Below are 55,737 nucleotides of genomic sequence, written 5' to 3'. Positions count from 1 at the left end.
GCGGCGGGGGCGACGCGGTCCTCCAGGACCGGGGCCTGGTCGTGGGCGGTGCGGGCCCGGACCGGCGCCGCCGGATCGGAATCCTGGTGCTGACCGCCCTGCTTGCAGCCGGGCGCGGCCGAGCCGTCCGTGAAGGCGGGCGCCGATGCCTTCTTCGCCAGTACGCCCGCGGGCGCGGCCGAAGCCGTCGGGGCCGGCCCGCACAGCGCCACCGCGAGCACCCCGAGCACCATGAGCAGCACCGCGGTGGGGCGGCGGCGCGGGGCACGGGAGCGGGGCATGCCCGAAATGGTACGGGGTGGGTCCCGGAGCGCGCCTAAATGCGTTCGCCACTCGTCCTCGGCGGGTGAGATCCTGAATCAGGTATGTCTACTTCCTTCGCCGATCTCCAGACGCTGCTCGACGGGGCCTCGCTGCGCGACGCCCACCGGCTCGGCCGCCGTCTCGAAGGCGCCCGCCGCATCCGTAAGCCCGAGGCCCGGCAGGCCGTGCTCGACGAGATCGCCGCCGAGGCCCAGAAGTCCGCCGACCGCATCGCCCGGCGGTCCGCCCGCATGCCCGAGGTCAGCTACCCCGAGCAGCTCCCGGTCAGCCAGAAGAAGGACGAGATCCTTGAGGCGATACGCGACCACCAGGTCGTGATCGTCGCGGGTGAGACCGGCTCGGGCAAGACCACCCAGATCCCCAAGATCTGCATGGAGCTGGGCCGGGGCCTGCGTGGCATGATCGGGCACACCCAGCCCCGCAGGATCGCGGCCCGCACGGTCGCGGACCGCATCGCGGAGGAACTGAAGGTCCCGCTGGGCGAGGCCGTCGGCTGGAAGGTCCGGTTCACCGACCAGGTCGACCAGGACGCCACCTTCGTGAAGCTGATGACCGACGGCATCCTGCTCGCCGAGATCCAGACGGACCGCGAGCTGCGCGGCTACGACACGATCATCATCGACGAGGCCCACGAGCGCTCCCTCAACATCGACTTCCTGCTCGGCTATCTGGCCCAGCTGCTGCCGAAGCGCCCCGATCTGAAGGTCGTCATCACCTCGGCGACCATCGACCCGGAGCGCTTCTCGCGGCACTTCGGGGACGCCCCGATCGTCGAGGTCAGCGGCCGTACGTACCCGGTCGAAGTGCGCTACCGCCCGCTCCTGGAGGAGGACTCGGAGGACTCCGACCGCGACCAGATCACCGCGATCTGCGACGCCGTGGACGAGCTCCAGGCCGAGGGCCCCGGCGACATCCTGGTCTTCCTCTCCGGCGAGCGCGAGATCCGCGACACGGCGGACGCGCTGATCAAGAAGAACCTCCGCTCGACCGAGGTGCTCCCCCTCTACGCGCGCCTCTCGCACGCCGAGCAGCACCGCGTCTTCCAGCAGCACAGCGGCCGCCGGATCGTGCTCGCGACCAATGTCGCCGAGACCTCGCTGACCGTCCCCGGCATCAAGTACGTCATCGACCCGGGCACCGCCCGCATCTCGCGCTACAGCCACCGCACCAAGGTGCAGCGCCTGCCGATCGAGCCGGTCAGCCAGGCCAGCGCCAACCAGCGCAAGGGCCGCTGCGGCCGTACGAGCGACGGCATCTGCATCCGGCTGTACAGCGAGGACGACTTCGTCACGCGGCCCGAGTTCACCGACGCGGAGATCCTCCGGACGAACCTCGCCTCCGTCATCCTCCAGATGACCGCGGCCGGCCTCGGCGACATCGAGAAGTTCCCGTTCATCGACCCGCCGGACCACCGCAACATCCGCGACGGCGTCCAACTCCTCCAGGAACTGGGGGCGTTGGACCCGACGGAGAAGGATCCGAAGAAGCGCCTCACCCAGCAGGGCCGCAAGCTGAGCCAGCTTCCCGTGGACCCGCGGCTCGCCCGCATGGTCCTGGAGGCCGACCGCAACGGCTGCGTACGCGAGGTCATGGTCATCGCCGCCGCGCTCTCCATCCAGGACCCGCGCGAGCGCCCGAGCGAGAAGCAGGCGCAGGCCGACCAGCAGCACGCCCGCTTCAAGGACGAGACGTCCGACTTCCTCGCCTTCCTCAACCTGTGGCGGTACGTCCGCGAGCAGCAGAAGGAGCGCGGCTCCAGCTCGTTCCGGCGGATGTGCAAGCAGGAGTACCTGAACTTCCTGCGGATCCGCGAGTGGCAGGACATCTACTCGCAGCTGCGTACGGTCGCGAAGACCATGGGCATCCACCTCAACGAGGAGGACGCGCCCGAGCAGTCCGTACACACCTCTCTCCTGGCCGGTCTGCTCTCGCACATCGGGCTCAAGGACACCGACAAGAACGAGTATCTGGGCGCCCGCAGCGCCAAGTTCGCGATCTTCCCGGGCTCGGCGCTGTTCAAGAAGCAGCCCAAGCTCGTGATGTCGGCGGAGCTGGTGGAGACGTCCCGGCTGTGGGCCCGCGTCAATGCGAAGATCGAGCCCGAGTGGATCGAGCCGCTCGCCCAGCACCTGGTCAAGCGCACCTACAGCGAGCCGCACTGGGAGAAGGACCAGGCGGCGGTCATGGCGTACGAGCGCGTGACGCTGTACGGCGTGCCGATCGTGGCCAACCGCAAGGTCAACTACGGCCGCATCGACCCCGAGGCCTCGCGCGAGCTGTTCATCCGCAACGCGCTGGTCGAGGGCGACTGGCGCACGCACCACAAGTTCTTCTCGGACAACCGCAAACTCCTCACCGAGGTCGAGGAGTTGGAGCACCGCGCCCGCCGCCGCGACATCCTCGTGGACGACGAGACGCTGTACGACTTCTACGACCAGCGGGTGCCCGAACACGTCGTGTCCGGCGCGCACTTCGACTCCTGGTGGAAGCACAAGCGGCGCGACGAGCCCGAACTCCTCGATTTCGAGCGCGAGATGCTCATCAACGAGAAGGCCGGGGCCGTCACCAAGGACGACTATCCGGACTCGTGGCGCCAGGGCCCGCTGAAATTCCGGGTGACCTACCAGTTCGAGCCGGGCGCGGACGCGGACGGCGTGACCGTGCACGTGCCGCTCCAGGTCCTCAACCAGGTCACCGACGAGGGCTTCGACTGGCAGATCCCGGGCCTGCGCGAAGAGGTCGTCACGGAGCTGATCCGCTCCCTGCCGAAGCCCATCCGCCGGCATTACGTACCGGCGCCGAACTACGCCGCGAAGTTCCTGGAGCGAGCGGTGCCACTGCAGGAGCCGCTGCCGGTCACCCTCGCCCGCGAGCTCCAGCGGATGGTAGGCGTGCCGGTCACGGCCGACGACTTCGACCTGACCCGGGTGCCGGACCACCTCAAGATCACGTTCCGGATCGTCGACGAGCGGCGCCGCAACCTCGCCGAGGACAAGGACCTGGAGGCGCTCAAGCTCAAACTGCGCCCGAAGGCCCGTCAGGCCCTCTCCAAGGCCGCCGCGGCCACCGCGGGCCCCTCGGGCGAGTCCATCGAGCGCTCGGGCCTCACGGACTGGACGATCGGCACGCTGACCAGGATCTTCGAGACGCGCAGGGCCGGCCAGCCGGTGAAGGCGTTCCCGGCGCTCGTGGACGCGGGCGAGAGCGTCTCCGTACGGCTCTTCGACACCGAGGCCGAGCAGCAGCAGGCGATGTGGCGGGGCACCCGGAAGCTGATCCTGCTGAACATTCCGGTGAACCCGGCCAAGTTCGCCTCGGACAAGCTGACCAACCAGCAGAAGCTCGCCCTTTCGCGCAATCCGCACGGCTCGATCCAGGCGCTCTTCGACGACTGCGCCATGGCGGCCGCGGACAAGCTGATCGCGGACCACGGCGGCCCCGCGTGGGACGAGGAATCGTTCCGCAAGCTGTACGACAAGGTGCGGGCGGACCTGGTGGACGCGACGGTGCGCACGGTCGGCCAGGTCCAGCAGATCCTGGCCGCCTGGCAGGCCTGTGAGCGCCGCCTGAAGGCCACGAACAGCCTGACCCTGGTCAACAACGTCACGGACGTACGGAACCAGCTGGCGGCCCTCGTACCGCCCGGCTTCGTCACGAAGACCGGCCTCAGGCGGCTGCCCGACCTGATGCGCTACCTGGTCGCGGTGGACCGCCGGCTCCAGCAGATGCCGACGGCCGTTCAGCGCGACACCACGCGCATGGAGAAGGTCCACGAGATGCAGGACGAGTACGCGTGGCTGCTCGAACAGCTGCCGCAGGGGCGGCCCGTTCCGCAGCAGGTCCTGGACATCCGCTGGATGATCGAGGAGCTCCGGGTGAGCTACTTCGCGCACGCGCTCGGCACGGCGTTCCCGGTCTCCGACAAGCGCATCGTGAAGGCGATCGACGCGGCGGCGCCGTAACGCGGGTATCGCTGTGAGTGAGTTCGACCTGACCCGCTGACCTGCTGTACAGTCTCATTCGCAGCCAAGCACCAACGGGCTGCGAAACAAGGTCCTGTGGAGCAGTTTGGAGTGCTCGCCACCCTGTCAAGGTGGAGGCCGCGGGTTCAAATCCCGTCAGGACCGCAGCAAATCGGAGCCCGCATCCCTCACCGGATGCGGGCTCCGGTGCTTGTGCCGGGTACAGCCCCCTCCCGGAGGCCGCGCCCCGCGGCGGAGCCGCGAAACAAACGCAGCAAATCCCGCCAGGACCGCCACCACTTCCCAACCCGCACCCCTCACCGGACACGGGCCCCGGTGCTTGTGCCGGGTGCTGCCTCACGCGGGGAGGGGCTTCGCCGCTCACCCCCGCGCCCCAGGACCGGATGCCCCCCCGATGCGGGCTCAGGCGTTCCTTGTGGCCCGGATCCCTCAGGATCCGGGCCTTCTCGCTGTCTTGACGGGGGCACCTGCCGCCGGTACCCCTGCAAGGGAGGGGAACGGGGCTCCCCGAGGAGGTGGTGCATGGCGGCGTCGTCGAGGCACGAGACGCGGGCGCTGCTGCGGGCCCATCTGTCGGCCGCTCTGGGCTACCGCCACCTCACCCGTCACTGCGCGGTCTGCCATCGGCTCCTGAGGCTCGCCATGGAGGTCGCCGAGCCCGCGCGCCCCGAGGACGAAAGTCCCCCCAACCGGTGACCTATGGCGGGCCGGTGGCCACCGCCGGGGTGGGAGGCTCTGACTGGAGGGCTCTTGAGGGTGTGACGGGAGTCACGGAATGAGTTTCCGGAACGACTGAACTTACGCACCCCATACAACGCCCCGATTTAATATGTGCAATTGCACCACCCTGAGTGGTGGTGCCACGGAGTCGGCGGAAGGCCCCCCTCCGGAGCGGTCGCGCGAGGCCCCGGGGAGCTGCCGGAAGTGCCGGACAAGGCCGGACATAAAAAGATCGCGCTGGACCCGGCGGAGTCCAGCGCGATCAATGACGCAGCCCGTTGGGGCGGGCTGGGCGTCATGTGGAGCTATAGGCGGACCGGGTCGGGGTGGGGGCCCCGGATGGTCCGGATTATTGGGGTGTTGTTCAGGCCTCGCTGCGCTGCTGCGGAATACCCGCCAGCAGTGCGCGGACCTCTGCCTCGCGGTACCGGCGATGCCCACCCAGCGTGCGGATGGACGTGAGCTTGCCGGCCTTGGCCCAGCGGGTCACCGTCTTCGGGTCCACGCGGAACATCGTGGCAACCTCAGCCGGGGTCAGCAGCGGCTCGGCATCAGGGGTGCGAGCGGTCATGAGCGGCCTCCTCGGGAGAACCGAACCTTCTCGGTTCTTTCCTCTAAATTCTGCACCTTGACCCGCGTTGCCCGAAATGGCGGACGCGAGCCGAGTCGGTTATAGGACGAACGGCTTGTCCTCGGCACTACAACTACACCATCCGTCCAGCCACGTCGGCCAAACCGATGGAATTGCCCTCCCAGGTGTTCATCAGCGACGGAAGCCGATGGACCATGCCATAGCGGACAGTCACGCCACAGTGACGATCAGTCACAGAGCGATCAGGAGTCGTCAGACCCCCCATAGCAAGCAATACCGAGCAATCCGCCCGTAGTTGGGCGGAAGGGATCCTCCCCGGACCCCTTGTCCTATTTTGGCACGACGGTGGGGTCTGGGCGCAAGGGTGAGATAAGTGCGGTCCGTCACCCTTAGGGCAAAGGCCCGGATCAGGACCTACGTCCTGCGGCGAACCCGCGAAGGCCCTCCGGAGGCCGCCCCAAGACCCCCCGAAGGCCGCACGAAGATCCCACGGATGGCCTCATGGAGACCCTCCACCGCCCGCCCCCCGACGGCCCCTCAGAACCAGCCGCGGGACCTCAGTTGGCCATCCGGCGTTCCTTGACGGCCCGCCAGCGCTCCGTGAAGCGGCCGTACGCCTCCTCCGCGCCGGTGTCGTCGCCCGCCCGCAGCGCGGCGATCCCCTCGGCCACGTCGGCCGCCGAGCGGTCCGCCTCCAGGCTGTCCTGCGAGAGCGCGTGCACGAGGCCGCCGTAGTCCAGTTCGACCAGCGAGCGCGGATGGAATTCCTCCAGCCAGCGCCCGACGTCGACCAGGCCCTCGGTCAGCGGCCCCTCGTCGATGCGGTCCCGCAGCGTCCGCAGCGCCCTCGCGAGACGACGGCGGGCCTGGACCATCGGGGTGCGGTAGCGCAGCACGGGCGCGGTCGCACCCTCACCCGGTGCATACTCGCGCTCTTCGTCCGAAAAGACTGTGAACCAGCTCACAGGGATGTGCCAGACACTCGTCAGGATCCACGGCCGGGCGTCCGGATTCCGCTCCCGCCAGTGCTCGTAGTCCGCCTCGGCCTGCCTGCGCACCACCGGAGGCAGCAGCGCGTCCAGGACCGGCTCGGGGAACTGGCCCGCGAGACCTTCCAGCGCCTGCCAGCCGCGCAGCCGGGTCCGCCAGGGGCACACGCACACCACCCCGTCGAGCTCGGCGACGAACGCGTCCCCGCTCTCGTGCACCGGCACCGGGACGGGCGGGGTGGGCACCAAGTCGGCCAGCGCGCGCCGGAGTTCGTCCTGGGCACCGGGGGTGCGCCCGCGCTCGGCGTAGCGCTGCCAGTGGCCGCGCTCGGGTTCGGGAAAGGCGGCAAGGGGCTCGTACACCCGCAGGTAGGACGCGTACGGAACGATCACCGAGGACACCACCGCCATGTCCCGCATCGTCCCACGGGCACGCCCCCCTGTGCTCCTGACGGGGGTGATCCTGAGCACTGCGCCTGATCTACGGGCGCGTAGGACTTAACCTGCTCCCGAACCAGGCCCGCCCCACCCGCAGGCGGGCCGACAACCGCCGCTTCGTACTTGGGAGTCACCACCGTGACCGATGTGACCGGAGCCGATGACGTACTGCACACCCTCTTCCGCTCCGACCAGGGCGGACACGAGCAGGTCGTGCTGTGCCAGGACCGAGCCACCGGGCTCAGGGCCGTCATCGCCATCCACTCCACCGCCCTGGGCCCCGCCCTGGGCGGTACGCGCTTCTACCCGTACGCGACCGAGGCGGAGGCCGTCGCCGACGCCCTCAACCTGTCGCGCGGAATGTCGTACAAGAACGCCATGGCCGGGTTGGACCACGGCGGCGGCAAGGCCGTGATCATCGGTGATCCCGAGACGATCAAGACCGAAGAACTCCTGCTCGCCTACGGGCGGTTCGTGGCCTCGCTCGGCGGGCGCTACGTGACGGCCTGCGACGTCGGCACCTACGTCGCCGACATGGACGTCGTGGCGCGCACCTGCCAGTGGACGACCGGCCGCTCCCCCGAGAACGGCGGCGCGGGCGACTCGTCCGTGCTGACCGCGTTCGGCGTGTTCCAGGGCATGCGGGCCTCGGCCCAGCACCTGTGGGGCGACCCGACGCTGCGCGGCCGCAAGGTCGGCATCGCGGGCGTCGGCAAGGTCGGCCGGCACCTCGTCGGGCACCTGCTCGCGGACGGCGCCGAGGTCGTGATCACGGACGTGCGCGAGGAGTCGGTACGCACCATCACCGACCTGCACCCCCAGGTCACCGTCGCCGCCGACACCGAGGCGCTGATCCGCACCGAGGGTCTCGACATCTACGCCCCGTGCGCGCTGGGCGGCGCCCTGAACGACGAGAGCGTGCCCGTGCTCACCGCGAAGGTGGTGTGCGGCGCGGCCAACAACCAGCTCGCGCACCCGGGTGTCGAGAAGGACCTCGCGGACCGCGCGATCCTGTACGCACCCGACTACGTCGTGAACGCGGGTGGCGTGATCCAGGTGGCCGACGAGCTCCACGGCTTCGACTTCGACCGCTGCAAGGCGAAGGCTTCGAAGATCTTCGACACCACGCTGGCCATATTCGCTCGTGCGAAGGAAGACGGCATTCCGCCGGCCGCCGCGGCCGACCGGATCGCCGAACAGCGCATGGCGGAGGCACGTCAACACTGAGCCTCCCGGGCGCCCGCCGACCGGGCTGAGAGACATGACTCACGCCGGTCGGCGGGTCGAGCGCCAAGAAGAGGTTAAAATCGCGGTTGACCAGCGAGGACAGGGCTCTTTGTTGGTTCTGCCAAGTGGCGCGTCATGCGGGCGGCGTACCGTATGGCCGCGGAAGCAGGTACCGTTGAAGCCCTACGGACGCGGTCTCTCCACGGAGAGTCCGTTCCGGATCATGAACGCGTGTCAAGACTCTGGGGCCGTCGAGCCCCGTCACCGAGGGGGTCGAGCCATGGGGCGCGGCCGGGCAAAGGCCAAGCAGACGAAGGTCGCCCGCCAGCTGAAGTACAGCAGCGGCGGGACTGACCTGTCGCGTCTGGCCAACGAGCTGGGCGCATCTACTCCGAACCCGACAGTGAGCCAACCGCCGAACGCGGAGCCACTGGAGGACGACGAGGACGACGACCCGTACGCCCGCTATGCGGATCTGTACGGGAATGACGACGAGGACGAGGACGAAGAGTCCGGTCCGTCGTCGCAGCGCCGCGGCGCTTGACTTCGCTGATCCCGCTTTCGCAGCAACGCATCTCTTCGCTGCTCTGAGCACACCGACCCGGTCCGGGGCCTTCGCCCCAGACCGGGTTTCGTGCTGCCTGTGAGGCCTTGCTCGGCGACGCTTCTAATGCGAATACGTGCCGGTCAGCGCGGCACCGTCGCGGTGATCCCCACGCTCCAGGATCTCTCCGGCGACCCAGGCGTCCACGCCCCGGTCCGCGAGGGTCTGGAGCGCGACGTCGACCGAGACCTCCGGGACGATCGCCATCATGCCGACGCCCATGTTGAGCGTCTTCTCCAGTTCGAGCCGCTCGACGTTGCCCGCCGTGCCGACGAGGTCGAAGACCGCGCCCGGCGTCCAGGTCGAGCGGTCGACCGTGGCGTGCAGGTGGTCGGGGATGACCCGGGCCAGGTTGTTGGCAAGACCGCCGCCGGTGATGTGGCTGAAACCGTGCACCTCGGCGGTGCGGGTCAGCGCCAGGCAGTCAAGGGAGTAGATCTTGGTCGGCTCCAGGAGCTCCTCGCCGAGCGTGCGGCCGAACTCCTCGACGTGCTGGTCCAAGGTCATCCTGGCCCGGTCGAACACCACGTGCCGGACGAGTGAGTACCCGTTCGAGTGAAGACCGGACGAGGCCATGGCGATGACGGCGTCGCCCTCGCGAATGCGGTCGGCGCCCAGGAGCTGGTCGTACTCGACGACACCGGTGCCGGCGCCCGCGACGTCGAAGTCGTCGGGGCCGAGCAGGCCCGGGTGCTCGGCGGTCTCGCCGCCGACCAGCGCGCAGCCCGCCAGGACACAGCCTTCGGCGATGCCCTTCACGATGGCCGCGACGCGCTCGGGGTGGACCTTGCCGACGCAGATGTAGTCGGTCATGAACAGCGGCTCGGCACCACACACGACCAGGTCGTCGACGACCATGCCGACGAGGTCGTGGCCGATGGTGTCGTACACGCCCATCTTGCGGGCGAGGTCGACCTTCGTGCCGACGCCGTCGGTGGCGGAGGCGAGCAGCGGGCGCTCGTAGCGCTTGAGGGCCGAGGCGTCGAAGAGGCCGGCGAATCCGCCGAGGCCGCCCAGGACCTCGGGGCGCTTCGTCTTCTTCACCCACTCCTTCATCAACTCGACGGCGCGGTCGCCCGCCTCGATGTCGACGCCCGCGGCTGCGTAGCTGGCACCAGTGGTCTCAGGCATGTGACTGGGAACTTTCGTGTCGTACTGCAGGGGTCTTACGGGCGGCGCAGGGCGTCGGCGGCCGCGGTCGCGGCGGGGCCGGAAGCCAGCTCGGACTCCAGGAGCTGCTTGCCGAGCAGCTCGGGGTCGGGGAGCTCCATCGGGTACACGCCGTCGAAGCAGGCGCGGCAGAGGTTGTCCTTGGGGATCGTCGTCGCTTCGATCATCGCGTCGGTCGAGATGTACGAGAGCGAGTCGGCGCCCAGGGACGTGCCGATCTCCTCGATGGTCATGCCGTTGGCGATCAGCTCCGCGCGGGTCGCGAAGTCGATGCCGAAGAAACAGGGCCACTTCACCGGCGGCGACGAGATCCGGATGTGGACCTCGGCGGCGCCCGCCTCGCGGAGCATCTTGACGAGCGCGCGCTGGGTGTTGCCGCGGACGATCGAGTCGTCCACGACCACCAGGCGCTTGCCCCGGATGACTTCCTTCAGCGGGTTCAGCTTGAGCCGGATACCGAGCTGGCGGATGGTCTGCGAGGGCTGGATGAACGTACGGCCGACGTAGGCGTTCTTCACCAGGCCCGAGCCGTACGGGATGCCGCTGGCCTCGGCGTATCCGATCGCGGCGGGGGTGCCGGACTCCGGAGTCGCTATGACCAGGTCGGCCTCGACCGGGGCTTCCTTGGCGAGTTTCCGGCCCATCTCCACTCGCGAGAGGTAGACGTTCCGGCCGGCGATGTCGGTGTCCGGGCGCGCCAGGTAGACGTACTCGAAGACACAGCCCTTGGGCTTCGCTTCTGCGAATCGCGAGGTGCGCAGGCCGTTCTCGTCGATGGCGACGAGCTCGCCCGGCTCGATCTCGCGGACGAAGCTGGCGCCGCAGATGTCGAGCGCGGCGCTCTCCGATGCGACGACCCAGCCGCGCTCCAGGCGGCCGAGCACCAGCGGGCGGATGCCCTGCGGGTCACGGGCGCAGTACAGCGTCTGCTCGTCCATGAAGACCAGCGAGAAGGCGCCCTGGACCTGGGGAAGGACCTTGGCGGCCGCTTCCTCGACGGTCAGCGGCTTGCCGTCGTCGTCCGTCTGGCCGGCGAGCAGCGCGGTGACCAGGTCGGTGTCGTTGGTGGCGGCGAGCTGGGTCGCCCGGCCGTTCTCCTTGGGCAGCTCGGCGACCATCTCCGCGAGCTGCGCGGTGTTCACCAGGTTGCCGTTGTGGCCGAGCGCGATCGAGCCGTGGGCGGTCGCCCTGAAGGTCGGCTGAGCGTTCTCCCACACGGAGGCACCGGTGGTCGAGTAGCGGGCGTGACCGACCGCGATATGACCCTGGAGGGAACCGAGCGAGGTCTCGTCGAAGACCTGGGAGACAAGTCCCATGTCCTTGAAGACGAGGATCTGGGAGCCGTTGCTGACCGCGATGCCCGCGGATTCCTGGCCCCGATGTTGGAGGGCGTAGAGCCCGAAGTAAGTGAGCTTCGCGACCTCTTCACCCGGAGCCCAGACACCGAAGACGCCGCAAGCGTCCTGGGGGCCCTTCTCACCGGGGAGCAGGTCGTGGTTGAGTCGTCCGTCACCACGTGGCACGCCACCGAGTGTAGGCGAGATCGACCACTGGTCCGAATTGGGGATACGGACAGGCGGGCACCCTGCCCCCTTTTGTAGCTTTCGCGCCTCGCCCCCTCGCAGGGTCCCCTTTTTGCCCTTCGGTCACGTCCCCGCAGGTGGGCCGGGGTACGCGCCTACGGCTCGGGGTGTTTGCGACTGCGTCGCAGACCCGTGCCGAGTGTGACGGAGTTCGCTTCGCGGGGCGGGATTGGGCCGGAGGCCGGGTGCGGGGGCGTGTGCGCTGCGTGAGGACACCCCCTGCTTGCGCAGTTTCCCGCGCCCCTAGCAGGGTCGCCCCCGGAAAGGGGCATACCCGGCCCGTCATGGGGGTCCCCCCTGGCCCTTAAAGCTTTGGGGACGTTTGCGGACGAGCACCCTTCAGGCGCGATACGGGTCTGGGGAGGAGCCCCGGGTGGCCGGGGTCGCCCACCCTCGGACTACGCCATCACCGGCAGTACCGCCGACAAGTCCGCCCGCTCCCCGCTCGCCGCGACCTTCGCCGAGTCCCGCGCCTCGGCCCACCCCGTACGCCCCGTCGCGAGCCGGATCCACGTGAGCGGATCCGTCTCGACCACGTTCGGCGGCGTGCCCCGCGTGTGCTTCGGGCCGGCCACGCACTGGACCACCGCGTACGGCGGGATCCGCACCTCGACCGAGCCGCCCGGAGCCTTCACGGCGAGCGCGTCGGCCAGCAGCCGGGTGCAGGCGGCGAGCGCCTGCCGGTCGTAGGGGACGCCGAGTTCGGGCAGCGCTTCGTTCAAGTCGTCGGTGTGGACGACGAGTTCGACGGTCCGGGTCACCAGGACGTCCGCGAAGGTCATCGCGCCGAACCGGGTCGGCATGAGCCGGGTGTCCGCGGTGGCTGCGAAGAGCTCCTCGGTGCGGGCCGCCCGCTGCTCGAAGAGTGCGTCGAGGTCGGCGGTCGTCGACGCCAACTCCCGTGTCTGGTCGGCCACTTGACCGCCCACCACCGCCGTGCGGAACGGCCAGTCGAGCAGCCCGACCTCCTGCTTGAGCGGCTCCTCCTCGGCGAGGTAGCGGTCCAGCATGCCGAGCGCCATCGTGTGGTGCACGGCGAGCTCGCGCACCGTCCAGTCGCCGAGCCGGGTGGGCCGGGCGAGCTGCTCGGGCGTGAGCGCGGCGACGGCCTGGCGTACGTGGCCGAACTGGGCGAGGACGGCGGCCCGGATCTTCACCGGGTCGTACTTGCGGGCGCGCTTCTTGGCCGGGGGCATGAAGCCGAGCCTACGCCGGGCCGGGGTAGCTCCCGAGACCGTTTTCGACCTGCGCGAACGCCCGCTCGGCGCGTTCCGCGGCATCGGTGGCGACCCATCGCGCGGACTCCCCGCCGAGGATGCGGCGGTGGTGCTCGTTGATCAGCGCGTTGCGGGCGCCGGTCAGCTGGGCGGCCGCGACCGCGGCGAGCATCGGGTCGCCGCCCTCCCCGGCGAGCAGCTCGGCCAGTTCCCGCTGCGCCTCACCGAACGCGAGGGAGGCGCGCTGGAGCAACACCGGGGTGTTCTGGATGAGCTGGCGGGCCTGGAGGGAGCGCGGGTCGTCGTTGAGGCCGACCGACGGATCGCGCAGCTCGATCATCTCCAGGAACTGCCGGCGCACCGCGGCCACCGCCGACTCGCCGGCCTCGCGCTCGCGCACGGCCCGTACGACATCGCCGACGTGGTTCATCATCGGCGCGGTGACCAGGTCTTCCTTCGTGCCGAAGTAGTTGAAGACGGTCATCTTCGAGACGTCTGCCGCGGCGGCGATCTCCGCCACCGAGACATGGTCAAAGCCGCGCTCGGTGAACAGGTCGAGCGCGGTGCGCCAGATCCGCATCGCGGTCTCCCGCTTCTTGCGCTCGCGCAGCCCCTCACCAGCAGTCATGCACATCACTGTACCAGGATGAAATTTAATCCAGGATGAAAGATTGACTTGGTATATCTTTCTGGTCCATGGTGGTGCCCATGACGAAGACCATGACGAGCACGAAGCCACTGAAGAGCACCGAGACCCGGGCCACGAACGCCGCCGAGCCCCTCATGACCAGGACCCAGACCCTGATCGCCATGGCCGTCTGCATCGCCACGATCCTGCTGGCCGTGCTCGACATGAACATCGTGTCGGCGGCCACCGTGCCCATCGCCCGCGATCTCGACCCGGCGCACGGAGTCGACAAGATCCCCTGGCTGATCAGCGCGTTCGCGCTCGCCTCGGCCGCGGCGCTGCCCCTGTACGGAAAGCTCTGCGACACCCTCGGCGCGAAGAAGGTCTTCGTCGGCGCCGTCGCCACCTTCCTGCTCGGCTCGGCGCTGTGCGGCGCCGCCCAGTCGATGGCCGAACTGATCGCGGCCCGCGCCCTCCAGGGCCTCGGCGGCGGCGGTCTGATGAGCGTCACCATGGTCGTACTCGCGCAGCTCCAGGGCCCGAACGGCAAGGGCGGCAACAAGGCGAGCGGCGTCGGCGGGATCGTCGGGGGCACCGGCATGGCGATCGGCCCCTGGATCGGCGGCACCCTCGCGGACCACGCCGACTGGCGCTGGATCTTCTACATCAACCTGCCGCTCGGCATCGCCGCCCTGATCGGCGCCGTCCTCGTACTGAGGCTCCCGGCCTCCCCGGTCCGACACCGCATCGACTACCTCGGCGCGACGCTCGCCGCCGCCTTCACCAGCAGCCTGCTCCTGGCGACCAGCTGGGGCGGCAAGCAGTACGCCTGGGGCTCGCCCGAGATCATCGGCCTGCTCGCGGCCTGCGTCCTGACCCTCGCGCTGTTCCTTCGCCGCCAGACCACCGCCGCGGAGCCGGTCCTGCCGCTCTCGATGTTCAAGGTGCCCCAACTGCGGTACGGCTTCGCCATCCAGGGGCTGCTCGGCGCCGCGATGATGGGCGCGCTGGTCTACGTCATGATCTACCTCCAGGCGGTGCGCGGCCTCGCCCCGGCGGCCTCCGGGCTCCACCTCGTCCCCCTGGCGCTCGGCATGACCGCCGTCGGCCTCGCGGCGGGCAGGCTCACCGACCGCGGCTGGCGCATGAAGACCTTCGTGCTGACCGGCACCGTCGCCTCCGCCCTCGCGCTCGCCGCGCTCGCCACCCTCGACGCCGGGACCTCGCTGTGGCAGCTCCGCGGCGCGCTCCTCCTCATGGGCTGCGGGTTCGGCCTGCTCATAGGCCAGCTCATCCCGTACGTCCAGAACGCCGCCCCCGCCCACCAGCTGGGCATCGCGACCACCAGCATCCGGTTCTTCCAGACACTGGGGAACGCGCTTGGCGCGGCCGTCTTCGGCACGCTGCTCAGCCGGGTGTACGAGGCGAAGGTGCCGGGCGGCTCGACCAGCACCATCGCCCACCTGACCGGCGCCGCCCGCGACACCGCGGTGCACGGCTTCGTCTCCGCGATGGACGTGGTCTTCCTGGTGGCGGCGGGGGTCATGGCGGTCGCCGCGGTCCTGGCCGCCCGCCTCCCCGCCGAGACGCGGCCCGTGCCCACCACCCCGGTCGAGACCGGGCACCTCGTCGACGCCTGAACGCACTTCGGCCCCGTACCTCATCAACTGAGGTACGGGGCCGAGGAGTTGGTGCGTACTAGGCCAGCAGGGCGGGAATGGTCGCCTCGTGGGCCGTGCGCAGTTCGGTCAGCTCCAGGGTGAACTCGCCCTGGACGTCGATGGAGGCGCCGTCCACGACACCGACCCGGGTCGCCGGAAGGCCGCGCGCCCCGCACATGTCGGTGAAGCGCAGCTCCTCGGAGCGGGGCACGGACACGATCGCCCGCCCGGCCGACTCGCTGAACAGGAACGTGAAGGCGTCGAGCCCGTCCGGCACGACCAGGCGTGCGCCGTTGCCGCCCTTCAGGCAGGACTCGGCCACGGCCTGGATCAGACCGCCGTCCGACAGGTCGTGCGCGGCGTCGATCATGCCGTCGCGCGAGCCCGAGATCAGGATCTCGCCGAGCAGCTTCTCGCGGTCCAGGTCGACCTTGGGCGGCAGTCCGCCCAGGTGGTCGTGGACGACCTGGGACCAGGCCGAGCCGCCGAACTCCTCACGGGTGTCACCGAGGAGGTAGAGCAGCTGCCCCTCCTCGGCGAACGCGATCGGGGTGCGCCGGTTCACGTCGTCGATCACGCCGAGCACCGCGACCACGGGGGTCGGGTGGATCGCCGTCTCGCCGGTCTGGTTGTAGAGCGAGACGTTTCCGCCGGTCACCGGGGTGCCCAGCTGGAGGCAGCCGTCCGCGAGACCACGGGTGGCCTCGGCGAACTGCCACATGACGTCCGGGTCCTCGGGGGAGCCGAAGTTCAGGCAGTCCGAGATGGCGAGCGGCTTCGCGCCGGAGGCCGCCACGTTGCGGTAGGCCTCGGCGAGCGCGAGCTGGGCGCCGGTGTACGGGTCGAGCTTGGCGTACCGGCCGTTGCCGTCGGTCGCCATGGCCACGCCCAGGTTCGACTCCTCGTCGATCCGGACCATGCCCGCGTCCTCGGGCATCGCGAGCACCGTGTTGCCCTGCACGAAACGGTCGTACTGGTCGGTGATCCAGGACTTGGAGGCCTGGTTCGGGGAGCTCACGAGCTTGAGGACCTGGTCCTTCAGCTCCGCGCCGGACTGCGGACGCGGCAGCTTGCCCGCGTCGTCGGCCTGGAGGGCGTCCTGCCAGGAGGGGCGGGCGAACGGCCGGTGGTAGACCGGGCCCTCGTGGGCGACGGTGCGCGGCGGTACGTCCACGATCTGCTCGCCGTGCCAGAAGATCTCCAGCTGGGAGCCCTCGGTCACCTCACCGATGACGGTGGCGATGACGTCCCACTTCTCGCAGATCTCCATGAAGCGGTCGACGTGCTGCGGCTCGACGACCGCGCACATGCGTTCCTGCGACTCGCTCATGAGGATTTCCTCGGGCGAGAGGGAGGAGTCACGCAGGTGGACGGTGTCCAGCTCGACGCGCATGCCGCCCGAACCGGCGCTCGCCAGCTCCGAGGTCGCGCAGGACAGGCCCGCGCCACCCAGGTCCTGGATGCCCGCGACGAGCTTCTCCTTGAAGATCTCCAGGGTGCACTCGATGAGGAGCTTCTCCTGGAACGGGTCGCCGACCTGGACGGCCGGGCGCTTGGCCGGGCCGGTCGACTCGAACGTCTCGCTCGCCAGGACCGAGACGCCGCCGATGCCGTCGCCGCCCGTGCGGGCGCCGTACAGGATGACCTTGTTGCCGGGGCCCGACGCCTTCGCGAGGTGGATGTCCTCGTGCTTCATCACGCCGATGCAGCCGGCGTTGACCAGCGGGTTGCCCTGGTAGCAGGCGTCGAAGACGACCTCGCCGCCGATGTTCGGCAGGCCCAGGCAGTTGCCGTAGCCGCCGATGCCCGCGACGACGCCGGGCAGCACGCGCTTGGTGTCGGGGTGGTCGGCCGCACCGAAGCGCAGCGGGTCGACGACCGCGACCGGGCGGGCGCCCATGGCGAGGATGTCGCGGACGATGCCGCCGACGCCGGTGGCCGCGCCCTGGTAGGGCTCGATGTAGCTGGGGTGGTTGTGCGACTCGACCTTGAAGGTGACCGCGTACCCCTGGCCGACGTCGACGACGCCCGCGTTCTCGCCGATGCCCACCAGCATGGCGTCGTTCTCGGGGACCTTGTCGCCGAACTGCTTCAGGTGGACCTTGCTGCTCTTGTACGAGCAGTGCTCGGACCACATGACCGAGTACATGGCGAGCTCGGCGCCGGTCGGGCGGCGGCCGAGGATCTCCCGGATGCGCGCGTACTCGTCCTCCTTGAGGCCGAGCTCCTTCCAGGGCTGCTCGACGTCGGGGGTCTGCTCTGCGTGCTTGACGGTGTCGAGAGTCATGAGGCGTTGACCAGCTTCTTCAGGATCGAGGTGAAGAATCCGAGGCCGTCGGTACGGCCCGTACCGATCAGCGGCTCCACGGCGTGCTCGGGGTGCGGCATCAGGCCGACGACGTTGCCGGCGGCGTTGGTGATGCCCGCGATGTCGCGCAGCGAGCCGTTGGGGTTCATGTCCAGGTAGCGGAACGCGACCCGGCCCTCGGCCTCCAGCTCGTCAAGAGTGCGCTCGTCGGCGACGTACCGGCCGTCCATGTTCTTGAGCGGAACCCGGATCTCCTGGCCGGCCTCGTAGTCGGCGGTCCAGGCGGTCTCCGCGTTCTCCACCCGCAGCTTCTGCTCGCGGCAGATGAAGTGCAGGTGGTTGTTGCGGAGCATGGCGCCCGGCAGCAGGTGCGACTCGGTGAGGATCTGGAACCCGTTGCAGATGCCGAGGACCGGAAGACCGGCCTTCGCCTGCTCGATGATCGTCTCCATCACCGGCGAGAACCGGGAGATGGCCCCGGCCCGCAGGTAGTCGCCGTAGCTGAACCCGCCGGCGAGGACGACCGCGTCGACCTGCTTGAGGTCCTTGTCGCGGTGCCAGAGCGAAACCGGCTCGGCGCCCGCGATGCGCACGGCCCGCAGACTGTCCCGGTCGTCAAGCGTGCCGGGGAAGGTGACAACGCCGATGCGTGCAGTCACTTGGACTGCTCCTCGACCTTGACGGTGAAGTCTTCGATGACGGTGTTGGCGAGGAAGGTCTCGGCCATCTCGTGGATGCGGGCGAGGGCGGCCTCGTCGACCGGCCCCTCGACCTCCAGCTCGAAACGCTTTCCCTGACGTACGTCGCCGATCCCCTCGAAGCCGAGACGGGGCAGTGCGCGCTGCACCGCCTGTCCCTGCGGGTCGAGGATTTCCGGCTTGAGCATGACGTCGACTACGACGCGTGCCACTGGCACTCCCGGTGTGGTGTGGTGCGAAGGCGGTTCCCTCAGAGTACCCGCCCAAAAAATCTACGCGGGTAGATATAGCTGACCCCCGATCACGTTCCGGTTTCGGCCGCGACAACACGTGGGAAAAATCCCGAGAAAAAGTCGCCGAAGTCATTGCGTCGAGACACGCTGATGCAATTGGCTGGGCTTCACATTGCAATGGGTGCCGCTGTACAAAGGAATCCCAGCGAAAGCAACATTGCTCCATAACAGCCGGAAGGCCGGTATCGCCGCACGTCAGGCACGTGGGAGTGGCGAGACCGTAGGAAGGAACCGATATCCGTGGCTCAGCGCGTAGTGGTCACACTCTCCGATGACATCGACGGCGGAGAAGCGGCGGAAACGGTCACGTTCGGCCTGGACGGAAAGGTCTACGAGATCGACCTCAATCCCGCCAATGCAAAGAAACTGCGCAAGGCGCTCGCGCCTTACGTGACGGCGGGCCGGAAGCACTCGAAGTCCGGGAAGACGTATCGGCACACCGCCGTCGCGCCCGACCCGGCGGCCGTCCGCGCCTGGGCGCGCTCCAACAAGATGGACGTGCCGGCCCGCGGCCGGATCCCGAAGAAGGTCTACGAGGCCTTCGCCGAGGCCGGCTGACCCCCCGCCCGGGTCCCGTCCGGGGCGGCCCTGCACCCGCCCCGGACACCGGAGTTGCAAACCCCCCCTGCTGATCAGCTAGAGTCTGGAGCACGCCGAGGGGCAAGGCCGAAAGGCCCGGTCCGCCGGAGCGTGCGGGTGTAGTTCAGTAGCAGAACATCCCCCTTCCAGGGGGAAGGCGCAGTGTGCAATTCCTGTCACCCGCTCTGCATTGCGTACCGATCCATCTTGTGGATCAGGTAGAGTAGTGCTCGCGCCGCCCAGTGGCCCCTCTTTTTGAGGAGCGTGTGGTCGGAGGCATGCGGACGTGGCTCAGTTGGTAGAGCATCACCTTGCCAAGGTGAGGGTCGCGAGTTCGAATCTCGTCGTCCGCTCAGGAAGCACTGAAGGCCCCGGTTCATCGAACCGGGGCCTTCAGTCATGTCCGGGTCCACTCCTGACATTTGTCATGGCCGGTGATGACACCGCGCACTGCCCGCGCCCCGTTTCCCGCGGAACGCTGAAGTCATGGCAGGCACAGCGAATGTGATCGAGGTCGAGGAGCTGCGGCGGACCTACGCCGGAGGCTTCGAGGCCGTTTCCGGAATCTCCTTCTCGGTGGCGCGGGGCGAACTCTTCGCGCTGCTCGGCACCAACGGCGCGGGCAAGACCTCCACCGTCGAACTCCTCGAAGGTCTCGCCCCGCCCAGCGGCGGCAGCGTCCGGGTGCTCGGGCACGACCCGTACACCGAACGGGCCGCCGTGCGCCCCCGTACCGGCGTGATGCTCCAGGAAGGCGGGTTCCCCGCCGAGCTCACCGTGGCCGAGACCGTACGGATGTGGGCGGGGTGCACCAGTGGGCGACTGGAAGGTACGCGGCGGAGCCGCTCCGTGAGGGGCGGTGGTCGGGTGACGGGCGGGCCGGTGGACGAGGCGCTGGAACTCGTCGACCTGGGGCGGCGCTCCGGCGTACGGGTCAAGCAGCTCTCGGGCGGCGAGAAGCGGCGGCTCGACCTGGCGCTCGCGCTGCTCTCGCAGCCCGAGGTGCTCTTCCTCGACGAGCCGACGACGGGCCTGGACGCCCAAGGGCGGCGCGACACCTGGGAGTTGGTGCGGGCGCTGCGCGACGGCGGCACCACCGTGCTCCTGACCACCCACTACCTGGAGGAGGCCGAGGCGCTCGCCGAGCGGCTGGCGATCCTCCACGAAGGGCGGATCGCGGCGAGCGGCCGGGTCGACGAAGTCGTCGCCGCCCAGCCCTCGCACATCGCCTTCGAGCTGCCCGACGGCTACCACCTCGGCGATCTGCCGCCGCTCGACCGGCTCGGCGTCAGCAGCCACGAGACGAGCGGCCGCACCGTACGGCTGAAGACGAACGCGCTCCAACAGGCCGCCACCGGGCTGCTGTTGTGGGCCAGGGACAGCGGGGTCGAGCTGCGGGGGCTCGATGTGCGCTCGGCCTCGCTCGAAGAGGCGTTCATGAAGATCGCGCAGGACCAGCGCCGGGAAGAGGAGACCGTCCGATGAGCACCCTGGATGCCGTACGGGCCCCGGTGCGGGCCTCCGAGCGGACCGCGAAAGGCGCCGCCGACCGCATGCGGGCGCTGGGGCGCGCCGAACTCACCCTGCTCGGCCGCAACAAGTCGGCGCTGTTCACGGTCGTCGCGCTGCCGAGCCTGTTCACCGTCGCGATGCACTCGGCCGTCGACAGCCTCGACCTGAAGCAGACCGGGCTCACCGTCGGCACGGTGCTGCTGCCCGGCGCGCTCGGCTATGTGCTGCTGTTCGCGGTGTACTCGACGCTGACCGGCGTCTACGTCGTACGCCGGGAGGAACTCGTCCTGAAGCGGCTGCGCACCGGGGAGTTGCGCGACCTGGAGATCCTGGCGGGGGCGGCGCTGCCCGCGGTGCTCATCGGGCTCGTGCAGGCCGTGCTGCTCGCGGTGGGCGGCTCGGCCGTGATGGACGTGGCGGTGCCGGGGACGATATGGCTCGCGGTCGTCGGGCTGCTGCTCGGCATGGTCGTGATGGGCGCGCTCGCCGCGGCGACCGCCGCCGTCACCAAGTCCGCGGAGGGCGCCCAGATCGCGGTCATGCCCATGATGATGCTGTCGATCGCCGGCTCGGGCATGGTCGTACCGCTGGACGTGCTGCCCGACAGGCTGGCCTCGTTCTGCGAACTGCTGCCGCTGAGCCCGGTGGTGGGCATGATCCGGGACGGCTGGACCGGCGCGGGCGCGGGCGAGGTGCTGCGGGAACTGCTCGTCATGGTTGTCTGGACGTTCATCGCGGTGCTGGTCGTGCGCAAGCGCTTCCGCTGGGAGCCGCGGCGCTGAGACAGTGCTGACACAGGGGGGACGGCAGGGTGGTGGGCCGGATACGGGCATGGCATCGACGGCACTGGCACGACCGCAGCAGGGTCGAGAAGGTCGAGGTCCAGAGCCGGCTCATCTGGCGGTGCTCGACCTGGTTCCTCTTCCTCAGCTGGGACGTGCCGTTCATCGGCCCGGGCCTGCGGCACGGACCGCTGCAGGCGGCCCTCGGCGTGGCGACCGTCGCGGTCGGCGCGGCGCAGGCCTTCCAGGGCAACAGGGCCCACCGGGCGGCCGTCGACCACTACCTGGGCCGCGCCGAGGCGCCGCGGCGCGGACTGCTCGTGTCCGGGGCGCTCTGCGCGCTCTCGCTCGCCCTGCTCGTGGGGCTCCGGGTGGCGCACGGGATCACGGATCCGACGCTCCTGCTCGTCGTGCTGTACATCGTGATGCCGTTCGGGATGACGTACTGCCTGTTCGTCCCGCCCCGCACGTTCCTGTGGCGGTTCGCGCTGCTCGGCATTCCGGTCGTGGCGGTGTTCGCGCCGGCCGGAGTGCCGGGCCCGCAGCTGCTCGGCCTGGCGATCGGGGTGGCTCTGTCCGGCCTGTACGCCCTGATGGTGTCGCGCTGCGGAGCCTGGACGCTGTCGGTGCTCTGGGAGTCGGACCGGGCCCGCGAGACCGAGGCCCGGCTGGCCGTCGCCGAGGAACGGCTGCGCTTCGGACGGGACATGCACGACGTGCTCGGCCGCAACCTCGCCGTCATCGCGCTGAAGGCCGAGCTCGCCGTCCAGCTCGCCCGGCGCGGCCGGCCCGAGGCGGTGGCACAGATGGTGGAGGTGCAGCGCATCGCCCAGGAATCGCAGAAGGAGGTACGGGAAGTGGTGCGCGGCTATCGCGAGGCGGACCTCGGCGTGGAGATCGAGGGCGCCCGGGGCGTCCTGGAGGCGGCCGGGATCGGCTGCGAATACAGCGGGCCCACCGAGGAGCTGACCGTCGAGGTGCAGTCGGCGCTCGGCTGGGTGGTGCGCGAGGCCACCACCAATGTGCTGCGGCACGGGGACGCCCGCAGCGTCGCGATCAGGCTCGCCGTCGGCGGGCGCACCGCGACCCTGGTCGTCGAGAACGACGGCGTACCGGAGCGGCCCAGCACCGCCCCGGGCTCCGGCCTCGCGGGCCTGCGCGAACGGCTGTCCGCGCTCGGCGGCACCCTGGAGGCGGGCCCGGCGGGCGAGGGTCTTTTCCGGCTCACCGCGGAGGTGCCCAGATGAGCCGCCTGCGCGTGCTGCTCGCGGACGACGAGCATCTGATCCGTGGCGCGCTCGCCGCCCTGCTCGGCCTGGAGGACGATCTGGAGGTGGTCGCGGAGGCCGCGTCCGGGCCCGAGGCGCTCGCGATGGCGCGGGCCCATCGGCCCGATGTGGCGGTCCTCGACCTGGAGATGCCGGGGGCGGATGGTGTGACAGTGGCCACAAAGCTGCGGGCCGAACTGCCGTCCTGCCGGACCATGATCGTGACCAGTCACGGGCGCCCCGGCCACCTCAAGCGGGCGCTCTCGGCGGGCGTGCGGGGCTTCGTGCCGAAGACCGTGAGCGCCCGGCGGCTCGCCGAGATCATCCGCTCCGTACATGCCGGAAACCGTTACGTGGACCCGGAGTTGGCGGCCGACGCGATCTCCGCGGGGGACTCCCCGCTGACCGTGCGCGAGGCCGAGGTGCTCGGGTTCGCGGCCGACGGGGCGCCCGTCGCGGAGATCGCCGAGCGGGCCGCGCTGTCGCAGGGGACGGTGCGGAACTACCTCTCCTCGGCCGCCGCCAAGCTGGGCGCGGAGAACCGTCACACGGCGGTGCGTCTCGCCCGCGAGCGCGGTTGGGTATAGTGGTCTCCGCGCCACGGCGCATGCGAACGTAGCTCAGCTGGTAGAGCACCACCTTGCCAAGGTGGATGTCGCGAGTTCGAACCTCGTCGTTCGCTCAGAAGAAGAAGCCCCCGGCCACACGGCCGGGGGCTTCTTTGCTTACGACCAGCTGTTGCCGGTGAGCTGCTCGTACGCCTCGATGTACTTGCCCCGGGTCGCGTCCACGACCTCCTGCGGCAGCGCGGGCGGCGGGCGCTCGCTCGTGCGGTCCCAGCCGGAAGCCGGCGAGGTCAGCCAGTCGCGGACGTACTGCTTGTCGTAACTGGGCTGGGCGCGGCCCGGCTCCCAGGTCGCGGCCGGCCAGAAGCGCGAGGAGTCCGGGGTGAGCACCTCGTCGGCGATGACGAGCTCCTCGCCCGCGAAGCCGAACTCGAACTTGGTGTCCGCGAGGATGATGCCCCGCTCGCGCGCGATGTCGCGGGCCCGGCCGTACACGGCGAGGGTGGCCTGGCGCAGCTGGGCTGCGGTCTCCGCGCCGATCTGGCGGGCCACCTCCTCGTAGCTCACGTTCTCGTCGTGGTCGCCGACGGCGGCCTTGGTGGCGGGCGTGAAGATCGGCGCGGGCAGCTCGGACCCGTTGGACAGGCCCTCGGGCAGCGCGAGGCCGCACACCGTACGGGACGCGTTGTACTCGACCAGGCCGGAGCCCGCGAGGTAGCCGCGGGCGACGCACTCCACCGGGACCATCGCGAGCGACCTGCACACCAGGGTGCGGCCCGCCCAGTCGGCGGGGGCGCCCTCGGGGAGCTCCTCGGAGATGACGTGGTTGGGCACCAGGTCGGCGAGCAGGTCGAACCACCACAGCGAGAGCTGGGTGAGCACCCGGCCCTTGTCGGGGATCTCGGTGGGCAGCACCCAGTCGTACGCGGACATCCGGTCGCTGGCGACCATCAGCAGGTCGCCGGCCTCGTTCTGATAGAGGTCACGCACCTTGCCCGTGTGGAGGTGGGTGAGGCCGGGAACCTGAAGCGGCTCGGGCTTTTCTACGAATCCGGACACGGTTCCTCCGCGTAGGTTGATCCAGGAGCGATTCCGATTCTCTCGCATGCGGCCGGGTACCCAGGTCGCGGGTGGTGTGCGAGGGCATTCTTCGGGGGTCAGTCCCGCTTGCAGATGCGGTCGAGGAGGTTGGCCGTGGCGCGCTGGATGCGGCTGTCCACATGGCCGGGCCGGTCCAGCGCCGGCGACCAGGCGAAAGTGCCCGACGCGAAGACGAGCGCGCCGGAGGGGGCCCGGTACAGCGACGTCTCCTGGTGGCGGGCGTGCTGCTCGCCGTCCCGGTACGGGGAGTGGGCGAGCAGGATGCGGTCCTGGTGCTCGGGGAGCGCGGTGCGCGGGTAGTAGCGGTCGGCCTCGCCCGCGACCAGGCCGTCGATCTCGTCGCCGTCACCGGCCCCGGTCGCCTCCCACAGCCAGTGGTCCGCGTTGCGTACGACCAGGGGGTACGGCTCGGGGACGCGGCCCGCGTACTGGATGCCCAGGAGCTGCTGCTCGGGCCGGGCGACCTCGCGCCACAGGGCGGGGCGGCCGGGACCGCGCCGCTTGCGGCAGGTGAGGAGGCGGTCGGGCACGCCGGACGGGGACGGGCCCAACTCCACTTGCCAATAAAGGGAGTTGGCGGACAGGAAGACGAGCGAGGTGCCGCCGTCGCGGGCGAGCTCCACGGTGCGGCGCATCGGGGCCGACCAGTACTCGTCGTGGCCGGGGAAGACGAGGCCCCGGTAGCGGGACGGGTCCACGCGGCCCGCGTGCAGGTCGCGGGCGTCGGCATAGGCGAGGTCGTAGCCGTAGCGCTCGGCCCAGCGGATGAAGTCGTAGGCGTGGCCGACGTGCAGGGGCAGGCCCGCGCCCGCGAACGGCCGGTCGAAGGAGACGGTGATCGCCGCGTCCACCTCGCCGAGCAGCCGGCCCTCCTCGTCCCAGGCGTGGTAGAGGCTGGCACCGGTGCGGCCGTCCTCCGGGAAGAGGTTGTACGCCTGCCAGGTGATGTCGGGCAGCAGCAGGAGCAGATCGGCGGGGTGGCTGTCGCGGACGGTGAACGGGATGTGCGAGCGGTAGCCGTCGGCGGTGGTCAGCACGGCGACGTGCGCGCCGATCGAGGCGTGCGAGGGCACCTGGTAGCGCCACGACTGCCACCAGTGGTGACAGGAGACCGTACGGTCGGCCGCCAGCGGGGGCGGCTGGACGATCCCGGAGAGCCGGGGGCTGGTGGCGATCTTCGCGGCCCCGTCGCCGCCGTAGTGCCCGATCCGGTAGACGTCCACGGTGAACTGCTGCGGGGGGTCCACGGTGATGTGGAAGTCGATGGCCTCGCCGGGCGCGACGGCCCCGTTGGAGGCGAACCCCTTGATCTGCTGGCGTACGTCGTCGGCGGTGCGCGGGCCGGTGACCCGGTCGGTGCCGCGCTGGGCCGGGACGTGGTCGACGTACCAGGGCACCACGTGCCCGGTGTCGTCGAAGTAGGTCTCGCTGCCGCGCAGCCAGGGCAGCGGGCCCTGCCCGAAGGGGTCCGAGACGGCGTGCGCGAGGGCACCCGACTCCCAGCGCCGGATGTGGTCCGACCGTTCCACCCCCATGTCACTCCCCTCCCTCGATCCCCCGAGACAACAGTTGATGCGACTGTGGTGCGTCGTCTGACAGCTACCGGTCCCCAGCACATCACATAACGCACGCACTCCGTCACCGTTCGTCGCGAATTGACGCTAAACGGAAGGGTTAATTCCGGATATGCTCCGGCTGCAGTGCGGATGTCGTGCGCGCACTCGGGGCCAACTCGGCGCAGTCAGGGGCCTGTTGGGGGCCCGGCGGGGTGCCGGTGCCGAGCGGGGGCGCACTCGGACCAGCCGTACCGGCGTCGGGCGGGGGGCTCCTCAGGCCAGCCGCACCGGCGTTTGAGCGGACCCTCAGACCAGCCGTACCGGCTTCTCCGGGCGGATGCCGACGGAGGACAGCCAGGCGCGCAGCGCATCCGCGTCGCCGTCCTCGACCAGGGTCAGCACGGGCGAGGCCAGGTCCGAGCGGCGTACGTCGTCGACGAGCAGCGAGGGGCCGTCCAGCCAGTCGAGCCCGGGCAGCGCGCCCGCCGTGTCGACCGCCGCGCAGCACACCATCGCCGTCACATGGTCGGCGAGCAGCTCGCGGCCGGTGCGGGGCGGCTGGAGCGGGAAGAGCGGCACCGCGTCCGCTCCCCAGGACTCCAAGCCCGGCGCGGGCGGCGCGGACGCGGCCTCCTCTCCGGCCACCTCCGCCGCGATCCCGGCGGCCAGGCGCTCCCCTGCCTCGCCGTCGGAGGCGGTGAGGTGGTCGATGACGCGGGCCAGCGTCGGGGCGGCGGGCTCCGTGTCGCGGCGCTCGCCCAGCGCGTCGAGGACCCGGTGCAGCCGCGCCGCCTCGGTGCGCCACTTGCGGTCGACGACTTCCTCCGGATACGCCGCCCAGTCGACCGGCGCCCAGTCGGGGCCGGGCTCGGCGGGGCCGCCGTGGAACAGCCGGGCGGCGAGCAGCGAGGTCGCCTCGTCGGCCGCGCCGGGCTCCTCCAGGAGGTCGCAGGCCGGCCGCTCGCCGAGCCGGGAGGCGAAGCCCTCGGCCAGCCGGTCGCGCCGGGACAGCTCGGTGAGCGCGGAGACCACTCCCGCGTCAAGCCGGGAGGGCCAGCGCCCCATCCGCCAGGCGGGCAGCGCGACCCGGGTAAGGAGCCGGTCCCAGCCCGCGTAGGCGAGCCCTACCTGCTCCTGGGCGACGATGCGCACCCCGTAGTCCACCGCCTGTGCGCGCTCGGAGGCGGCTGCGGCGACCCCGCGCTCCATTTCGGCGGCGTGCACCCGGCACCCACGCAGGAGCAGCCGGGCGATCGGTCCGACGAAGCCGAGCGGTATGCGCCGCAGCGGGCCGAGCCCGGGCCTGGCGGCCACGCCGACGGCCGCGTCGAGACCCCGTACGAACCGGCGGGCGGCGGCTATGTCCGGGTGCGCGGAGGGGCCCGTACCGGCGACGACGGGGGCGAGGATCGCGCGCAGCTCGCCGACGCGCATCCACCACATGAAGGGCGAGCCGATGACCAGGACCGGTGCGGCCGGCACCCGCCGGGCGCGACCGGAGCCCTCATCGGCGCCTCGTATGAAGCGAGTGGGCATCGCCCCCTGCCCGGTGGCCGCGTGCGCCGGATGCGTACGGTCCTCCAGCCAGCTGTCGCAGTCGGGCGTGAGGGCTATCGCGGAGGGCGGGGGCACATCGAGCCGCTCGGCCAGGTCCCTGACCAGGCGGTACAGGTCGGGGGCGGCCGATTCGGCGAGGTCCACCGTGGGGGACAGGGCCGGTCTGGCCCGTACGATCACCGCCGCCACGGCGGCCGCGAGCAGCAGCACGAGCAGCGCGGTGGCGATGACCGCCCAGCGCGCGCTGTCCCAGCCGGTGCCGTCGATGCGGCCCTGCGCGGCCGCGACGATCAGCACGACGGCGACGGCTGCCGGCAGCAGCGCCACGGCCAGCGCCCTGCTGCGGATGCGCAGCACGGCGAGAGCCCGCGAGCGCGCATGCTGCGCACCCGCCTCTCCACCCATTCCGGTACCGGACACGGCCGGACTTCACCCCCTCTGCGCTGCGACGGCGTTGCTCACTCCCCCACTGTGGCACCCGCCACTGACATCGCAATGCCGGTGGGCCAAGTGCCGGAACGCCTTCGCCGCACCCTAGTTGGGGCGTCGGCAGGAGTCATCCGGATGGGCCACTCGTCACCCGATGGAATGGCTTTGGGCAAAGGTGCGGTTGTTCCGGGCCGGGCCGCCACGGGACTTGGGCCGGGGTCTACAAGGCTGGTCCGGGCTGGTACGCAGCTCCTCCAGGGCTTCCTCGGGGCTGCCGCAGGGCTTGTACGGGGCTTCAACGAGGCTTCCGCGGGACGTCTGCGCGACTTCTACGGCGTAGGCCAAGCGCCCCGCCGCGCCCCGGGCGCCACAACAGCGGGGCCCCGGTGCGTACACCGGGGCCCCGTTGAATTCTGGCGAAGTTCAGCCCTCTGCCCCGGCCGCCTTGCGGGCGATGTCGGTGCGGTGCTGCGAGCCGTCGAGCCGGATCCGGCCCACCGCCGTGTACGCCCGCTCCCGGGCCTCGGCGAGGTCCTTGCCGGTCGCGGTGACCGAGAGGACCCGGCCGCCCGCGCTGACGACCGCGTCGCCGTCCCGCTTGGTCCCGGCGTGCAGGACGTACGCGGTGGGCTCGTCCTGGGCCGCGACGTCCGCCAGGCCCTCGATGGGGTCGCCGGTGCGGGGCGTCGCCGGGTAGTTGTGGGAGGCGATGACCACGGTCACGGCCGCGTCGTCGCGCCAGGTCAGCGGCGGTTCGGCGTCCAGCGTGCCGGTGGCCGAGTGGAACAGCACGCTCGCGAGCGGCGTCTTGAGGCGGGCGAGCACGACCTGCGTCTCGGGGTCGCCGAACCGGGCGTTGAACTCGATGACCCGCACCCCGCGCGAGGTGATCGCGAGGCCCGCGTACAGAAGGCCGGAAAACGGCGTTCCGCGGCGGCGCAGCTCGTCGACGGTCGGCTGGAGGACGCTCGCCATGACCTCGTCGACGAGCTTCGGGTCGGCCCACGGAAGCGGCGAATAGGCGCCCATGCCACCGGTGTTGGGGCCCTCGTCGCCGTCGAGCGCGCGCTTGAAGTCCTGCGCGGGCTGGAGCGGCAGGACGGTGACGCCGTCGGTGATCGCGAAGAGCGAGACCTCGGGGCCGTCGAGGAACTCCTCGATGACGACGCGTTCGCAGGCCAGCGCGTGCTCCCGGGCGGCGGCGAGGTCGGGCGTCACGACGACGCCCTTGCCGGCCGCGAGCCCGTCGTCCTTCACCACGTACGGAGCACCGAAGGCGTCGAGCGCCTCGTCGATCTCCTCGGGGGTGGTGCAGACGTAGGAGCGGGCGGTCGGCACGTTCGCCGCCGCCATCACGTCCTTGGCGAAGGCCTTGGAGCCCTCCAGTTGGGCGGCCGCCTTCGAGGGGCCGAAGCAGGGAATGCCCGCGGCCCGTACGGCGTCGGCGATCCCGGCGACGAGGGGCGCCTCGGGCCCGACGACGACCAGGTCGCTCTGCAGCTGGACGGCGAGGCGGGCGACCGCGTCCCCGTCCATCGGGTCCACGGGGTGGAGCTCGGCGACCTCCGCGATCCCGGCGTTGCCGGGGGCGCAGTACAGCGCCGTCACGTCGGGGTCGAGGGACAGGGAACGGCACAGGGCGTGCTCGCGGGCACCGCCGCCGATGACAAGGACCTTCACGGCAGCCAGCCTAGCCGCCGCGATGGCGTGATCTTTGTGCGGGCCACCAGGTGGACCCCTACCCCTCGTTCGTATATTCCTCCACCACGGTCGCCCCGAGCTCGCGCACGATCAGGTCGTGCCCGGACAGCGCGTTGTCCACGAGATCCGGGTCGTCGTCCTCCGGAGTGTCGTCCTCGAGGCGCACCGGCGGAGGCTCCTCGTGCCGTGCGTCGTGCCGTACGGGAGCGGCGGCCTGCGGCGGCTGCTGCGTGGGCTGCACGGGAGCGGGCGCGGCCGGGGTCGCGGGCCGGGCGGCCTGCGCGGAGGCCTGCGGCGCGTGCGGGGGCTGGTACTGCTGGGCGGGCTGGGACGGGGGACGGGACGGGCCGCCGCCGAAGTTGCCCGCGGCGGGCGGGGGCTGGGTGCCGCCCGACGGGTCGATGATCGCCTCGACCTTCCACTGCACCCCGAACCGCTCGGAGAGCACGCTGCGCAGCACGTCCTCACTGCCGCTGCTCGCGAAGTTGTCGCGGGCGCCGGCGTTGATGAAACCGAGCTGGACGGTGGTGCCGTCGAACCCGGCCACCTGCGCGTTCTGACTGAGCAGGATCCAGGTGAAGCGCCGCTTGTTCTTGACGGCCTCCAGAATGTCCGGCCACATGTTGCGCACCTGCATGGCGTTGCCCTGCGCGACGGGGGCGGGCGCCTGCTCGGCGGGAGCGGGGGCGGGGGCGGGGGCGGGGGAAGCCTGGGGAGCCGGGGCGGGCTCGGGAGCGGGCGCGGCCGAGGGCCAGGCTCCGGCGGAAGGCGCGGAGGCGGGAGCGGGGGCCGCTGCGCCGGGCCACGCCCCGGGACGGCCGCCCCCCTGCCCGGGCGCGGCAGCCGACGGCCAGGCCCCGGCGGGACTCTGCTCCGCGGGCTGCGCGGCCGGCGCCTGCTGAACGGGCTGCTGCTGCACAGGGGGTTGCTGCACGGGCGCCTGCTGCACCGGCGGAACGGGAGGCGCACCGGCCCCCGAGTGGGCGGGCCCGCCCATGGGCGCCGACCCCCCGGCCCCCGCACCCCGCACAGCAGCCCGAGCAGCCTCGGGCCCGCCGGGCCCGCCCTGCATCGGCGCATGCGCCTCGGGCCCGGGCACGTACCCCATGGCGGGCCCACCGGCGGGCGCCGCCTGGAAGTTGACCCCGCGCTCAAGGCGGTCGATACGGGCCTGGAGCGAGCGCTCGTCGTCGTACGCGGCAGGCAGCAGCACCCGGGCGCAGATCAATTCGAGCTGGAGCCGCGGCGAGGTGGCCCCGCGCATCTCGGTGAGCCCGGCGTTGACGAGATCGGCGGCCCGGCTCAGCTCGGCGGCCCCGAACACCGAGGCCTGCGCCTGCATCCGCTCGACGACATCGGCGGGGGCGTCGATGAGCCCCTTCTCCCCGGCGTCGGGAACGGCGGCGAGGATGACAAGATCGCGCAGCCGCTCAAGAAGATCGGCAACAAACCGCCGTGGGTCGTTCCCCCCCTCGACAACCCGGTCGACCACCTCGAAGGCGGCAGCACCGTCGCCCGCCGCGAAGGCGTCGATGACGGAATCGAGCAGAGACCCGTCGGTGTACCCGAGCAGGGCGGTGGCCATGGCGTACGTCACACCGTCCTCGGCGGCACCGGCGAGCAGCTGGTCCATGACGGACATGGAGTCACGCACGGACCCGGCCCCGGCCCGCACGACGAGCGGCAGCACGCCGTCCTCGACGGGAATGCCCTCGCGCCCGCAGACGTCCCCGAGGTACTCCCTCAGGGTGCCCGGCGGAACCAGCCGGAACGGATAGTGATGCGTACGCGACCGAATGGTCCCGATGACCTTCTCGGGCTCGGTGGTGGCGAAGATGAACTTGAGGTGCTCCGGCGGCTCCTCGACGACCTTCAGGAGGGCGTTGAAGCCGGCCGAGGTCACCATGTGCGCCTCGTCGATGATGTAGATCTTGTACCGGCTGGACGCGGGCCCGAAGAAGGCCTTCTCGCGCAGCTCACGGGCGTCGTCGACACCACCGTGCGAAGCGGCGTCGATCTCGATCACATCGATGGAACCCGGCCCGTTGCGCGCGAGGTCCCGGCAGGACTGGCACTCCCCGCAGGGCGTGGGCGTCGGGCCCTGCTCGCAGTTCAGGCATCTGGCAAGGATTCGGGCGCTGGTCGTCTTGCCACAGCCGCGCGGCCCGCTGAACAGGTACGCGTGATTGACCCGGTTGTTCCGCAGCGCCTGCTGCAGCGGGTCGGTGACATGCTCCTGCCCGATGACCTCGGCGAACGACTCGGGGCGGTAGCGGCGGTACAGCGCAAGGGACGACACACATACGAGGTTATCGGGGCCCACTGACAACCGGCCCCGCCGACGGCGGCCCGCCCGCCGTGCACCCGCCGAAACAGCGCCCCACGCAGGGGAAACGAAGCCCCCCGCCGCACAAAATCAAGCGCCCCCCACGCACCCGCCAGAGCCGACCTACCCTTGCTGCCTTCCGGCCCTGGGGGAGTTCAGTCAGATAGCGCCACGTGAGGGGCTCCGCACAGGGTACCCGATCCCTGACGTGGGAACGAGTTCGCGAGCACCCCTCAACGTCTTGTATTGTTTGCCGCGGAGGATTCGCCTAGTGGCCTAGGGCGCACGCTTGGAAAGCGTGTTGGGGGCAACCCCTCACGAGTTCGAATCTCGTATCCTCCGCCAGTGCCTCACCGGGCACGATGTTGAAGGGCCCCACCGTTCGCGGTGGGGCCCTTCTCCGTTCGCAGTCTCATCTACAGTCTCAACGCGCTTCGGCGGAGCCCTTAGGACCGTCCTCCTCGGCGGTCTTGGCCACCTCCCAGAGAAGACCGCCGACCTGTTGCGCGACGTCGGCCAGGATTCCGCCCGTCACGTGCTGGTAGCGGGCCGTCATGGCCGTGGACGACCAACCCATGATCTGCACGACCACGCGTTCCGGGACTCTGAGGATCAGCAGCACCGGGCGGCGGTGTGCCGGGCGTCGTGCAACCGGCCGTCGCGCACCTTCGCGTCCGTGAGCAACTGCTTCCACGCGCCGTAGTCGGTGCTCGGTACCAGCGACTGACCCACAGGTGAGGCGAAGACGAATCCCGTCTCCTGCCACAGCGCGATGGGCCAACGGGCACCAGTCCGGAGCCCGACCGCTTCGGCACTTGCCGCACACGTTTCCCAGGTACCGGCTAGCGACCTGGAACTCGCCCGCCCCACCTCGATGCCTGGTGCCGCCTGCCAAGTGGAAGCGCCTTCACTTTCTCCCGCATCCGCGGCGTGATGCCCGCGTAGACCTGGTGGGCAAGCCGGGGCGCCCGATGGCACTCCACAAGGCACCTCGCGAGATATACTCAAACCCACATTTGATATCAGGGAGGCGCACATGAGTCGGACAGTAATCGACCTGGACGACGATCTGGTCGCGGACGTGGCGAAAGCCCTTGGGACGAACACCAAGAAGGAGACCGTCAACACCGCTCTTCGCGAAGTGCTGGAGAGCCGGCGTCGCGCCCTGGCCCTCGCCCGGCTGCGGGCCGCCGCGGGCGACGGCGCATTCGATCTGGAGCTGTTCGAGAACAAGGAGAACTACCGCCGGTGAACGCGGCCCAGTTCCTGATCGATACCAGCGCGCTCGCGCGGTTCATGCACGGGGAAGCGGAGCAGTACGGCTGGGACCAGGCCGCCGCGGCTGGGCTCATCGCGACCTGCCCGATCACCGAGCTCGAGTTCTTCTACAGCGCCCGGTCGACTGCCGACCGGGCGCGCGGCATCGAGGACATCCGGCTGATCTTCAGCTGGGTTCCCGTCGACGACCGCGCCTACAACCGCGCCTGGCAGGTCCAGGAAGCCCTCACCAAGCAGGGGAAACACCGAAGCGCCGGAGCGGTCGACCTGGTCGTCGCCGCGACCGCTGAGCTGCAGGGGCTCACCCTGCTCCATCGCGATCACGACTTCGAGTCCATCGCTGCAGTGACCGGGCAAGCCCTCCAGTGGTACGGCCCGGATCACGGCAAGTAGGTCGGCGGTGGTTGCAGTTCTGGTTGCATTCACCGCCGTACAGCAGCGTCCAGACGCCCCATCCACACCAGCTCCACCACAGGTCAGAATGCTCCTGTACGCCCCGGACCCCCAGGTACGCAAGGTGGCCGCCCCACGCGCCTGGGTTCACCTGGCCCCTTCGGGGCGGGCAGCCCTCCTCGCGGACCCGGATGCCGAGGTGCGAACCGAAGCCTTGCTTCGGTACTACTGTTCCACCCCGCTCTCGGCGGCCGGCTTCGCCGAACTCGCCGACGACGGGAAGCGGGAACGCGCTGCCCGTACTTGTGTGCTCGGGACCTGGAGGACGACGAAGAGGCCATGCGCCGCTGCGCCACCTCCGCGCACGTGATGCTTCGCCGCAGCGCCGCGTGCGCGAAGAACCTGCCGGCCGACGTGGTCGACCTGCTGGCCCACGACGAGGACTGGGTCGTCCGGCTCTTCCTGGCCGAACACTGTGCCCAGGCCCCGGCCGACGTACTGCTGGAGATGGTGCAGAGCTGGGGCGGCTACTCAGCCGCACGGATGGTCGAGCACCCCAACTTCCCCCGGCAGGGGACCCTGCGCTTCGCGGACGATCCCAATCCTCGTACGCGCGGGCACGCTCTCCTCGATCCGAAGTCGACCGCCGAACTGGTGGAACGGTTCAGCCGGGACCAGGACTCGGGCGTCCGCCGGCGCGCCCTGCGGGACCAGCGCCTGTCCGCCGCATCCGTGATCCGCATGTTCGACGACCCCCACCACGGCATACGGGACGAGGCAGCCGCCGACCCGCGCCTGCCCACCCGTGTCCTGGCCACCCTCCTGCACGACGCCGCGACCGCAGCCCGCGCCGCCGCGAATCCCGCCATCCCCGAAACCGTCATGCACCACCTGCTGGACCGGTAGCCGGGACGCACTGTTGGTGCCCGCTCACGACTTCCGGGGCATCGCCGCAGCCACCGGGCCTCAGGGGCTGCCCGGCAGGGCGAGTTCCTGGTCGCCGTCCGTCAGGGGCGGCGGGAGCCGGTCGAGGACGGTGAAGGCGCAGTCGAGGCCGGTGAGCCGGAACAGCCGCATGACGCCGCGCCTCCCGCGGACCAGCCGCAGGGTGCCGCCTCGTGCGGCCACGCCGTCCTGAACCTCGTCGAGGAGCCGCAGGCCGCCCGCGTCCATGAACGTGACCGGCCGCAGATCGACCACCACTTCCGGCGCTTCCCGGTCGATCATTCGCTCCACCGCGGGGCCGAGGACGAGCCGCGCCTCGATGTCGATCTCCCCGAACAGCTCCAGGACGGTGGTCGCCGCCACCGCCCGGTCCCACAGGCCGAACCCGGTCACATCGGCACGCATGAGGAACCCCCAACGATCCCCTCAGGACAACGATCCCTTCGGGACGGACAGACAGCACACGGGCCGGCCGCCGAACCTCGGCGCCGGAGCAGAGCGGAGCCACCGGGGCCCGGGGCCGCACTGCTCGTGGCGTCCCTTCATCATGCCCGTTTGCCGCCCATCCGACCCGCTTACGACCGGAGTTGGCCGGACCTGCCCAGCCCCTTGGGCACCCGTACGTACCCGATTCATCACGCATCGCCTCACAGCGGCGGCTCCTCCGACTGGCGGGGGACGCGGATCGTTTCCGTGGGGCGTAACTGGCGGCGTCTGGCAGGAAGTTGAGCCGGTTCCGCGGGGTGGTTGCGAGGGCCGCGGGCGCGGGATGCGGGGCCGGCCAGGAGGGTGCTCGTGCGGTACAGGTACTGGACCTTGATGCGCAGGGCCCAGGGGTCGAGGGGCTTGATCAGATAGTCGGCCACACCCAAGTGCAGGGCCTGGGCCGCCATTTCGCTGTCCTGGCCCATGCCGGTCACCAGGATGACGGGGATCAGCTGGGTCTGGGTCAGGCGGCTCAGATAGCGGGCCACGTCCAGACCGCTCACGCCCGGCATCACGACATCGAGGACCGCGACCGCTATTCCCCCGTGCAGCGCGGCCTTGAGGGCGGCGTCCCCACTGGTCGCGAGCTCGAGCGGATATCCGAGCGGCGCGAGGATGCTCTCCATGGCGAACAGGTTGTCCTCATGGTCGTCGACCAGTAGCACCTTCATGTCCGCAGACATGGCCCCATCACCTTCACTCGGGAGCGCCGGATAGGCATATGCCCGTTCGCGGCCGCTCGTACGCAGTCGGGGAGCACCACTGTGGTGTGCATGTGGGGGATGCACATGTGGCATGCATGTGCCGGGTCCGTCCGCACATAGTCTTCGGCTGGCTTGTGTGGACCGAATTCTCGCACCGGGCGCCCCGGAACATCAGGGTGTCGACAATCCCGGTTCCGCCTCTCTTGGCGACACGGGGTGCCGACACGCACGTGCCACTGGCCCATGTCCCGCCTTGCTCACACCTATGGGTGAACCCCTGCGACTCGACTCCGGGGCCCGCCGGAGCTGCGAAAACCCCAAGATCCGCTTGCCGGGGACGCGGAACCTCTCCTTCCTGTGGTCTGAACCACCGTCCACCGTGCGGAACTTGATACCGATCAGCCTCCAGAATGACCGGATGATGATCCCGTCATCCCCTTTCGTACGGTACGCGGCCAGGAACGGCGAGCGATGAACACACCCGCCTCCCCCATGCTCTTCACTTCGTTCGAGCAGGGCGGACCCCCGTCGGACCGAGACCGCTCGGCCGCCCTCACCCCCGCGGTGATCGGCGCCGTACTCGTGCTCGTCGCCGGCTGGCTGCTCCTCGCCACCGTGCCCGGCACGCTCGACGAGGAGCGGGCGTTCGCGTCGGCGCCCGGCTGCCCGGTCGCCGAGGTGTCCACGGAGTGCAGACACACCGTCGCGGCCACGGTGACCTCCGCCGCGGCCGACCACAAACACCGCTCGACGTACTACTGGCTGGGCATCGGACACGTGCAGGACGGGCCGGGCGCGCTGCCGGGGCGCCTCAAGTCCGGCCCCCTCAGGGCCGCTTCGGCGGTGCGGCCCATCGCGGGGGTGCCGCGGCGCGTCAAGATGGAGGGACGTACGCCGGTGTTCTCGGCCGTGCGGCCCGGCGCCCCGCTCCAACTCACGTACTGGCACGGCGAGATCAGGTACATCGAGTTCCGGGGACTGCGCCAGTACACGGCGGCGGATCCGCGGGGCGGCTACCGGCTGCCGCTGGCCGCGGCGCTCGTGCTGCTCTGCGTGGGAGGGGCGTGCCTGCGCAGCGCGTACTGCTGGGTCCGGCGCGCCGAGCCGCCCGCGCACGAGCCCTGGCGGATCACCGTGCCGCTGACGTCGGTGCTGCTCATCTCGTGCTTCACCTTCGGTACGCCGTGGGTCACCGGCGGGGTGCCCACCGCCCTGCTGCTCACGGCGGTCGGGGCCGTGCCGGTGCTGGCCGGGGCCGTCTGGCTGGCACGCCGTCATCAGCGACGCACCACCGACACGATCAAGGTGACCCCCCTGATCCCGCTCGGCGAGCAGTGCTTCCCGGGCACCATCTTCGGCGAAGTCCCCTACGGCCACGAGGAGTTCGGCTACCTGGTGGCCGCCCCGGGGCTGCTCGCCGCCACTCCCGATCCGGCCGGCCGCATCGCCCGCCGCCCCGTGCCCCGCACCCTCACGGCCGTCCGCGTCCGCCCGCCGTACTGGACCGACCCGGGCCCCCGGCCCGCCCCCGGGGCGCAGGTGGTGGAGTGCCGGGACGGGGCGACTGCGGTGTATGTGGTGACCGAACAGCGTTACACCGCTTTGGTGTTGGGCGCACTCAGGCGTCCTGCGGAGGCACCGCTGCGGGCGAGCTGCACCGCTCTGTGGGCGTAGCACCCATAGGAGCCAGCCAGCCCACAGGGGGACAACCCATAGCGGGCCAGGCCTACACCCCGAACGGTGCCGGGTAGCTGATCACTCCCGTCGGCGCGGGCGGCCCGTCCGGCCGCAGCCGGAGCGCCATCATCGCCTCGTCCGGTACGTCGAAGGGGGCGCGGATACCGAGGCCGGAGGCCGGGGTGAAGCCGAAGCGGGGGTAGTAGTCCGGGTGGCCGAGCACCAGGACCAGGTCCTCGCCCAGCTCCCGCGCGGCATCGAGCGCGGCCCGGACCGCGGCGGAACCGGCGCCCGTGCGCTGGCACTCGGGCGCCACCGCGACCGGCGCGAGGGCCAGCGCCGGGGCGTCGCCGACCCGGCACCGGGTCAGCAGGGCGTGGCCCACGACCGTGCCGTCCGGTGCCTCGGCCACCATCGAAAGGCCGGGAATCCACGCGGGGTCGTCCCGCAGCGCGTCCACGAGGTCGGCCTCGTCCGCGGTGGGGAACGCGGCCAGGTTCACGGCTCGTACGGCCGCCCTGTCCGCCGCCTCGGCCATGCCTGCGGGCGCCTCGGCTCGCGTCCTCCAGGTGTTGCCGGAAGCCGCGCGCTGGCCGGAAGCCACATGCGGGGACGACGTGGCGCCGGAGACCGCGGCAGTCAGGTCCGCCGTGTCGGCGGGAGACGCGGGGTCGGAAGACATGGGGTCGGAAGACCTGTGGTCGGGAGACATATGTGGGGTATCCATATGCCGCCGATGGTTCCATTTGCCCCAGGTCCGGGCCAGCGAATTACCGCCGGGCACCCTACTCGTCCGGTACCTCCGCCGGGCAGCTCGTTCCCTCCGCCGGCACCGTGCCGTCCGTGAAGAAGGCGTCCACCTTGGTGCGGATGCACTGGGAGGCCGAGTACGCCCCGTGCCCCTCACCCTCGTATGTCATCAGCACACCGGAACCGAGCCGTTTCGCTGTGTCCTGGGCCCATGGGTACGGCGTCGCCGGGTCGCCCTTGCCGCCCACGACCAGGATCTTGGGCGCGCCGGGGTGGTCTATCCGGCGGATGTAGTCGGTGCCCGCCGGCCAGCCCGCGCAGGCGACGGCCCGACCGGCCGAACCGGGCCCGAAGTACGGGGATTCCTCGGCGAGTTGCTTCTGTACGGCGGCGAACTCCTTCGCCGGGTCGGCGGGCCGTACCGGGTCGTCCGCGCAGTTGATCGCGAGCATCGCCTCGTTGGAGTTGTCGGCCGGCGCGTAGTCCACGTCCTCGTTGAGCGAGGCGAGGACGGTGGGGTCGCCCTCCTGAAGGAGGGCGGCGATCCCCGCGGACAGTGTGGGCCAGGCGGCCTGGCTGTAGAGGGCGGCCTGGACCGCGCTCCGAAGGTTGTCGCCGGTGAAGTCCTGGTTGTCGGCGCCCGTCACCACGTTGCCGTCGGCGAGCTTGGCGACCGCCGTCTCGAAGGTCGCCCTGACCTCCGCCGGGCTGGTGCCGAGCTCGCAGTTCTGCTGGGCGCAGCCTGCGAAGAACGCGTCGAGCGCCTTCTGGAACCCCTTCGTCTGCACCAGCGCGTCCTGCTCGGCGGTGCCCTGCAGGGTGTCGACGGCGTCCAGGGCCATCCGCCCGGTCTTCTTCGGGAACTGGCTCGCATAGACCGCGCCGAGCCGCGTCCCGTACGAAATCCCCAGGTAGTTGAGCTTCTTGTCACCGAGCACCTGGCGCAGTATGTCCATGTCGCGGGAGGCGTTGACCGTGCCGACGTGGTCGATGACCGGGCCGGTCTTCTCATGGCACGCCTTCGCGATCCTCTCCGCCTCGGCGACGGCGGCGGCCCCCGTGTCCGGCGCGTCCTGGCGCTCGCCCTCCAGTTGCGCCGGCCCGTCCTCGCCGCCGCAGCGCACGGGGGAGCTGCGCGCGACGCCGCGCGGGTCGAAGCTCACCAGGTCGTAGTGCTTGCCGATCCCGGCGGCCACGGGCCGGAACGCGGCCAGGCCGTCGACCCCGGAGGCGCCGGGGCCGCCGAAGTTGAAGACGACGGAGCCCTTGCGGTCCTTACCGTGTGCCGCGGTCCTGAAACGGGCCAGCGCCAGCGATATGGCCCCCTTGCCGAGGTCCCCGTAGTCGACCGGCACGCTGAGGGTGCTGCACTCCATCTCCCGTACGGAATCGAGGAGTTCGCCCGTCTGGCCTTCGGTGGGCTTGCACGGTTCCCAGCCGATCTTCTGCTGGTAGAACCGGCTCAGATCCGGCTCCGGCCCGGCGGCGCGGGGTTCGGCCGCGGGGCCGATGAGCGCGAGGGCCGCCGCACCGGCTCCGGCTGCTATTGCACGTCTCGCGAGCATGGGCTCTCCCTTCCAGGAGGCCAAGTCCCTCGTTCAGGCTAGGCATCGCCGCCGGAACCCGCGCGCCGAGCCCGCGCTCACGCTACGTGGCCACCTGGCGACCGCTCCCCCAGCCACTCCGCGAAGCCCACGACCCCCCGGGCGTCGGGGTGGGTGGAGGCGAGGTGGCCGGCGCGCAGGGCCCGGCCCATGCGGCCGGGGATGGGGGCCGGCACCAGGGCGGCCCGGCGCGCCGTGGTGGCGCGCCAGGTCGCGGCCAGGGTGTGCAGGTCGGTCCGCTCGGGGCCCGCCGCCTCGATACGGCCGTGGCGCGGGTCGGCCTCGGCCGCGTCCGCGACGGCCCGGGCAGCCTCCACGGCCGCCATCGGCTGCATGATCACGTTCCTCGATGCGAGCAGGACGCGGGCCCGGACGGTCGCCGTGAACACTCCCGCGATCAGCTCATGGAACTGCGTGGCCCGCACAATCGTCCACGGCACCGGGCCTGCCATGACGGCGTTCTCCTGGGCCACCTTGACCTTGTAGTACGGCATCGGCACCCGGTCGCAGCCCACGATCGACACGCACACGTGATGGGCCACGCCGGCCGCGCGCTCCGCCGCGACCAGGTGTTTCGTGCCGTCCACGAGGGTGGCGCGCATGGTGCGCGGGGAGACGGAGTTCGCGGCGTCGACCACCACGTCGCAGCCCGCGAGCGCGGCCTCCAGGCCCTCGCCCGTGGACAGGTCGACCGGGTACTCGGCCGAACTCCGGCTCAGCACCCGGACGTTGTGCCCGCGCGCCCGCAGCTCGTCGACGACATGGCGGCCCAGCGTGCCGGTGCCTCCGGCGACGGCGATGCGCAGGGTGCTGGCGCCTCCGGCGTCATGGATGTCGTTCGCGTCTATGTGGTTGATCTCCATGTGGTCCATGCCCAGGGGACGGGACGGCCTCGCCATCTGTGACAACCCTCCGTCACCCACACCGCTGACGATCAGGTGTGGAGGGATTCCGCGGCTTCGCTGTGGCCTTCGGGTTCCAGCTGGAGCGTGGAGTGGGCCACGTCGAAGTGGTCCCCCACGCAGCTCTGGAGCCGGGTGAGCAGTGCCCCGTACCCACCGTCCAGGGCCGCCTCCTTCACCACCACATGTGCGGTGAGCACAGGCATCCCGGAGGTCACCGTCCAACCGTGCAGATCATGTACGGCGACCACACTCGGCTCGTCGAGGAGGTGGCGGCGCACCTCGGCGAGGTCGACGTCGTCCGGAGCCGCCTCCATCAGGACGTGCAGGGCGTCGCGCAGCAGTCCGTACGTCCTCGGCACGATCAGCAGCCCGATGACGATGGAGGCGATCGGGTCGGCGGCCTGCCAGCCGGTGAACAGGATGATCAGGCCGCCCACGATCACCGCGACCGAGCCCAGTGCGTCGCCGAGCACCTCCAGATAGGCGCCGCGCAGGTTGAGGCTCTTGTCCTTGGCGTCCTTGAGGAGCCACAGACCCACCAGGTTCGCGGCGAGCCCGCCCACCGCGACCGCGAACATCAGCCCGCCCTTGACCTCGACCGGCTCGCTGAAGCGGCGGATCGCCGACCACAGGACCCAGACGAAGATCGCGGCGAGGAGCAGCGCGTTCAGGACCGCCGAGAAGATCTCCACCCGGTAGAAGCCGAAGGTCCGGCGCGGTGTCGGGGCACGCTGGGCGAGCGTGATCGCGCCCAGCGCGAGGGAGACCCCGATCGCGTCGGTGAGGCTGTGCGCGGCGTCGGCGAGCAGCGCGAGGCTGCCGGAAAGCAGCGCGCCGACCACCTGGATGAGGGTGATCGACGCGCTGATGCCGATGGTCCACAGGAGCCGCTTGCGGTAGGTGCCGCTGAGCGTGCCGGATGCGGCCGAGGGAGCGCCGTGGTCGTGTCCCATGCGCGCCTCCTCGTGCGGGTGTGGCCCCCGCACATTAGAGGATCACGAGGTGTGGGCTCCCGCCACTGATGGCACGACGGCGGCTGACGACACAACGGCGGCTGACGGCACGACGGCCACTGACGGCACGACGGCGACCGATGCCACGACCGCCGCCCAGAGGCCGACGACCGCCGCTCAAGGCAGGACGACCGCCGTCGGCACCTCGGGCAGCCGTACCCGGTCCGCCGAGGTCCCCGTCCCGGTGGGCCGCATCCACCCCGGGGCCGCCCCCGTCTGAGCCGCGGTACGGGGGTGGCTGCCATGCGGCAGCGTGTCCGGCAGGTCCTCGTCCCTGTAGCGGCGTGTCGAGACGTGCCAGTTCAGGATGCCCGCGATCCAGTCCTGGAGCTCGGCCACATAGCTGTCGAGCGCCGCCCGCCCGTGCTCGTCCAGCTCGAAGTCCTCGTAAAGAACGGGCAGTTCGTTGTCGATGACGTGCTGGAACTGGCGCAGCCGCGAGCGCATCAGGTCGTCGATGATGCGCAGCCCCGTCGGGTAGTCGCAGTCGAAGAAGTTCTGCACGACGAGGATGCCGTTGTGCAGCTCGCCCTCGTACTCGATCTCCTTCTGGTACGAGAAGACGTCGTTGAGCAGACAGCAGTAGTCGGCCGCCGCGTTCTCCAGGCTGCGGATGGGGCCGCTCTCGTAGATCCCGGGCGGCAGTTGGCCCGCGTGGCGGATCCGCGCGAGGCTCATGGTGAGGTCGGACCCGAAGGTGTTCCGGCGCATCTCGATGTAGTCGACGGGGTCCGGGATGCGGTGCTGGGCCTGGTTGTGCAGCTCCCAGAGCCAGCTTTCCAGCATGATCTCGACGGACCGGCGGAAGGCGGCGCGGGCCTCGGGGGACATCGGTCCCGCGGTGCGCGCCCACAGGTCGGCGAGGCTGCGCTCCATGGGGGTCCGGGCCGACGCGAGCCCGGCCCCGGGCTCGTCGACCGGCATGCACGCGGAGAGCCGTTCGTTGTTCGCCCGGGCCCCGGCCAGGTTGCGCTGGCGCCCGTAGATCAGCGGGTAGTAGTCGTCGCCGTACGTGCCCCAGGTCAGCCACTGGGCGCTGAGTTCCAGCTCCTCCGGCGTCGCGTCGGGATCGAGGCCGGCGGAGCAGAGCGCGAAGTCGTAGCCCGCCACCTTCTCCCTGTCCCAGACGTCGTGGAGCAGCCCCATACGCTCCGCCCAGTCGAGGGACGCCACACGTGCGCGGGCCACATGTGGGCTGAGCGACAGTGGGTACGGCACATCGAACTCGGGCAGCAGCGACGGGCCGACCTTCTGCATCGGTACGTGCGTGAAGCTGCGCTGCCGGGCCGCGGCCGGGCGCCCGAACAGCGTGGTGACGTCGAGCGCCGAGGTGCCGAGCACGCCGCTGAAGAGGGAGGGGCCGGTGACGGCGTCCTCGTTCATGTAGCGGCTGGAGCGCATGTGCCACTCGTGGCCGCCGGACTGCCAGTCCTGGAGCCCCTTGACGTACGCGGCGAGGCTCGCGCACTGGTCCGGCGTGAGGCCCTTCTCCAGGCACAGGGCGGGGACTTCGGCGAGGGCGGTGTTCTCGAACTGCTGGAGCCGCGAGGTCAGCAGATCATTGACGGCCTCGGCGGCCTCCTGGGTCGTGCACCCGAGGAAGGTCTCAAGTACCAGTACGCCATTGCTGAGTTCACCCTCGTCCTCCACCTCCCGCTGGTAGGAGAAGAGATCGTTGCGCAGGTGGACGGCGTCGGCGAAGGCGTCGGTGAGGACCCTGAGCGGCCTCGCCCCGGCCACGCGGGCGGGGAGTTCGGCGTTCGCGGCGTACTCGATGAGACCGGCCGACCAGGGCGCGCCGCCCACCTTGCGGCGCATCTCGATGTACTCGACGGGGTTGGCGATCCGCCCCGCGTTGATGTTGGCGAGCTCCCACAGCGACTCGTTGAGCAGGTTGCGGGTGCTGATGGCGAAGCGCTCGCGCCACGCCTGCGTCATCGACGGGACGGTGCGCGCCCACAGGTCGGCCAGGCCCGCCTCGACCGGGTTGGTCGCCTCGGGGAACCCGTCGGCGAGGTCCATCGGCATGAACGCGGGCAGCCGGTCGAGGTACTCCTTGCCGCCCTTGCGGTCCAGGGTCCGTTTGAACATCTCCAGGAAGTGGTCGTCGAAGAAGAACACCCACACGTACCAGTCGGTGACCAGGGCGAGCTGCTCCGCGTCGCAGTCGGGGTGGGTGTACGAGCAGAGCAGCGCGTAGTCGTGCGCGTCGAGGTCCTCCGGCTCCCAGATCCCGGAGCCCTCCAGCATGCCCATCTGCCGGGCCCAGGTGCGGGAATGCGCTCTGGCGGACTCCAGATGGGGATTGAGCCGGGCCGGATACGGCAGATAGAAATCCGGCAGGACAAAAGGCTGGCTCACTGCGGTGGCCCCTCCTGGATACACACGTGCCCGAGATGCACATGGGTGGTCCGCACACGGCTGGCGCGCACGTGGCCGGTGCGCACATGGCGGGTGCGCACGTGCTGGGTACGCACGGATGGTCCGAGCGGAACTACCCGTCCGGGGCGCGGGCATTCGGGGGTCGTAGGCCTGTCATACGAAAGCGTGATGCGAAGGGGAAGGCGATTCGAACGGACCTCCCGGCGCCGGGCGGGGTGTCCGCGTCCGGCGGTGTCCGCGTGCGGCGGCGTTCCCGGCCGCCGATCATCTAGGCATGAACACAACCCTTCGGCTCGCCCAGCAGCCCGAGGCCGACGAGCTGCTCGGCCGCAGCCCGCTGGCCGCGCTGGTCGGCATGCTGCTCGACCAGCAGGTCCCCATGGAATGGGCGTTCTCCGGCCCGTACACGATCGCCCGGCGCATGGGGGCGGACGATCTCGACGCCGGGGCCATCGCGGCGTACGACCCCGAGGCCTTCGCGGAGCTCCTCAAGGAGAAGCCGGCCGTACACCGCTACCCGGGGTCCATGGCCAAGCGCATCCAGCAGCTCTGCCAGTTCCTCGTCGAGGAGTACGGGGGTGACGCGGCGGGGGTGTGGACGGGGGCCGGGACCGGCGCCGAGCTCCTGGCCCGCCTCAAGGCGCTGCCGGGGTTCGGCGAGCAGAAGGCGAAGATCTTCCTCGCGCTCCTGGGAAAGCAGCTCGGAGTCCGGCCCAAGGGGTGGCGGGAGGCGGCAGGGCCTTACGGCGAGGCGAATTGCTTCCGCTCGGTGGCCGACATCACCGGGCCGGAGTCGCTGACGAAGGTACGGGCGTACAAGCAGGAGGCGAAGGCGGCGGCGCGGGGTAAGTAAGCGGCCAGGGGGTTCCGGGTGCCCGTGGCACGCCGCCCAGACCCACCCTTCCGGGGCTCCCCCTTCCCCGGGCCCGTCGGCGGTTGAAGACCCCGGGGCTCCGCCCCAGACCCCGTTCGCGCCTCAAGGGCGCTCGTCCTCAGACCCCGGACGGGCTGGGGCAGATCCCAGCGCCCCGGCGTTCGGGGAGCGGCCGAGTCGGCCATCGGGCCGCGGCCGATCCCATCCCCCGGAGGGTCTGGGGAAGGGGCGGGGTGGGGCGATCTCAGCAGAACCTCCTGCCCCCTGCTCCTCCCCCTACCTCCTCCGCGTCCCGAACAGCGACCGCGTAATCTCCCGGCCCAGCTGCGTCCCCACCGACCTCGCGAGCGAGCGAAAGATCCCGCTCCCCACCACCTGCTCCGCCAGCGACGCATCCTGCTTCCTGGGAGGCGCCGAACTCTTTTCGGCAGGGGCGTCCAGTGCGGCCTGCACCGCTGCCGCCTCCCTCGCCCGTTCCGCCTCCGACAGCTTCTCGAAGGCCGATTCCCGGTCCACCGGCTCCGCGTAACGGGCGTACAGGAGGGAGGAGTTGACGGCCGCCTCCAGTGCGGACGCGTCGAGGGGGGCCATCAAGGACTGCGGGGCTCTCAGGCGCGTCGCCGCGACCGGGGTCGGCGCGCCGTTCTCGCTCAGTACGGTGATGACCGCCTCGCCCGTGCCGAGCCCGGTCAGGAGTTCCTCCAGGTCGTACGGGGAGTTCGGGAAGGTCCGCACCGTCGCCTTCAGGGCCTTCGCGTCGTCCGGGGTGAAGGCCCTGAGCGCGTGCTGGACGCGGTTGCCGAGCTGGGCCAGGACATCGCCGGGGACGTCTTTGGGGGTCTGGGTCACGAAGAAGATGCCCACCCCCTTGGAGCGGATCAGCCGTACCGTCTGCGTGATCGACTCCAGGAACGCCTTCGACGCGCCGCTGAAGAGCAGATGCGCCTCGTCGAAGAAGAAGACGAGCTTGGGCCGGTCCACGTCCCCGACCTCGGGCAGCTTCTGGAAGAGGTCGGCGAGCAGCCACATCAGGAAGGTGGAGAAGAGCTGGGGTTTGTCCTGGACGGCCGGCAGTTCCAGTACCGACACCAGGCCCCTCCCGTCCGGGGCCGACCGCAGCAGCTCGCTTGTGTCGAATTCCGGCTCTCCGAAGAACGATTCCGCCCCCTGCTGCTCGAACGCCGTGATCGAACGGAGGATCACCCCGGTGGTGGCGGATGACAGGCCGCCGATTCCTTTCAGTTCCGCCTTTCCCGTGTCCGATACCAGGAAGCCGGCCACCGCCTTCAGGTCTTTCAGGTCGTACAGCTCCAGGCCCTTGCTGTCCGCGTAATGGAAGATCAGGCCCAGTGACTGCTCCTGGGTCTGATTGAGCTGCAGCACTTTCGACAGGAGAACCGGGCCGAAACTCGTGACCGTCGCGCGCACCGGGATGCCGGGGCCGATGCCGCCGAGGCCGTAGAACTCGCAGGGGAAGCCGGCCGCCTCCCAGTCCTGGCCGACCTGGGCGGACCGTTCGGCCACCTTGTCGCCGGGCCTGCCGGGGGACGAGATGCCCGATACGTCGCCCTTCACGTCGGCGAGGAAGACCGGCACGCCGTTGGCGGAGAGCTGCTCGGCGATGAGCTGGAGGGTCTTGGTCTTGCCGGTGCCGGTGGCCCCGGCCACCAGGCCGTGCCGGTTGAGCATGGAGAGGGGGATGCGGATCGGCGCGTCCGGGAGGCACTGGCCGTCCCAGAGCAACGCGCCCAGCTCCATCGCGGGACCGGTGAAGGCGTATCCGGCGGCGATCCCGGCGGCGGGCGGCGGCAACGAGGAGGAGGCCGAAGGCTGCAAGGAGGAGGCCTGAGGGGGCGCGGACGGGTCGGCGGGCGCCGGGTTCCGATCCCGCGCCCCGGTTTCATCCGGGCCGCCGGCGTCCATGGGCTCGGGTGCGGCCGCCGTCCGGTCGCTGTCGGTCATGACGGCCCCCCGCGTCGGGTTGCATCGTATTTGCCGGGTCTTGCCCAGGATTGCACTCGTGCTCCATGGCTGCGCCCGGAGCCGCTCGCCCGGTAGGCTTTCCGTGTGATCTTCAAGCGCATCGGAAGCGGGCGGCCCTATCCCGACCACGGCCGGGAAAGCACCCGGCAGTGGGCGGACGTCGCGCCGCGCCCGGTCCGGCTCGATCAGCTCGTGACCACCAAGGGGCAGCTCGACCTGGAGACCCTCCTCGCGGAGGACTCCACGTTCTACGGCGACCTCTTCGCGCACGTCGTGAAGTGGCAGGGCGACCTCTACCTGGAGGACGGGCTTCACCGGGCGGTTCGGGCGGCGCTCCAGCAGCGCCAGGTTCTGCACGCCCGCGTACTCGAAATGGACTGAGTCCGACAGCCGGGTGAGCCTTTCGGACCCTTTGAGGCGCATACGGGCGCACACGCGCGCCAACCGTTGATCATTTAGTAGGCATCATCGCGGGTCGGCACTACCCTGCGCCTATGAGCATGCTCACTCCCCCCGGCATGGGCGGAAAGTACCGCATCAAGGGTGACACGTACCCGCGGATGCGACGTCCCCGAAAGCGCGGCCGGCTGATCCTCGCGCTGGTCGGCGCGATCGTGGCCCTCGGCCTGATCGGCTGGGGAACGCTCCAGCTCATCGACGTGTTCGGCGGCGGCGGGAAGTCGCATGCTGCCGCGGACCACAAGAAGGACTGCCCGTCGCCCGGCACCTCGGGCGCCCCTCAGGCGCTGCCGAAGCCCGCTCAGATCACCGTCAACGTCTACAACGCGACCCCGCGCGCGGGCCTGGCCAAGTCGGTCGCCGACGAGCTGAAGAAGCGAGGCTTCGCGATCGGCAAGGTCGGCAACGCGCCCGAGGAGTACGACAAGAAGGTCCCGGGCAACGGAATACTGCTCGGCGCCCCCGCGGCCGCCCGCGGCCCCTTCTCCGTACTCGGCACCCAGCTCAAGGGCGCCGCGCAGAAGACCGACACGCGCGACACGCCGGACGTCGATCTGATTCTGGGGACGACGTTTGCCGACCTGAACACGCCGAAGGACGCGGACACGGCCCTGGCCGCCCTGGCCAAGCCCGCACCCGCGCCCTCGGGAAAGTGCTGAGAACGCTGCGAGAACCCTTCGAAGGGACCTAGTCGGCGGTGCCGTACATGCGGTCGCCCGCGTCGCCCAGGCCCGGCACGATGTAGCCGTGCTCGTTCAGGCGCTCGTCGACCGAGGCGGTCACCACGGTCACCGGAGTGCCCGCCAGCTCGCGCTCCATGACCTCGACGCCCTCGGGCGCGGCGAGCAGCACCACGGCGGTGACGTCGTCGGCGCCCCGCTTGATCAGCTCGCGGATGGCCGCCACCAGCGTGCCGCCGGTCGCCAGCATCGGGTCCAGGACGTACACCTGGCGGCCGGAGAGGTCCTCGGGCATGCGGGTCGCGTACGTGGAGGCCTCCAGGGTCTCCTCGTTGCGGATCATGCCGAGGAAGCCCACCTCGGCGGTCGGCAGCAGGCGCACCATGCCGTCGAGCATGCCGAGGCCGGCCCGCAGGATCGGGACCACCAGGGGACGCGGGTACGAGAGCTTCACGCCCGTCGTCGGCGTCACCGGGGTCTCGATGTCCACCTGCTCGGTGCGCACGTCCCGGGTCGCCTCGTAGGCGAGCAGGGTGACCAGCTCGTCGGCGAGCCGCCGGAAGGTCGGGGAGTCGGTGCGCTTGTCGCGCAGCGTGGTGAGCTTGTGCGCCACGAGAGGGTGGTCGACAACATGGATCCGCATGACGTCCACAGTAACCGGGGCGTAGCGGCCCCGCGTCCCACCTGCTGCTCTTCGGCGCTGGCGTCAAGCACCCGAACGGGGGGAAGGTGGGAGTCAGGAGACGACCCGGGGCGGTGTGAGCCAATGCCGGACGAGCCCGACGACGAGCGGCAACCGGAGAGCGACGCGGATCGCCGGCGGCGGCGCGCCCAGTTCCTGCGCGAACTGCACGAGGCGAAAGCGCTGCGCGACCGGGTCCAGCCCCGGCGCGCCCGCGCCGCCCGGATGCGCCAGGCCATGCGCATGCGGACCTTCCGCTGGTGACGCCCCGAACGGCGCCCCGGGCCCGTGATCGCGGCGATCGGGACGCCTTGGCCGTGGCGGCCCGGAACCCGTGATCCCGGCGCGTCGCGCCTCGTGATCACGGTGCGTCAGACCCCGTGATCACGAGGGGTCGAACCCCGCGTTCGCGACGACCGGAAAAACGCAACCGCGGAAGAACTCTCGCAACGGCGGTGTTTTCTGCCACGATTCCGAATGAAGCCACAGCCGGGGGGACCCCCAACCGGCACGCCTATGACCAGTGGGAGAGTCACGGTGTACTTCGCCGCACTGCTCGCGCGCACCGAAGACGGGTGGGAAGCGAGCGACACAGAGCTCGACGATGTGGAGACGCTGTCCGATCTGGCCGACCTGGCCCGGGAAGCAGCAGCCGACGGGGCCGACGACACGGTGCTCGTCTTCATCGAGCAGGAGGACGCCTGGTTCGGCGTCGTCCGCGTCGACGGCGAGGAGGACCCGCGCGTCTTCGTCTCGAACGCCGCCGTCGCCGCCCGCTCCTCGTACGGGGCCATGCTCACCGACGAACTGCTCGGCCACGACCAGGACGACGAGGAGGACGAGCTGGACACCCTTGACCTCGACGGCACGGAGGACGGCTACGAGGACGAAGCGGCCGGGGCCGCGGACGAGGCGGACGGCGACGACCCGTCGGACGGCGCCGCACCGGCCGGGCCGCTCGGCGAGAGCGCGATCCTCGCCGACCTCGGAGTGAGCGAGCGCCGCCTCCTGGCGCTCGACGGCGACGCCCTCGTGACGATCGCGGACGCGCTGGGCGCGGCCGAGGTCCTGGAGGCCGTCCGCTAGTGCTCCGCCCGCACGATCCCGTACGCGAACGGTGGGCGGAGCCGATGCGCTCCGCCCTGGCCGGGGCCGCACAGGCCGAGTCGGCCGGCGATGTGCCGGTCGGCGCGGTCCTGCTGGCCCCGGACGGCGCCTTCCTCGCGGCCGGGCACAACGAACGCGAGGCGACCGGCGATCCGACCGCGCACGCGGAAGTCCTCGCGATCCGGCGCGCGGCGCGGAAGACGGGCGAGTGGCGGCTGACCGGCTGCACGCTCGTCGTCACCCTGGAGCCGTGCGTGATGTGCGCGGGCGCCATCGTGCAGTCCCGGATCGAGAGGGTCGTCTACGGGGCCCGCGACGAGAAGGCGGGCGCAGCCGGTTCGCTGTGGGACCTCATACGCGACCAGCGCCTCAACCACCGCCCCGAGGTGATCGCGGGCGTCCTCGAAGAGGAGTGCTCGGCGCAGCTGACGGCCTTCTTCCGGCAGCGGTGACCCAGGTCTCGCAGAACCGATTTCAAACCACGGCCCACCTTGGGCTAAGCTCTCTCTCGGTAGCGTGTCCGAGCGGCCGAAGGAGCTCGCCTCGAAAGCGAGTGTGGGGAAACTCACCGAGGGTTCAAATCCCTCCGCTACCGCTTCCGAAGGGCCCCGACAGTGTCGGGGCCCTTCTTGCATGCCCGTTCCGCGGGACCGTACGAACGCAGCCGGGGTGCGAAGAAGCCCCGGTCGGGGAAGTGACCGGGGCTTCGACGTCGGGACGGGGGAAGCGGCATCGGGGGGACAAGCCGCTCCCCCCGACGAGAACAGAACCTGCAAGTCCTGCGCCGCAGTCAGGGGGAAGCGCGCGGCGCGGACCCCGCAGTGAGGTCCTGTTCCTCGCCCGCCGCATTCCTGCCAGATGTGACGGGCTCAAGAACCATCCTGCTCTCCCGTCACGTCCTTACCGTCGGGCAAAGGGCCCCGATCGCCAGGCCCTTGGTCCTTAAAGGCCGGGTGAGTACCGGCCAGGTGGCGGTTAGACTCACCCGACCGAACAGGGGTACGCCGTCGCCGGGGAGGGGCAAGGCACAGTGGACGTCAAGAAGGTCCTGCTCTACATCGCCGTGGTGTTCGTGCTGTACACGATCATCACGTCGCCGGTGCAGGCCGCCGGGATGGTCCAGACCGGGTTCGAGGGCATATCCAGCGCGGCCAAGGGCGTCGGAGAGTTCATGACCAACCTGGTCCGTTGAGCCCGTCCACCCCGTCGCAACAGACGCAGCCGTAGGAGAACTCATGATCCGCCACCTGGTCCTGTTCAAGCTCAACGAGGGCGTCGCGCGCGACGACGAGCGTGTGGTCGCCGGCGTGAAGGCGTTCCAGGAGCTCGACGGGATCGTGCCCGAGATCGAGTTCTGGGAGTGCGCCTGGAACATCACCGACCGGCCGATCGCGTACGACTTCGCCATCAACTCCGCCGTGGCGGACGCGGACGCGCTGAAGCGGTACCTGGAACACCCCGCCCACCAGGCCGCGGCCGGCCTGTGGCGCGAATTCGCCACCTGGGTGATCGCCGACTACCCGTTCTGAGCGGCCACCCGGTCCCCTGACGGACCCGGTACGCAGCCCGGCCCCGCATCTGAGAGGTGCGGGGCTTTTTCGTGCCCGCGTCACCCTCAGACGGGGGCCATCTGCCCCAACTTGCCCTCAACACGTGGTTATACGGTGCTTGCACACAGTGGACATGTCTTGTGATGCTATGACCGCTTTTGACGGATGAGTTGACCGAGGACTAAGGGGTGGCGTGACCGTGCCGGCCAGTACTACGCCTCAAGTGCCGCCCCAGAACGAGCCCCAGGACGCCCCCGAAGTGCCCGCCCAGGACTCCTCGGAGGGCCCCAGAGGCCCCGCCAGAACGTCCACCAGGGGCGCCGACACCCGCGCCCTCACCCAGGTGCTCTTCGGCCAGCTCAAGGAGCTCACGCCGGGCACCGAGGAGCACGGCCGGGTGCGCGGGGCACTGATCGAGGCCAACCTGCCGCTGGTGCGGTACGCGGCCTCCCGCTTCCGCTCCCGCAACGAACCCATGGAGGACGTCGTCCAGGTCGGCACGATCGGGCTGATCAACGCGATCGACCGGTTCGACCCGGACCGCGGCGTCCAGTTCCCCACCTTCGCGATGCCCACCGTCGTCGGCGAGATCAAGCGGTACTTCCGCGACAACGTCCGCACCGTGCACGTCCCGCGCCGCCTGCACGAGCTCTGGGTGCAGGTGAACGGCGCCACGGAGGACCTCACGACCCTGCACGGGCGCTCCCCCACCACCGCCGAGATCGCCGAGCGGCTCAGGATCGGCGAGGACGAGGTGCTCGCCTGCATCGAGGCGGGCCGCTCGTACCACGCGACCTCACTGGAGGCCGCCCAGGAGGGCGACGGGCTGCCCGGTCTGCTCGACCGGCTCGGTTACGAGGACCCCGCGCTCGCCGGTGTCGAACACCGCGATCTGGTCCGCCACCTTCTCGTACAACTGCCCGAACGCGAACAGCGGATCCTGATGCTCCGCTATTACAGCAATCTGACGCAGTCCCAGATCAGTCAGGAATTGGGAGTGTCGCAGATGCATGTGTCAAGGCTCCTCGCCAGGAGCTTCGCCCGACTTCGATCCGCAAATCGAATCGAGGCATAACCGGTTCGAGTGAGCCGGGTTCCCGTCTCGGGCCGGCAAAAATTTCCGGCCGAAAAACCCCACACCCCCTGTTTCCTGCACGTACTCCGGCCCACCTTGTCGACATGTCACTACAGCGTGTTGCCGACATGTGACATTCTGCGGAAACCGCGTTTGCCGCAGCCCCGCCTCCGGTATTCAGGTGGAGGCTGCTTCCTCCGATGGTCGTGGCCCGACGCGACCGTCCGCGACCTCAAGGGGGTGGCATGTCCGCAGAACAGGGCAGCTCGAAGGTGCTCACGCTCACCAAGAGCGCACCCGCACCGACCGTGCGCCGACACGCCGCAAACACCGCAGCCATCGACACCCGCACGCTGTCCCGCTCCCTGTTCCTGCGCCTCGCCACGCTGGACACCGACAGCCCGGAGCGTACGTATGTACGCGACACACTCATCGAGCTCAACCTGCCGCTCGTGCGGTACGCGGCGGCTCGTTTCCGCAGCCGCAACGAGCCGATGGAGGACATCGTCCAGGTCGGCACGATCGGTCTGATCAAGGCGATCGACCGTTTCGACTGCGAACGCGGCGTGGAATTCCCGACGTTCGCGATGCCCACGGTCGTCGGCGAGATCAAGCGGTTCTTCCGCGACACCTCGTGGTCGGTACGGGTGCCGCGCCGCCTCCAGGAGCTGCGGCTCGCCCTCACCAAGGCCAGCGACGAACTCGCCCAGAAGCTCGACCGCTCGCCAACTGTCCCCGAACTGGCGGCCGTTCTCGGCGTGTCCGAGGAGGACGTGGTCGACGGGCTCGCGGTCGGCAACGCCTACACCGCCTCCTCGCTCGACTCGCCCGCCACCGAGGACGACGGCGGCGAGGGCTCGCTCGCGGACCGGCTCGGCTACGAGGACACGGCGCTCGAAGGCGTCGAGTACCGGGAGTCGCTCAAGCCCCTGCTCGCCAAACTCCCGCCCAGGGAGCGGCAGATCATCATGCTCCGCTTCTTCGCGAACATGACGCAGTCGCAGATCGGCGAGGAGGTCGGCATCTCGCAGATGCACGTCTCGCGCCTGCTCACCCGCACGCTGGCCCAGCTCCGCGAAGGCCTCATCTCCGACTGACCCTCCTCGACTCCCGTTCCCCTCTGGTTTATTGACGCTCCGTCAGACACACTGGCGCGATGCGACGACGCGCTGCGCTGATCGGTGTCTCGGCGGTGGTGGTACTGGGCCTGGGCGGCACCCTCGCCGCCTGCGCCGGCGGCGGGGAGCGGTCCGGGTACGTGGCGGTCGGGGCCGCGGGTCCCGGCCCCTCGGCACCGGATCACGCGGTGCCGCCGCGGGACGGGATCGAGCTGGTCCCGCTGGACGGTTCGGCCGCGCCGGGACCGTCCGGGGCCGCGGGTACGGGTCCTGGCCCAAGTACGGGTCCCGGTACCGACCCCGGCACTGGTACGCCTTCGATGCCGCCGGGGCCGGGCGCCTCGGCGGGGCGGACACCCGCCACGCCGGTGGTTCCGGGGAACCCTTCGAAGTCCCCTGCCGCACCCGGGCGTTCGGGATCGGGCGGCTCTTCGGGCGCGCCCGAAGCCCCGGGCGCTCCCGCCTCCCCGTCCGGTACGCCCTCCGGCTCCGCCAAACCCGCCGGGCCCGCGGTGCTCGGCCTCGGGGCGCCCAGCCGTTCGGCGGGGGATCACCGGTGGTGCGAGAAGGTCACCGTCCAGTTCCGCAACAGCGGGGGTACGGCGGTGAAGTCGGGCAGCGTCGTGTTCGCGACGCACATTGTCGGGATGCTCGGGGTGGACTGGGCGACCATTACCTCCAGCCAGGCTCTGCCGCTGCCGATCCCGGCGGGTGGGGCGGTCTCACATACGTACGGGGTGTGTGTCGAGGCGTGGCGGGTGCCGCTGGGGATGCATGTGGAGACGCGGTCGGTCACGGCCAGTTGGGGGTAGGGGCTGCGGATTCCCCGCCCCGCCCCTTCCCGCCGCCCGCATCGGCCGAGTCGCCGCAAGGGGCCGGCTTTGTCTAGCCCAGGGCCAGCCAGGCCACCGCCGCGAGGACGACGATCACCGCGACCACTCCGACGATCAGACCGACCCGTGGGCCCGCCGGAGCCGCTGCCGGGGTTGCCGCCTGGCGGCCCTGCGGGGCACCCTCGTCGACGAAGGCGCGGAACATCTGCGTGGAGCCCGCCGGGTCGTAGTTGCCCTCGGGACCCTGGGGCGCGTGGGGGTTGTGTGCCATGGGGCAGGACCCTAGCGAAGATGGGGGTCCGGCCCAACCCCCGCCCCCCGCACGAACCCTCCGGGGGCCGGGAGGGGAGAGGAAGCCGGGTGCCCCGGGGCTCCGCCCCGGACCCCGGGAGGCCACCCCGCCCCGCTGTAACACTCTGCGGCTCCGCCGCGTGGCCGCCGGGGGGTTGGAAGTCGGCTGAAGCCGGTTCTCCCGGGGCTCCGCCACCGACCCCGTTCGCGCCTCAAGGGCGCTCGTCCTCAACCTCCCCCAAGGCATCAAGGGCCAGGGGGGACCCATGACGGGCTGAAGATGCTCCGGTGCGGGCCGGCAATAACGCTGCTGGGGGCGCGGGGCTGTGACATTGTGCGGCTCCGCCGCGATGGGGGTCCCCCCTGTTCGAGCGGAGCCGAGAACTTGGGGGAGCGAGCAACCACGCACGGCCCGCAGCCGAAAGACGTCCCCCCGGCGCTCACGCGGCGGAGCCGCAGAGTGTTGCAGCGGGAAGGGGCGGGGTGAGGTCCCACCGGGTCTGGGGCGCAGCCCCCCGCACCACCCCCCACCTGCACCTTAACTTCCCGCATGCAAAGGCTTTGCTCACCCTTTACCGCCACAGAGGGGATTTCGTTTGCCTTCGGCAACCAACAATCTTATGGTTGCCCGAAGCAACAAGATGTCGGGAGGTGTCGTTCATGGCCGCACAGAGTCTCTACGAGGAGCTGGCCCGGCAGCTCAGCGCCATCGGGGCCGTCAAGCGCGGGCTCGCGCGGATCCTGCCGCCCGAGTGCCCGGGCGGGTCCGCCGCCGTGCTCACCCTCCTGGAGCGGCACGGCGAGATGCGGATCAGCAGGCTCGCCGAACTCCTCGCCGTAGACATGTCGGTGACGAGCCGTCACGTCGCGCACGTCGCGCAACGCGGCTGGATCGAGCGGTCCGCCGACCCCGCCGACAAGCGCTCGCGGATCCTGCGGCTCACCCCCGCCGGCCAGGTCATGATCGACGATCTCGGGCTGCGCACCACGGAGATGTTCGCGCACACCCTCAAGGACTGGACCGACGACGAGGTCGGTCAGCTCAACACGATGCTGGCCCGCCTGCGCGACTCCTTCGGAGACTGCCGGGCGCCCCACGTCCGGGCCCCCGAGACCACCCGTACACCCGCTTAGCA

General features: G+C 70.6%; 51 protein-coding genes, 6 tRNA genes, 1 other RNA gene and 1 pseudogene (1 of these 59 cut by a window edge). 32 read left to right on the top strand and 27 right to left on the bottom strand.

The window, feature by feature from the left end:
* Positions 1-281, bottom strand: the 5' portion of a protein-coding gene (locus tag ABD346_RS02835; protein ID WP_344371171.1) for a hypothetical protein. Its footprint begins 97 nt before the window's first position; 281 of the gene's 378 nt are visible here — the first part of the coding sequence; the start codon lies at positions 279-281; its stop codon lies off the left edge, out of view.
* 84 nt (positions 282-365) lie between these two features.
* Here ABD346_RS02835 and hrpA point away from each other — a divergent pair, with 84 nt between their 5' ends.
* The 3 genes from hrpA to ABD346_RS02820 all read left to right on the top strand — a co-directional run bounded on the left by hrpA (position 366) and on the right by ABD346_RS02820 (position 5,003).
* Entirely contained in the window at positions 366-4,286 is a 3,921-nt protein-coding gene (gene hrpA / locus ABD346_RS02830; RefSeq protein WP_344371170.1) for an ATP-dependent RNA helicase HrpA, read from the top strand.
* Positions 4,287-4,376: 90 nt separating this feature from the next.
* Positions 4,377-4,451: transfer RNA gene (locus ABD346_RS02825), tRNA-Asp, on the top strand.
* A 378-nt stretch (positions 4,452-4,829) separates the two neighbouring features.
* Positions 4,830-5,003: a DUF6274 family protein gene (locus ABD346_RS02820; protein ID WP_189965967.1), complete on the top strand. Its 174-nt coding sequence runs from the start codon at positions 4,830-4,832 to the stop codon at positions 5,001-5,003.
* Positions 5,004-5,391: 388 nt separating this feature from the next.
* Here the strand turns inward: ABD346_RS02820 and bldC are convergent, their stop codons facing one another.
* Together bldC and ABD346_RS02810 are read right to left on the bottom strand one after the other, a co-directional pair.
* Positions 5,392-5,598, bottom strand: a complete 207-nt coding sequence (gene bldC, locus ABD346_RS02815) for a developmental transcriptional regulator BldC (RefSeq protein ID WP_003949541.1) — start codon at positions 5,596-5,598, stop codon at positions 5,392-5,394.
* A gap of 578 nt (positions 5,599-6,176) precedes the next feature.
* On the bottom strand, positions 6,177-7,019 hold the full coding sequence (locus ABD346_RS02810; RefSeq protein WP_344371168.1) for a DUF8083 family protein: 843 nt from the start codon (positions 7,017-7,019) through the stop codon (positions 6,177-6,179).
* 165 nt (positions 7,020-7,184) lie between these two features.
* Between ABD346_RS02810 and ABD346_RS02805 the strand changes: the two genes are divergently transcribed.
* A complete protein-coding gene (locus ABD346_RS02805; protein WP_344371165.1) occupies positions 7,185-8,273 on the top strand; it encodes a Leu/Phe/Val dehydrogenase in 1,089 nt (362 codons plus the stop codon).
* Positions 8,274-8,553: 280 nt separating this feature from the next.
* Positions 8,554-8,817, top strand: a complete 264-nt coding sequence (locus tag ABD346_RS02800) for a DUF3073 domain-containing protein (protein ID WP_344371164.1) — start codon at positions 8,554-8,556, stop codon at positions 8,815-8,817.
* A gap of 123 nt (positions 8,818-8,940) precedes the next feature.
* Here the strand turns inward: ABD346_RS02800 and purM are convergent, their stop codons facing one another.
* The 4 genes from purM to ABD346_RS02780 all read right to left on the bottom strand — a co-directional run bounded on the left by purM (position 8,941) and on the right by ABD346_RS02780 (position 13,475).
* Positions 8,941-10,008: a phosphoribosylformylglycinamidine cyclo-ligase gene (gene purM, locus ABD346_RS02795; protein ID WP_344371163.1), complete on the bottom strand. Its 1,068-nt coding sequence runs from the start codon at positions 10,006-10,008 to the stop codon at positions 8,941-8,943.
* A 35-nt stretch (positions 10,009-10,043) separates the two neighbouring features.
* Complete coding sequence (gene purF / locus ABD346_RS02790) at positions 10,044-11,570, bottom strand: amidophosphoribosyltransferase (protein WP_189965957.1); 1,527 nt, start codon at positions 11,568-11,570, stop codon at positions 10,044-10,046.
* A gap of 458 nt (positions 11,571-12,028) precedes the next feature.
* On the bottom strand, positions 12,029-12,826 hold the full coding sequence (locus ABD346_RS02785; RefSeq protein WP_344371160.1) for a maleylpyruvate isomerase family mycothiol-dependent enzyme: 798 nt from the start codon (positions 12,824-12,826) through the stop codon (positions 12,029-12,031).
* A 10-nt stretch (positions 12,827-12,836) separates the two neighbouring features.
* On the bottom strand, positions 12,837-13,475 hold the full coding sequence (locus ABD346_RS02780; RefSeq protein ID WP_344371159.1) for a TetR/AcrR family transcriptional regulator: 639 nt from the start codon (positions 13,473-13,475) through the stop codon (positions 12,837-12,839).
* Between the two features lie 155 nt (positions 13,476-13,630).
* Here ABD346_RS02780 and ABD346_RS02775 point away from each other — a divergent pair, with 155 nt between their 5' ends.
* A complete protein-coding gene (locus ABD346_RS02775; protein ID WP_381225360.1) occupies positions 13,631-15,115 on the top strand; it encodes an MFS transporter in 1,485 nt (494 codons plus the stop codon).
* 58 nt (positions 15,116-15,173) lie between these two features.
* Here the strand turns inward: ABD346_RS02775 and purL are convergent, their stop codons facing one another.
* From purL to purS, 3 genes are read right to left on the bottom strand one after another with little or no spacing between them, the layout of a single operon-like run.
* Complete coding sequence (gene purL / locus ABD346_RS02770) at positions 15,174-17,423, bottom strand: phosphoribosylformylglycinamidine synthase subunit PurL (protein ID WP_344371158.1); 2,250 nt, start codon at positions 17,421-17,423, stop codon at positions 15,174-15,176.
* On the bottom strand, positions 17,420-18,103 hold the full coding sequence (gene purQ / locus ABD346_RS02765) for a phosphoribosylformylglycinamidine synthase subunit PurQ (RefSeq protein WP_344371157.1): 684 nt from the start codon (positions 18,101-18,103) through the stop codon (positions 17,420-17,422). The genes purL and purQ overlap by 4 nt, the downstream gene beginning before the upstream one ends.
* On the bottom strand, positions 18,100-18,360 hold the full coding sequence (gene purS / locus ABD346_RS02760; protein ID WP_078966365.1) for a phosphoribosylformylglycinamidine synthase subunit PurS: 261 nt from the start codon (positions 18,358-18,360) through the stop codon (positions 18,100-18,102). Before purS ends, purQ begins: the two co-directional genes overlap by 4 nt.
* Before the next feature lie 315 nt (positions 18,361-18,675).
* On the opposite strand from purS, the gene ABD346_RS02755 reads away from it, so the two are divergent.
* The 8 genes from ABD346_RS02755 to ABD346_RS02720 all read left to right on the top strand — a co-directional run bounded on the left by ABD346_RS02755 (position 18,676) and on the right by ABD346_RS02720 (position 23,258).
* The gene (locus tag ABD346_RS02755; protein ID WP_344371156.1) at positions 18,676-18,993 is read left to right on the top strand and encodes a histone-like nucleoid-structuring protein Lsr2; all 318 of its coding nucleotides are present in this window, start codon (positions 18,676-18,678) and stop codon (positions 18,991-18,993) included.
* A gap of 134 nt (positions 18,994-19,127) precedes the next feature.
* Positions 19,128-19,199 (top strand) — tRNA-Gly (locus tag ABD346_RS02750).
* A 95-nt stretch (positions 19,200-19,294) separates the two neighbouring features.
* A tRNA-Gly gene (locus tag ABD346_RS02745) sits at positions 19,295-19,367 on the top strand.
* Positions 19,368-19,500: 133 nt separating this feature from the next.
* On the top strand, positions 19,501-20,499 hold the full coding sequence (locus ABD346_RS02740; RefSeq protein WP_344371155.1) for an ABC transporter ATP-binding protein: 999 nt from the start codon (positions 19,501-19,503) through the stop codon (positions 20,497-20,499).
* Positions 20,496-21,308, top strand: a complete 813-nt coding sequence (locus tag ABD346_RS02735; protein ID WP_344371154.1) for an ABC transporter permease — start codon at positions 20,496-20,498, stop codon at positions 21,306-21,308. Before ABD346_RS02740 ends, ABD346_RS02735 begins: the two co-directional genes overlap by 4 nt.
* A 29-nt stretch (positions 21,309-21,337) precedes the next feature.
* Positions 21,338-22,555 carry a sensor histidine kinase gene (locus tag ABD346_RS02730; protein ID WP_344371153.1) on the top strand — a complete coding sequence of 406 codons (1,218 nt, stop codon included), beginning with the start codon at positions 21,338-21,340 and terminating at the stop codon, positions 22,553-22,555.
* Positions 22,552-23,163, top strand: coding sequence for a response regulator transcription factor (locus ABD346_RS02725; protein ID WP_344371150.1), 612 nt, complete (start codon positions 22,552-22,554; stop codon positions 23,161-23,163). The genes ABD346_RS02730 and ABD346_RS02725 overlap by 4 nt, the downstream gene beginning before the upstream one ends.
* A 22-nt stretch (positions 23,164-23,185) precedes the next feature.
* Positions 23,186-23,258 (top strand) — tRNA-Gly (locus ABD346_RS02720).
* A 43-nt stretch (positions 23,259-23,301) separates the two neighbouring features.
* Here ABD346_RS02720 and ABD346_RS02715 read toward each other — a convergent pair.
* The 6 genes from ABD346_RS02715 to ffs all read right to left on the bottom strand — a co-directional run bounded on the left by ABD346_RS02715 (position 23,302) and on the right by ffs (position 31,998).
* The gene (locus ABD346_RS02715; protein WP_344371149.1) at positions 23,302-24,201 is read right to left on the bottom strand and encodes a phosphoribosylaminoimidazolesuccinocarboxamide synthase; all 900 of its coding nucleotides are present in this window, start codon (positions 24,199-24,201) and stop codon (positions 23,302-23,304) included.
* Between the two features lie 98 nt (positions 24,202-24,299).
* On the bottom strand, positions 24,300-25,778 hold the full coding sequence (locus ABD346_RS02710; protein ID WP_344371148.1) for a N,N-dimethylformamidase beta subunit family domain-containing protein: 1,479 nt from the start codon (positions 25,776-25,778) through the stop codon (positions 24,300-24,302).
* Positions 25,779-26,105: 327 nt separating this feature from the next.
* Positions 26,106-27,776: a M48 family metalloprotease gene (locus ABD346_RS02705; RefSeq protein ID WP_344371147.1), complete on the bottom strand. Its 1,671-nt coding sequence runs from the start codon at positions 27,774-27,776 to the stop codon at positions 26,106-26,108.
* A gap of 432 nt (positions 27,777-28,208) precedes the next feature.
* Positions 28,209-29,465, bottom strand: a complete 1,257-nt coding sequence (gene purD / locus ABD346_RS02700; RefSeq protein WP_344371146.1) for a phosphoribosylamine--glycine ligase — start codon at positions 29,463-29,465, stop codon at positions 28,209-28,211.
* A 58-nt stretch (positions 29,466-29,523) separates the two neighbouring features.
* Positions 29,524-31,785, bottom strand: coding sequence for a DNA polymerase III subunit gamma and tau (locus ABD346_RS02695; RefSeq protein ID WP_344371145.1), 2,262 nt, complete (start codon positions 31,783-31,785; stop codon positions 29,524-29,526).
* A 114-nt stretch (positions 31,786-31,899) separates the two neighbouring features.
* An RNA gene (gene ffs, locus ABD346_RS02690) (signal recognition particle sRNA small type) lies at positions 31,900-31,998 on the bottom strand.
* Positions 31,999-32,069: 71 nt separating this feature from the next.
* Here ffs and ABD346_RS02685 point away from each other — a divergent pair.
* Positions 32,070-32,157, top strand: a tRNA-Ser gene (locus tag ABD346_RS02685).
* Positions 32,158-32,236: 79 nt separating this feature from the next.
* Here the strand turns inward: ABD346_RS02685 and ABD346_RS38765 are convergent.
* Positions 32,237-32,577, bottom strand: a pseudogene (locus tag ABD346_RS38765) (tyrosine-type recombinase/integrase); the annotation flags it as partial.
* Positions 32,578-32,848: 271 nt separating this feature from the next.
* On the opposite strand from ABD346_RS38765, the gene ABD346_RS02675 reads away from it, so the two are divergent.
* The 3 genes from ABD346_RS02675 to ABD346_RS02665 all read left to right on the top strand — a co-directional run bounded on the left by ABD346_RS02675 (position 32,849) and on the right by ABD346_RS02665 (position 34,389).
* On the top strand, positions 32,849-33,064 hold the full coding sequence (locus ABD346_RS02675) for a type II toxin-antitoxin system VapB family antitoxin (protein WP_318325532.1): 216 nt from the start codon (positions 32,849-32,851) through the stop codon (positions 33,062-33,064).
* Complete coding sequence (locus tag ABD346_RS02670; RefSeq protein ID WP_344371143.1) at positions 33,061-33,483, top strand: PIN domain nuclease; 423 nt, start codon at positions 33,061-33,063, stop codon at positions 33,481-33,483. The genes ABD346_RS02675 and ABD346_RS02670 overlap by 4 nt, the downstream gene beginning before the upstream one ends.
* 339 nt (positions 33,484-33,822) lie before the next feature.
* Positions 33,823-34,389 carry a hypothetical protein gene (locus ABD346_RS02665; protein WP_344371142.1) on the top strand — a complete coding sequence of 189 codons (567 nt, stop codon included), beginning with the start codon at positions 33,823-33,825 and terminating at the stop codon, positions 34,387-34,389.
* 60 nt (positions 34,390-34,449) lie between these two features.
* Here the strand turns inward: ABD346_RS02665 and ABD346_RS02660 are convergent, their stop codons facing one another.
* Both ABD346_RS02660 and ABD346_RS02655 read right to left on the bottom strand, forming a co-directional pair.
* Positions 34,450-34,833 carry an STAS domain-containing protein gene (locus tag ABD346_RS02660; RefSeq protein WP_344371141.1) on the bottom strand — a complete coding sequence of 128 codons (384 nt, stop codon included), beginning with the start codon at positions 34,831-34,833 and terminating at the stop codon, positions 34,450-34,452.
* 242 nt (positions 34,834-35,075) lie between these two features.
* Complete coding sequence (locus tag ABD346_RS02655) at positions 35,076-35,597, bottom strand: response regulator (protein WP_344371139.1); 522 nt, start codon at positions 35,595-35,597, stop codon at positions 35,076-35,078.
* Between the two features lie 492 nt (positions 35,598-36,089).
* Between ABD346_RS02655 and ABD346_RS02650 the strand changes: the two genes are divergently transcribed.
* A complete protein-coding gene (locus ABD346_RS02650; RefSeq protein WP_344371138.1) occupies positions 36,090-37,292 on the top strand; it encodes a hypothetical protein in 1,203 nt (400 codons plus the stop codon).
* 52 nt (positions 37,293-37,344) lie between these two features.
* On the opposite strand, the gene ABD346_RS02645 is transcribed toward ABD346_RS02650, so the two are convergent.
* The 5 genes from ABD346_RS02645 to ABD346_RS02625 form a co-directional block, all read right to left on the bottom strand.
* A complete protein-coding gene (locus ABD346_RS02645; RefSeq protein WP_344371215.1) occupies positions 37,345-37,833 on the bottom strand; it encodes a GNAT family N-acetyltransferase in 489 nt (162 codons plus the stop codon).
* A gap of 247 nt (positions 37,834-38,080) precedes the next feature.
* Positions 38,081-39,610, bottom strand: coding sequence for an alpha/beta hydrolase (locus tag ABD346_RS02640; RefSeq protein WP_344371137.1), 1,530 nt, complete (start codon positions 39,608-39,610; stop codon positions 38,081-38,083).
* A gap of 77 nt (positions 39,611-39,687) precedes the next feature.
* On the bottom strand, positions 39,688-40,548 hold the full coding sequence (locus tag ABD346_RS02635; protein ID WP_344371135.1) for an SDR family oxidoreductase: 861 nt from the start codon (positions 40,546-40,548) through the stop codon (positions 39,688-39,690).
* Between the two features lie 35 nt (positions 40,549-40,583).
* The gene (locus ABD346_RS02630; protein ID WP_344371134.1) at positions 40,584-41,507 is read right to left on the bottom strand and encodes a cation diffusion facilitator family transporter; all 924 of its coding nucleotides are present in this window, start codon (positions 41,505-41,507) and stop codon (positions 40,584-40,586) included.
* A gap of 177 nt (positions 41,508-41,684) precedes the next feature.
* Complete coding sequence (locus ABD346_RS02625; protein ID WP_344371132.1) at positions 41,685-43,928, bottom strand: terpene synthase family protein; 2,244 nt, start codon at positions 43,926-43,928, stop codon at positions 41,685-41,687.
* A gap of 295 nt (positions 43,929-44,223) precedes the next feature.
* Between ABD346_RS02625 and ABD346_RS02620 the strand changes: the two genes are divergently transcribed.
* Positions 44,224-44,802, top strand: a complete 579-nt coding sequence (locus ABD346_RS02620) for an HhH-GPD-type base excision DNA repair protein (protein ID WP_344371130.1) — start codon at positions 44,224-44,226, stop codon at positions 44,800-44,802.
* A gap of 297 nt (positions 44,803-45,099) precedes the next feature.
* Here the strand turns inward: ABD346_RS02620 and ABD346_RS02615 are convergent, their stop codons facing one another.
* Positions 45,100-46,581: a helicase HerA-like domain-containing protein gene (locus ABD346_RS02615; protein ID WP_344371213.1), complete on the bottom strand. Its 1,482-nt coding sequence runs from the start codon at positions 46,579-46,581 to the stop codon at positions 45,100-45,102.
* A 309-nt stretch (positions 46,582-46,890) separates the two neighbouring features.
* Here ABD346_RS02615 and ABD346_RS02610 point away from each other — a divergent pair, with 309 nt between their 5' ends.
* A complete protein-coding gene (locus ABD346_RS02610; RefSeq protein ID WP_053725882.1) occupies positions 46,891-47,187 on the top strand; it encodes a type II toxin-antitoxin system VapB family antitoxin in 297 nt (98 codons plus the stop codon).
* 113 nt (positions 47,188-47,300) lie between these two features.
* Positions 47,301-47,924 carry a LytR C-terminal domain-containing protein gene (locus ABD346_RS02605; RefSeq protein ID WP_344371128.1) on the top strand — a complete coding sequence of 208 codons (624 nt, stop codon included), beginning with the start codon at positions 47,301-47,303 and terminating at the stop codon, positions 47,922-47,924.
* A 28-nt stretch (positions 47,925-47,952) separates the two neighbouring features.
* On the opposite strand, the gene upp is transcribed toward ABD346_RS02605, so the two are convergent.
* Positions 47,953-48,588, bottom strand: a complete 636-nt coding sequence (gene upp, locus ABD346_RS02600) for a uracil phosphoribosyltransferase (protein ID WP_114038765.1) — start codon at positions 48,586-48,588, stop codon at positions 47,953-47,955.
* Positions 48,589-48,711: 123 nt separating this feature from the next.
* On the opposite strand from upp, the gene ABD346_RS02595 reads away from it, so the two are divergent.
* From ABD346_RS02595 to ABD346_RS02555, 9 genes are all read left to right on the top strand, one after another.
* On the top strand, positions 48,712-48,891 hold the full coding sequence (locus tag ABD346_RS02595; protein WP_344371127.1) for a hypothetical protein: 180 nt from the start codon (positions 48,712-48,714) through the stop codon (positions 48,889-48,891).
* A gap of 273 nt (positions 48,892-49,164) precedes the next feature.
* A complete protein-coding gene (locus tag ABD346_RS02590; protein ID WP_344371212.1) occupies positions 49,165-49,713 on the top strand; it encodes a tRNA adenosine deaminase-associated protein in 549 nt (182 codons plus the stop codon).
* 44 nt (positions 49,714-49,757) lie between these two features.
* Complete coding sequence (gene tadA / locus ABD346_RS02585; protein WP_344371126.1) at positions 49,758-50,186, top strand: tRNA adenosine(34) deaminase TadA; 429 nt, start codon at positions 49,758-49,760, stop codon at positions 50,184-50,186.
* Between the two features lie 58 nt (positions 50,187-50,244).
* Positions 50,245-50,329, top strand: a tRNA-Ser gene (locus ABD346_RS02580).
* A 435-nt stretch (positions 50,330-50,764) separates the two neighbouring features.
* Positions 50,765-50,926 carry a hypothetical protein gene (locus ABD346_RS02575; RefSeq protein ID WP_189965863.1) on the top strand — a complete coding sequence of 54 codons (162 nt, stop codon included), beginning with the start codon at positions 50,765-50,767 and terminating at the stop codon, positions 50,924-50,926.
* 43 nt (positions 50,927-50,969) lie between these two features.
* Complete coding sequence (locus ABD346_RS02570) at positions 50,970-51,263, top strand: Dabb family protein (protein ID WP_344371125.1); 294 nt, start codon at positions 50,970-50,972, stop codon at positions 51,261-51,263.
* A 220-nt stretch (positions 51,264-51,483) separates the two neighbouring features.
* Positions 51,484-52,359, top strand: a complete 876-nt coding sequence (locus ABD346_RS02565) for an RNA polymerase sigma factor SigF (protein ID WP_344371124.1) — start codon at positions 51,484-51,486, stop codon at positions 52,357-52,359.
* A gap of 245 nt (positions 52,360-52,604) precedes the next feature.
* On the top strand, positions 52,605-53,456 hold the full coding sequence (locus ABD346_RS02560) for an RNA polymerase sigma factor SigF (protein ID WP_053725878.1): 852 nt from the start codon (positions 52,605-52,607) through the stop codon (positions 53,454-53,456).
* A gap of 59 nt (positions 53,457-53,515) precedes the next feature.
* Complete coding sequence (locus ABD346_RS02555; RefSeq protein ID WP_344371122.1) at positions 53,516-54,289, top strand: hypothetical protein; 774 nt, start codon at positions 53,516-53,518, stop codon at positions 54,287-54,289.
* A gap of 73 nt (positions 54,290-54,362) precedes the next feature.
* Here ABD346_RS02555 and ABD346_RS02550 read toward each other — a convergent pair whose 3' ends face one another.
* Positions 54,363-54,581, bottom strand: a complete 219-nt coding sequence (locus ABD346_RS02550; RefSeq protein WP_344371120.1) for a hypothetical protein — start codon at positions 54,579-54,581, stop codon at positions 54,363-54,365.
* Between the two features lie 680 nt (positions 54,582-55,261).
* Here ABD346_RS02550 and ABD346_RS02545 point away from each other — a divergent pair.
* Entirely contained in the window at positions 55,262-55,735 is a 474-nt protein-coding gene (locus ABD346_RS02545) for a MarR family winged helix-turn-helix transcriptional regulator (RefSeq protein ID WP_344371119.1), read from the top strand.
* Positions 55,736-55,737 lie beyond the last annotated feature (2 nt).

The organism is Streptomyces mauvecolor, assembly GCF_039532965.1.
GTDB classification, from domain to species: Bacteria; Actinomycetota; Actinomycetes; order Streptomycetales; family Streptomycetaceae; genus Streptomyces; species Streptomyces violascens.
The sequence above is the reverse complement of the archived record's forward strand: the minus strand, read 5'-3'. Positions and strand labels throughout refer to the sequence as shown.

What these genes read in the sequence shown, in the direction of transcription:
- ABD346_RS02545 (WP_344371119.1), top strand. Translation starts at nt 55,262, where the DNA reads ATGGCCGCACAGAGTCTCTACGAGGAGCTGGCCCGGCAGCTCAGCGCC.
- ABD346_RS02740 (WP_344371155.1), top strand. Translation starts at nt 19,501, where the DNA reads ATGGCAGGCACAGCGAATGTGATCGAGGTCGAGGAGCTGCGGCGGACC.
- purM (WP_344371163.1), bottom strand. Translation starts at nt 10,008, where the DNA reads ATGCCTGAGACCACTGGTGCCAGCTACGCAGCCGCGGGCGTCGACATC.
- ABD346_RS02645 (WP_344371215.1), bottom strand. Translation starts at nt 37,833, where the DNA reads ATGGCCGAGGCGGCGGACAGGGCGGCCGTACGAGCCGTGAACCTGGCC.
- upp (WP_114038765.1), bottom strand. Translation starts at nt 48,588, where the DNA reads ATGCGGATCCATGTTGTCGACCACCCTCTCGTGGCGCACAAGCTCACC.
- ABD346_RS02560 (WP_053725878.1), top strand. Translation starts at nt 52,605, where the DNA reads ATGTCCGCAGAACAGGGCAGCTCGAAGGTGCTCACGCTCACCAAGAGC.
- ABD346_RS02650 (WP_344371138.1), top strand. Translation starts at nt 36,090, where the DNA reads ATGAACACACCCGCCTCCCCCATGCTCTTCACTTCGTTCGAGCAGGGC.
- ABD346_RS02780 (WP_344371159.1), bottom strand. Translation starts at nt 13,475, where the DNA reads ATGACTGCTGGTGAGGGGCTGCGCGAGCGCAAGAAGCGGGAGACCGCG.
- ABD346_RS02550 (WP_344371120.1), bottom strand. Translation starts at nt 54,581, where the DNA reads ATGGCACACAACCCCCACGCGCCCCAGGGTCCCGAGGGCAACTACGAC.
- ABD346_RS02630 (WP_344371134.1), bottom strand. Translation starts at nt 41,507, where the DNA reads ATGGGACACGACCACGGCGCTCCCTCGGCCGCATCCGGCACGCTCAGC.
- ABD346_RS02725 (WP_344371150.1), top strand. Translation starts at nt 22,552, where the DNA reads ATGAGCCGCCTGCGCGTGCTGCTCGCGGACGACGAGCATCTGATCCGT.
- ABD346_RS02605 (WP_344371128.1), top strand. Translation starts at nt 47,301, where the DNA reads ATGAGCATGCTCACTCCCCCCGGCATGGGCGGAAAGTACCGCATCAAG.
- ABD346_RS02785 (WP_344371160.1), bottom strand. Translation starts at nt 12,826, where the DNA reads ATGCCCCCGGCCAAGAAGCGCGCCCGCAAGTACGACCCGGTGAAGATC.
- ABD346_RS02555 (WP_344371122.1), top strand. Translation starts at nt 53,516, where the DNA reads ATGCGACGACGCGCTGCGCTGATCGGTGTCTCGGCGGTGGTGGTACTG.
- ABD346_RS02775 (WP_381225360.1), top strand. Translation starts at nt 13,631, where the DNA reads ATGACCAGGACCCAGACCCTGATCGCCATGGCCGTCTGCATCGCCACG.
- ABD346_RS02665 (WP_344371142.1), top strand. Translation starts at nt 33,823, where the DNA reads ATGCGCCGCTGCGCCACCTCCGCGCACGTGATGCTTCGCCGCAGCGCC.
- purL (WP_344371158.1), bottom strand. Translation starts at nt 17,423, where the DNA reads ATGACTCTCGACACCGTCAAGCACGCAGAGCAGACCCCCGACGTCGAG.
- ABD346_RS02570 (WP_344371125.1), top strand. Translation starts at nt 50,970, where the DNA reads ATGATCCGCCACCTGGTCCTGTTCAAGCTCAACGAGGGCGTCGCGCGC.
- ABD346_RS02800 (WP_344371164.1), top strand. Translation starts at nt 8,554, where the DNA reads ATGGGGCGCGGCCGGGCAAAGGCCAAGCAGACGAAGGTCGCCCGCCAG.
- ABD346_RS02615 (WP_344371213.1), bottom strand. Translation starts at nt 46,581, where the DNA reads ATGGAGCTGGGCGCGTTGCTCTGGGACGGCCAGTGCCTCCCGGACGCG.
- ABD346_RS02820 (WP_189965967.1), top strand. Translation starts at nt 4,830, where the DNA reads ATGGCGGCGTCGTCGAGGCACGAGACGCGGGCGCTGCTGCGGGCCCAT.
- ABD346_RS02640 (WP_344371137.1), bottom strand. Translation starts at nt 39,610, where the DNA reads ATGCTCGCGAGACGTGCAATAGCAGCCGGAGCCGGTGCGGCGGCCCTC.
- ABD346_RS02595 (WP_344371127.1), top strand. Translation starts at nt 48,712, where the DNA reads ATGCCGGACGAGCCCGACGACGAGCGGCAACCGGAGAGCGACGCGGAT.
- ABD346_RS02620 (WP_344371130.1), top strand. Translation starts at nt 44,224, where the DNA reads ATGAACACAACCCTTCGGCTCGCCCAGCAGCCCGAGGCCGACGAGCTG.
- ABD346_RS02655 (WP_344371139.1), bottom strand. Translation starts at nt 35,597, where the DNA reads ATGTCTGCGGACATGAAGGTGCTACTGGTCGACGACCATGAGGACAAC.
- ABD346_RS02710 (WP_344371148.1), bottom strand. Translation starts at nt 25,778, where the DNA reads ATGGGGGTGGAACGGTCGGACCACATCCGGCGCTGGGAGTCGGGTGCC.
- ABD346_RS02675 (WP_318325532.1), top strand. Translation starts at nt 32,849, where the DNA reads ATGAGTCGGACAGTAATCGACCTGGACGACGATCTGGTCGCGGACGTG.
- ABD346_RS02735 (WP_344371154.1), top strand. Translation starts at nt 20,496, where the DNA reads ATGAGCACCCTGGATGCCGTACGGGCCCCGGTGCGGGCCTCCGAGCGG.
- tadA (WP_344371126.1), top strand. Translation starts at nt 49,758, where the DNA reads ATGCGCTCCGCCCTGGCCGGGGCCGCACAGGCCGAGTCGGCCGGCGAT.
- ABD346_RS02660 (WP_344371141.1), bottom strand. Translation starts at nt 34,833, where the DNA reads ATGCGTGCCGATGTGACCGGGTTCGGCCTGTGGGACCGGGCGGTGGCG.
- hrpA (WP_344371170.1), top strand. Translation starts at nt 366, where the DNA reads ATGTCTACTTCCTTCGCCGATCTCCAGACGCTGCTCGACGGGGCCTCG.
- bldC (WP_003949541.1), bottom strand. Translation starts at nt 5,598, where the DNA reads ATGACCGCTCGCACCCCTGATGCCGAGCCGCTGCTGACCCCGGCTGAG.
- ABD346_RS02635 (WP_344371135.1), bottom strand. Translation starts at nt 40,548, where the DNA reads ATGGCGAGGCCGTCCCGTCCCCTGGGCATGGACCACATGGAGATCAAC.
- ABD346_RS02810 (WP_344371168.1), bottom strand. Translation starts at nt 7,019, where the DNA reads ATGGCGGTGGTGTCCTCGGTGATCGTTCCGTACGCGTCCTACCTGCGG.